The sequence below is a fragment of the Fibrobacter sp. UWB1 genome, from assembly GCF_002210325.1.
Lineage (GTDB): Bacteria > Fibrobacterota > Fibrobacteria > Fibrobacterales > Fibrobacteraceae > Fibrobacter.
Window position 1 is genome coordinate 1 of the sequence record NZ_MWQL01000016.1, and the last position, 57,671, is coordinate 57,671.

General features: G+C 51.5%; 42 protein-coding genes, 1 tRNA gene and 1 pseudogene (1 of these 44 running past the window's edge). 37 read left to right on the plus strand and 7 right to left on the minus strand.

What is annotated here, in order from left to right:
• The 14 genes from B7988_RS11600 to ftsE all read left to right on the plus strand — a co-directional run.
• A partial coding sequence (locus B7988_RS11600; protein WP_283160534.1) for an FISUMP domain-containing protein occupies positions 1–1,052 on the plus strand: 1,052 nt, incomplete at its 5' end.
• 612 nt (positions 1,053–1,664) lie between these two features.
• Positions 1,665–1,949: a hypothetical protein gene (locus tag B7988_RS11610; RefSeq protein WP_073317332.1), complete on the plus strand. Its 285-nt coding sequence runs from the start codon at positions 1,665–1,667 to the stop codon at positions 1,947–1,949.
• A complete protein-coding gene (gene rsgA, locus B7988_RS11615; protein ID WP_088658042.1) occupies positions 1,949–3,163 on the plus strand; it encodes a ribosome small subunit-dependent GTPase A in 1,215 nt (404 codons plus the stop codon). The genes B7988_RS11610 and rsgA overlap by 1 nt, the downstream gene beginning before the upstream one ends.
• A 2-nt stretch (positions 3,164–3,165) precedes the next feature.
• Positions 3,166–3,576, plus strand: a complete 411-nt coding sequence (locus B7988_RS11620) for a hypothetical protein (protein WP_170930646.1) — start codon at positions 3,166–3,168, stop codon at positions 3,574–3,576.
• 7 nt (positions 3,577–3,583) lie between these two features.
• Positions 3,584–4,192, plus strand: a complete 609-nt coding sequence (locus B7988_RS11625; protein WP_141225651.1) for a hypothetical protein — start codon at positions 3,584–3,586, stop codon at positions 4,190–4,192.
• Positions 4,193–4,215: 23 nt separating this feature from the next.
• Positions 4,216–4,851, plus strand: a complete 636-nt coding sequence (locus B7988_RS11630; RefSeq protein WP_249268981.1) for a nicotinate-nicotinamide nucleotide adenylyltransferase — start codon at positions 4,216–4,218, stop codon at positions 4,849–4,851.
• A gap of 112 nt (positions 4,852–4,963) precedes the next feature.
• The gene (locus tag B7988_RS11635) at positions 4,964–6,001 is read left to right on the plus strand and encodes a pseudouridine synthase (protein ID WP_249268982.1); all 1,038 of its coding nucleotides are present in this window, start codon (positions 4,964–4,966) and stop codon (positions 5,999–6,001) included.
• A gap of 134 nt (positions 6,002–6,135) precedes the next feature.
• A tRNA-Asn gene (locus B7988_RS11640) sits at positions 6,136–6,208 on the plus strand.
• A 141-nt stretch (positions 6,209–6,349) separates the two neighbouring features.
• A complete protein-coding gene (locus tag B7988_RS11645; RefSeq protein WP_088658046.1) occupies positions 6,350–7,396 on the plus strand; it encodes an FISUMP domain-containing protein in 1,047 nt (348 codons plus the stop codon).
• Between the two features lie 37 nt (positions 7,397–7,433).
• Positions 7,434–7,832: a hypothetical protein gene (locus tag B7988_RS11650; RefSeq protein WP_073317313.1), complete on the plus strand. Its 399-nt coding sequence runs from the start codon at positions 7,434–7,436 to the stop codon at positions 7,830–7,832.
• An 84-nt stretch (positions 7,833–7,916) separates the two neighbouring features.
• Positions 7,917–9,335 (plus strand): MBOAT family O-acyltransferase, encoded by a 1,419-nt coding sequence (locus B7988_RS11655; RefSeq protein WP_073317310.1) that lies wholly within the window; start codon positions 7,917–7,919, stop codon positions 9,333–9,335.
• Positions 9,336–9,424: 89 nt separating this feature from the next.
• Positions 9,425–10,249, plus strand: coding sequence for a hypothetical protein (locus B7988_RS11660; RefSeq protein WP_073317306.1), 825 nt, complete (start codon positions 9,425–9,427; stop codon positions 10,247–10,249).
• Positions 10,249–11,544, plus strand: a complete 1,296-nt coding sequence (locus B7988_RS11665; protein ID WP_073317302.1) for a peptidylprolyl isomerase — start codon at positions 10,249–10,251, stop codon at positions 11,542–11,544. Before B7988_RS11660 ends, B7988_RS11665 begins: the two co-directional genes overlap by 1 nt.
• A 49-nt stretch (positions 11,545–11,593) precedes the next feature.
• Complete coding sequence (ftsE, locus tag B7988_RS11670) at positions 11,594–12,283, plus strand: cell division ATP-binding protein FtsE (RefSeq protein WP_073317299.1); 690 nt, start codon at positions 11,594–11,596, stop codon at positions 12,281–12,283.
• On the opposite strand, the gene B7988_RS11675 is transcribed toward ftsE, so the two are convergent.
• The 4 genes from B7988_RS11675 to B7988_RS11690 are packed head-to-tail and all read right to left on the minus strand — an operon-like array spanning position 12,280 to position 16,349.
• Positions 12,280–13,149 (minus strand): pseudouridine synthase, encoded by an 870-nt coding sequence (locus tag B7988_RS11675; RefSeq protein ID WP_249268983.1) that lies wholly within the window; start codon positions 13,147–13,149, stop codon positions 12,280–12,282. The genes ftsE and B7988_RS11675 overlap by 4 nt on opposite strands.
• Positions 13,136–13,984, minus strand: coding sequence for an arginase family protein (locus B7988_RS11680; RefSeq protein WP_088658048.1), 849 nt, complete (start codon positions 13,982–13,984; stop codon positions 13,136–13,138). Before B7988_RS11680 ends, B7988_RS11675 begins: the two co-directional genes overlap by 14 nt.
• 18 nt (positions 13,985–14,002) lie before the next feature.
• Positions 14,003–14,941, minus strand: a complete 939-nt coding sequence (locus B7988_RS11685) for an SPASM domain-containing protein (RefSeq protein WP_088658049.1) — start codon at positions 14,939–14,941, stop codon at positions 14,003–14,005.
• A 13-nt stretch (positions 14,942–14,954) separates the two neighbouring features.
• Complete coding sequence (locus B7988_RS11690) at positions 14,955–16,349, minus strand: chloride channel protein (protein WP_088658050.1); 1,395 nt, start codon at positions 16,347–16,349, stop codon at positions 14,955–14,957.
• A gap of 68 nt (positions 16,350–16,417) precedes the next feature.
• Between B7988_RS11690 and B7988_RS11695 the strand changes: the two genes are divergently transcribed.
• The 5 genes from B7988_RS11695 to B7988_RS11715 are packed head-to-tail and all read left to right on the plus strand — an operon-like array spanning position 16,418 to position 26,192.
• Positions 16,418–18,391, plus strand: a complete 1,974-nt coding sequence (locus B7988_RS11695; RefSeq protein WP_088658051.1) for a hypothetical protein — start codon at positions 16,418–16,420, stop codon at positions 18,389–18,391.
• A 57-nt stretch (positions 18,392–18,448) separates the two neighbouring features.
• Entirely contained in the window at positions 18,449–19,213 is a 765-nt protein-coding gene (locus tag B7988_RS11700) for a transglutaminase family protein (protein ID WP_088658052.1), read from the plus strand.
• A 35-nt stretch (positions 19,214–19,248) separates the two neighbouring features.
• Positions 19,249–22,008 (plus strand): TIGR02171 family protein, encoded by a 2,760-nt coding sequence (locus tag B7988_RS11705; protein ID WP_088658053.1) that lies wholly within the window; start codon positions 19,249–19,251, stop codon positions 22,006–22,008.
• 3 nt (positions 22,009–22,011) lie between these two features.
• Positions 22,012–24,732: a TIGR02171 family protein gene (locus B7988_RS11710; protein ID WP_088658054.1), complete on the plus strand. Its 2,721-nt coding sequence runs from the start codon at positions 22,012–22,014 to the stop codon at positions 24,730–24,732.
• On the plus strand, positions 24,726–26,192 hold the full coding sequence (locus B7988_RS11715) for a hypothetical protein (RefSeq protein WP_088658055.1): 1,467 nt from the start codon (positions 24,726–24,728) through the stop codon (positions 26,190–26,192). Before B7988_RS11710 ends, B7988_RS11715 begins: the two co-directional genes overlap by 7 nt.
• Positions 26,193–26,354: 162 nt before the next feature.
• Here the strand turns inward: B7988_RS11715 and B7988_RS11720 are convergent, their stop codons facing one another.
• Entirely contained in the window at positions 26,355–27,791 is a 1,437-nt protein-coding gene (locus B7988_RS11720; protein WP_088658056.1) for a glycoside hydrolase family 5 protein, read from the minus strand.
• A gap of 207 nt (positions 27,792–27,998) precedes the next feature.
• Between B7988_RS11720 and B7988_RS11725 the strand changes: the two genes are divergently transcribed.
• On the plus strand, positions 27,999–29,381 hold the full coding sequence (locus B7988_RS11725; protein ID WP_088658057.1) for a glycosyl hydrolase family 8: 1,383 nt from the start codon (positions 27,999–28,001) through the stop codon (positions 29,379–29,381).
• Between the two features lie 77 nt (positions 29,382–29,458).
• Positions 29,459–30,673 carry a PD40 domain-containing protein gene (locus B7988_RS11730; protein WP_088658058.1) on the plus strand — a complete coding sequence of 405 codons (1,215 nt, stop codon included), beginning with the start codon at positions 29,459–29,461 and terminating at the stop codon, positions 30,671–30,673.
• 81 nt (positions 30,674–30,754) lie between these two features.
• Here B7988_RS11730 and B7988_RS11735 read toward each other — a convergent pair whose 3' ends face one another.
• Complete coding sequence (locus B7988_RS11735; RefSeq protein WP_073054733.1) at positions 30,755–31,516, minus strand: TrmH family RNA methyltransferase; 762 nt, start codon at positions 31,514–31,516, stop codon at positions 30,755–30,757.
• Between the two features lie 33 nt (positions 31,517–31,549).
• On the opposite strand from B7988_RS11735, the gene B7988_RS11740 reads away from it, so the two are divergent.
• From B7988_RS11740 to ribD, 16 genes and pseudogenes are all read left to right on the plus strand, one after another.
• Complete coding sequence (locus tag B7988_RS11740) at positions 31,550–34,258, plus strand: TIGR02171 family protein (protein WP_088658059.1); 2,709 nt, start codon at positions 31,550–31,552, stop codon at positions 34,256–34,258.
• Positions 34,255–36,936 (plus strand): TIGR02171 family protein, encoded by a 2,682-nt coding sequence (locus tag B7988_RS11745; RefSeq protein WP_088658060.1) that lies wholly within the window; start codon positions 34,255–34,257, stop codon positions 36,934–36,936. Before B7988_RS11740 ends, B7988_RS11745 begins: the two co-directional genes overlap by 4 nt.
• Before the next feature lie 114 nt (positions 36,937–37,050).
• Positions 37,051–37,854, plus strand: a complete 804-nt coding sequence (gene surE, locus B7988_RS11750) for a 5'/3'-nucleotidase SurE (protein WP_088658061.1) — start codon at positions 37,051–37,053, stop codon at positions 37,852–37,854.
• A gap of 207 nt (positions 37,855–38,061) precedes the next feature.
• On the plus strand, positions 38,062–40,764 hold the full coding sequence (gene gyrA / locus B7988_RS11755) for a DNA gyrase subunit A (RefSeq protein ID WP_073317252.1): 2,703 nt from the start codon (positions 38,062–38,064) through the stop codon (positions 40,762–40,764).
• Positions 40,765–40,915: 151 nt separating this feature from the next.
• Complete coding sequence (locus B7988_RS11760; protein ID WP_088658062.1) at positions 40,916–42,793, plus strand: glycoside hydrolase family 11 protein; 1,878 nt, start codon at positions 40,916–40,918, stop codon at positions 42,791–42,793.
• Positions 42,794–43,058: 265 nt separating this feature from the next.
• Positions 43,059–44,324: pseudogene (locus tag B7988_RS15475) on the plus strand (glycoside hydrolase family 11 protein); the annotation flags it as partial.
• 610 nt (positions 44,325–44,934) lie between these two features.
• Positions 44,935–45,849, plus strand: a complete 915-nt coding sequence (rfbD, locus tag B7988_RS11770) for a dTDP-4-dehydrorhamnose reductase (RefSeq protein WP_088658063.1) — start codon at positions 44,935–44,937, stop codon at positions 45,847–45,849.
• A gap of 1 nt (position 45,850) precedes the next feature.
• Positions 45,851–45,991 (plus strand): hypothetical protein, encoded by a 141-nt coding sequence (locus tag B7988_RS15085; protein WP_158212913.1) that lies wholly within the window; start codon positions 45,851–45,853, stop codon positions 45,989–45,991.
• 80 nt (positions 45,992–46,071) lie between these two features.
• Positions 46,072–50,064 (plus strand): DUF3418 domain-containing protein, encoded by a 3,993-nt coding sequence (locus tag B7988_RS11775; RefSeq protein ID WP_088658064.1) that lies wholly within the window; start codon positions 46,072–46,074, stop codon positions 50,062–50,064.
• Between the two features lie 53 nt (positions 50,065–50,117).
• Positions 50,118–50,882, plus strand: coding sequence for a Nif3-like dinuclear metal center hexameric protein (locus B7988_RS11780; RefSeq protein ID WP_073317237.1), 765 nt, complete (start codon positions 50,118–50,120; stop codon positions 50,880–50,882).
• 169 nt (positions 50,883–51,051) lie between these two features.
• Positions 51,052–51,972: a M23 family metallopeptidase gene (locus B7988_RS11785; protein ID WP_088658080.1), complete on the plus strand. Its 921-nt coding sequence runs from the start codon at positions 51,052–51,054 to the stop codon at positions 51,970–51,972.
• A 76-nt stretch (positions 51,973–52,048) separates the two neighbouring features.
• Positions 52,049–52,888, plus strand: coding sequence for a lamin tail domain-containing protein (locus B7988_RS11790; RefSeq protein ID WP_088658065.1), 840 nt, complete (start codon positions 52,049–52,051; stop codon positions 52,886–52,888).
• A gap of 52 nt (positions 52,889–52,940) precedes the next feature.
• Positions 52,941–53,657, plus strand: a complete 717-nt coding sequence (locus B7988_RS11795; RefSeq protein WP_141225652.1) for a hypothetical protein — start codon at positions 52,941–52,943, stop codon at positions 53,655–53,657.
• A gap of 98 nt (positions 53,658–53,755) precedes the next feature.
• Positions 53,756–54,919, plus strand: coding sequence for a hypothetical protein (locus B7988_RS11800; RefSeq protein WP_139260927.1), 1,164 nt, complete (start codon positions 53,756–53,758; stop codon positions 54,917–54,919).
• The gene (locus B7988_RS11805) at positions 54,916–55,365 is read left to right on the plus strand and encodes a rhodanese-like domain-containing protein (RefSeq protein ID WP_088658067.1); all 450 of its coding nucleotides are present in this window, start codon (positions 54,916–54,918) and stop codon (positions 55,363–55,365) included. The genes B7988_RS11800 and B7988_RS11805 overlap by 4 nt, the downstream gene beginning before the upstream one ends.
• 70 nt (positions 55,366–55,435) lie before the next feature.
• Entirely contained in the window at positions 55,436–56,710 is a 1,275-nt protein-coding gene (ribD, locus tag B7988_RS11810) for a bifunctional diaminohydroxyphosphoribosylaminopyrimidine deaminase/5-amino-6-(5-phosphoribosylamino)uracil reductase RibD (RefSeq protein ID WP_088658068.1), read from the plus strand.
• Positions 56,711–56,832: 122 nt separating this feature from the next.
• Here ribD and B7988_RS11815 read toward each other — a convergent pair whose 3' ends face one another.
• A protein-coding gene (locus B7988_RS11815; RefSeq protein WP_088658069.1) for a SufD family Fe-S cluster assembly protein crosses the window boundary here: on the minus strand, positions 56,833–57,671 show its 3' portion. It continues 157 nt past the right edge of the window; the window shows 839 of its 996 coding nt (coding positions 158–996); its start codon lies off the right edge, out of view; it ends in the stop codon at positions 56,833–56,835.

Below are 57,671 nucleotides of genomic sequence, written 5' to 3' on the forward strand. Positions count from 1 at the left end.
CCGATCCAATCGGTGAAATCTCGTCGAGTAGCAATGAGGACCTTGGTTCCAGTTCGAGTGTCGGCGAGAATGGTTCTTCTTCGTCTTTGAAGCCTGATTCGAATGGCTCGCAGAAAAATTCTAGTTCCGCAACAACGGTACGATCTAGCAGTAGCTCGAATGCAAAATCTTCGTCAAGTAAGGTATGGACTTGCTCTGAAGAAGGAAAAATTGTTGAGAAAAAAAATAAAACAACTAATACATGGGAAATATATCAATGTACAAATGGCGTTTATGAAGTGGTTGTGTATTCAAGTTCTTCAGAAAAAGTCTATACATTCAAGGAATTATTTAAAGAAGACAGTGTGTTTAATAAAAATATGGAGTACGGAACTTTTGTGGATTCTCGCGACGGTCAAGAATACAAGACGATTGAGATATACTTCAACTATAAAGAAATTGAGTATTTTACGGTATTTGCTCAAAATCTGAATTATGGCACACAAGTGAAACTTGAAACAACTGCTTTTGACGATGACAAGGTTGAAAAGTTTTGTTATGACGATGACCCTTGGTATTGCGAACACTATTTTGGTGGTTTGTATTCTTGGAGCGAGGCTATGGGACTTCCGAAGGCTTGTGATAGTGTGAAAACGGGTGCAACGCCTGATTGCCCTGATTCTGTTGCACCAGGGATTGTTTATGAGGCTGAATGGAGTGAATTGCAAATACAGGGGATATGCCCTGATGGTTGGCATGTGATGAATGAACGTGAATGGAGAGCTTTGATTCATGGAGATGAGTCCGCTTCTCGTGCGATATCAAAAGCTTCGTATGGAGGCAATGAAAGTGGATTTTCTGCTTTGTTTAATGGAGGGGGGGTTAATGATGAAGATGGCTGTAGATATGATCATATGCAAAAATTGGGCTTTTATTGGTTGCCTAAAGAGCGGACAGATATAGCGGCAGGATATGTTCTTTTAGAGAAAAATCGGTATGATTATTCTGGCTTTCGTAAGAACTATGGTCAATCCATTCGCTGTGTAAAGGATTATTTGTCGAAATCTAGGTGAGCCGGATTTCTTTCTTTAAAAATTATAAACAAAAACAGGGCATTGGGGAAAAGCGTGCTAAGTGAGCGTCGCGACAAAAGGATGCAAGGCGAGATAGCGCAAAAAACTTGTTTTTGCATTATCGAGCCGCAGCTACGGACGTCGTAGACGTCAAAACGCTTGCGTTTTGGCATGACCGAACGACGCCGCGGACGCCGTAGGCGTCAAAGCCCTATGGGAGTTATTTATGGCAAAGAAGAAATCACGTTAGTGATTTCGAATTCGTGTGACGAAAACAAATGCCGTTAGGCATTTCCAATCCGTGTGGCGTTTTTTTGTGGCTAGGAAAGGAGATGCCGGAACAGGTCCGGCATGACAATTGGGACGGGGCGTTGCGGGGTGCCCCCGCTAGAGAGGGTGGAGAGCAACGAAGTGCGAACCAGGGAGAGACTTCTCCCTTTTCATTCATCAAAGGAGGTGCCGGATCGGGTCCGGCATGACAGCGGGAGCGGCATGCCCAAAGGCGGAGGAAAGTAAGTCGGCGAGCGAACATTAGAGGCCGAAGGCCGAATCCATGTGAGCGAGGCGAGCTTACATTCTGGAGCCGTGGGGTTTTGTTACTATATTTGTGGTATGCCGTTTTTTACCAAAAGCAATCTTGTGGACTTGCGGGCGGAAGCCGAGCAGCTTTCGATTTGCGTGGAGCATTTCCTGTATGCGTCGGAGCGCGTGGTCGAGGGCGACTACAAAACGAAGGGCTTTTACGACAATTGCATTGAAAAGTGCAATGGGCGCCTGAAGGCGATTCATTTCTTGATGGAGTCCATTCGCCAGAACAGGCCCGTTTCGGAAGAAGAACTGGAAGAAACTTTGCCGGATTTTCTAAATTGCCAAAAGAACGCTAAAGACAAAAAGTGATGCTTGATAGCGATTTCGAAGATGAACGCGAACCTAGACGTGTAAGGCCGACCCGCCGCGATCACCGCAGCAGGCGTATCGACGTGATGCGCGAAATGGAGTCCGGCGTTGTCGACGAGCGCCCGGTCAAGGAGCGTTTCAGTCGCGAATTCAAGAATCCCCGCATCAAGAAAATCAAGGACCCGCTGGAAAAAATCGACGAAAAGGACTGCGTCGAGGGCCTGGTGGTCGAAGTGCACCGAAGAACATGTGAAGTTCGGTTAGATTCTTCGACTACGCCTAACGGCTTCGCTCAGAATGACACCCTTCCTACTTCCGACTGTCTACCGTCTACTGTTACTGCCATGTACCGTGCGACGACTTCGAAGGCGTTGGGGGAATTTCCGGCGGTGGGAGACCGCGTGCTTTTGGGGCAGGTAAACGAAGACGAGGACAGCGGCGAAGGTGTGGGGTCGCAGAAGTATTGCGTGGTGCGCGTGCTCCCGCGAAAGAGCGAACTCAAACGCCCCGGCCCCCGCGACAGTTTTAGGCGAAAGCTCACCCTGGCCGCAAACATTGACCAGGTGGTGATTGTGGCGAGCGTGACCCAGCCGGAATTCAACTACGGGTTCATGGACCGCTTTTTGCTGGCGGCGAACCTGAACAATCTGCCGTTTGTGCTGGTGCTGACCAAGATGGACTTGCTCCCGAATGGCGAAGCGGACCTAACCGACGATATCCGCGACTTCATGAGTATCGTTGACAAGGTGATTCCCGTGAGCGTGAAGTCGGGCGTGGGCCTTGAACGCCTGCGCGAAGAACTCCTGGGCAAATCGTCTGTGTTCAGCGGGCAAAGTGGCGTGGGTAAGTCGACGCTGGTGAACGCCCTGGTGCCGGGTGCCGAACTCGAAACCGGCGCCGTGCGCGAACGCGACGGCAAGGGAAGGCATACGACGACTTCTTCGAGCCTGTTCGATTTTCCGGGTGGCGGCTACGTAATTGATACGCCAGGGATCCGGAGCATCGGTCTTGCGAATGGCGAAGACGATATGGATGGCGAAACGTTGGCGAAGATTTTCCCGGGATTTTTCGAGGGCGACTTGTTTACCTGCAAGTACAGCAACTGCAAGCACTTGAAGGAACCGGGCTGCTCGGTGCGCGAGGCGGTAGAATCGGGTAAGCTTTCGCGGGCCCGCTATGCGAGTTATTTGAGAATTTTGAATTCTAGGAACTAGGTTTGATGGATATTGCTGTAAAAATTACCTTGGTGGCGTCGATTGTGCTGGTGGGTTACAACCTGCACCAGCTGGTGACGAGTTACGAGGCAATTTGCGAAAAGGTCAAGGAATTCAAGGCGATGGCGCTGGAAAACGATTCGGACGAGAGTGCCGTGCGCCGCTCGAACTTTTTCTTGACGGGCACGCTTTCGGTGCTGTATATTGCGCTTACGTATCTTTCGGAGTTTGCCTACTGGGTGGTGGGAGCCGTATTTGTGAAACTCGCTATTTCGATGTACTTGTCGCATTTGGAAATTTCGCAGATTTTTAAGGAAGATTCTATCCGCCCGAAGTTCTTCAAGATGACCAAGGTCGATGCCGCGGTGAACGTGTTGGTGGGGCTCGGTGTGGCGGTGATAGCCGTATCGTGAGGTGCCTATGAAAAAGATAATTGCCTTGCTCGTGTTTGCGCTGTTTGCCTGCGTTCCGGCCTGGTCGCAGATGGAAGCGGCCATTGACCCGACCACGGGGGCTGCTGCAGGAACATCTGCCGGCCCGTTGCTGAACGGAATCCGCACGCCGTTGATTGTGGGCGGAGCTCTTGGTTTTGGCTCCGGTACGGGCGTTGGCTCTGACCGAGGAATCGGACTCCGCCAGATTGAACCGATGATCGGTATTTGGTACCCGGGACTTGCGCTGTTCCGCGTGGGGTATGGCATGTACGGTTACGAAGAGGATTCCGATGACGGAAAGGACTACCAGGTGGACCATTCGGAAATGGATTTCGAATTGGGGCTCCACTTGCTGGGCGAAGTCTATTTGCTGGGTTCGTATTCTCGCGTGAAGGAACTGAGCGACTTGGGTGACGTGGCCTGGAACGAATGGGGCGCGGGCTTTGGATCGCTGTTGTTTATTTTCTCGAAGACGATGCTGTTTGCCGAAGTCGCTTACCGCTGGGTGCTGACGCATTACGACCCGTTTATGGACAAGAAGGTTCACGGCGGGTGCATCCAGATGAATTTGGGATTCTCGGTGTACGTGTTCTAGTGGTTTAATTTTAAGGATTTGTTTTGTCTGATTTTAAGAAGAATGTTGCTGTTTTAGGGGGAGCGTTCGATCCGGTTCACATGGATCACATTAGGGTGGCAAAGACTTGTCTAGAAAAGAAATTTTGTGACGAAGTTTGGTTTATGCCGAGCCCGGACCGTTGGGACAAGAAACTGAACGCAAGCCCCGAAGACCGCTTTGCCATGCTGGAACTTGCCATGGAAGGCGACCCGCGACTGATTCTTTCGGACTTGGAAATTCAACAGGGTGATTTTCGCGGTTCGTACGTGTTCTTGTGCGGGCTCAAGGAAAAATTCCCGGACATTAACTTTCGCCTGCTGACTGGAGCCGATACCTACGACGGCATTCCGCATTGGCGCGACCCGATGCATTTTTTCGGAACCAACTACAACGGACACCTGCTGCTGCGCGATTTTGAACTGATTGTGTTTGCCCGTAACGGTTACCCGAAGCCGGATATTGTAGAACACAAGGCGAAGGGTTATGCTGACCTTTTGTGGCTTGGGCCGGAGCAAGGGTTTGAGGGCGTATATTCGAGTACCGCGATCCGCAAGGCGCTGCTGTGCGGCGAAGAACCCAAGGGACTCCACCCGAAGGTGTACGAGTATATAAAGCAACACAATTTGTATAGAGAGTAGATGGATGGTGTGTAATGTGAAGTGTGAAGTGTGAAATGTGAAATGAATAATGACTAATCACACATCACACATCACACATCACACATTTGAACCCTGTAGTCTGATTTTTCTTATGCCAGTACCTTCTGATATGTATTTCGAGAGCGTGGTGCAGCCCGAACACGAGGGCTGGCTTTTGCTTGATTCGCTTTGCAAGCGTTTTACCTACCATAGCCGCGAACTGTGGGGCGAAAAAATTGCAGGCGGTTTTGTCGCGGTGAATGGCGAGACGGCGACTCTTGAAACGGTGGCGCACCGCGGCGACAAGGTGGTTTACCACGTAACGAACTACACCGAGCCCGAAGTTCCGACGGATTTTAAGGTCGTGTTCGAAGACGACGAATTCATGCTGGTGGCAAAGCCTGCGGGCGTGCCGGTGCACCACACGGGGCACATATTCTACAATACGTTTACCTCGATTGTGCGCCGTGGGACAGATTACGAGACGGCGACCCCGATGCATCGCCTGGACCGCGACACGGGCGGGCTCATGCTGTTTGCGAAGTATGCCGAGTCGGCGGCGCGGTTCCAGAAGAATCTGGACCGAATCTTGCTGAAGAAATTCTACATGGCGGTTGTGCGCGGGGACTTCGAGGTTGAAGGAACCCCTGCGGGCGAGCCTGTAGATTGCACGATGCCTTTGCGCGAAGACCCCGCGGACCGCTTGCGGCTCCGTATGCACCACTTTGAAGACGGCAAACCCTGCCACACGCGCTTCAGAAAGGTGGGCGTGGGCGAGTTATCGCAACCGGTGGGCGGCGAGACGAAATATTCGGTGGTGGAGGCCGAACTCTTGACGGGCCGCAAGCACCAGATTCGGGCTCACCTCGCAGAACTCGGGTACCCGATTCTGGGCGACCGCCTGTACAGCTTCGATGGTATCTACTACGAGAAGATGTCGCGCTCCTGGTCGCGCGATCCTTCTATCGACAATTCCGAAGAAGGCCTTTCCGCCGAAGACCTAAAGGCCCTCGGCGGCAAATCGCAGATGCTTTATGCGTACAAGGTGGAAATCCGGTTGCCTTACTGGAAAGAATCGCGCGTTTTCGACAGCCAAGACTATCCGGCAGACATGGCAGAGCTGGTGAAAAGGGTTAAAAGCGGCGTCTAAAATTGCGAAATGCACTCGAAAACGATTTTTTTCAAAAAAAACGCAAAAAAATTCGCCCTTACCCCTTGACGAAATATTCTGAATATCTATATTTGGTGCCGTCGATGAGAGCAATCTCAAAGGCAAAACCAAATTGCTTCATAGCTCAGTTGGTAGAGCCCGCGACTGTTAATCGCGTTGTCCTTGGTTCGAGTCCAAGTGAAGCAGTGAAAAAGGTTCCGATGAAAGTCGGGACCTTTTTCTGTTATGTATACTGGCCAAAATCTATGGGAGCTCCCCAAGGGTGTGTTAAACTAAATTTTTATATTGCGAAGAGAAGGGAACTCTGTTGTAAAGAAGGAGAACGGAATGCGCAAAGTTTTTTTGCGGTACACAATGTTGTTGGCGGCGCTGGCTTTGAGTGCGTGCGGCGGTGACGATAGAATTGTGGAGACGGGTTCTCCGGTTGGATCCCCCGAAGACGATTACTTCGATGAAGATTTGAATTTGGATGATGCCCCGTACGACATGGGGACATGCACGGGGAATTCTTTCCCCAAGCAGTCTTTGGTGATGAATGATGGCTCGTACTACCGGTGTATAGAGGGCTTGTGGTTCAAGATGGAACGATCCAGTTCTTCGAAAAAGGCGAAATCTTCGTCGTCTTCCAAGAAGCATGCTTCAAGTTCGTCGGCGGAGGAATCTTCGACGCCTGGCGAATCTTCGTCTTCGGAGGACGTGATTTCAAGTTCTTCGGAATCTTTGCCGGAATCTTCTTCGTCGGAAGAAACCTCGTCTTCGTCGCGCGTGGTCATTGACTTAACGCAGGAATATGATTGCCTGGAATATTCTTGCGTCTATAAAGGTTTTTTGAATAAAAAGATGCTTGGTTCCGGATTGTACGGTCAGTTCTTGGATTCCCGCGATGGCCAGGTTTATCGCACGGTAAAGATTGGCTCGCAGACTTGGATGGCTCAAAACTTGAATTACATTTCTGCGAAAAGTAGATGCTACTTGGATGAACCAACCGCTTGTTATACCTACGGCCGCCTTTATTATCAGGAAGAAGCGTTGACGGTTTGCCCCGTGGGCTGGCATTTGCCAAGCGGCAAAGAATGGGATGTCCTTGAAGATTTTGTAGCTCTTGAGCTTGGGGATAGCACCGAGGTGGGCAATAGCTTAAAATCCGTTAGTACCTGGACAGGTGAAATAGGGTCGGATCTTTATGGCTTTTCGGGCCTTTCTAGCCGATATTTTGGAAATGTCGACGTTTGTGGCGGTGCACACGGCGTGTATTGGACCTCAAATGATTACGAATATCGCTGTTTGTTGAATGATCGCAGCGATTTGTATTCCTATTGGGAGGCTTATAGCGTTGATTGGGGAATGTCTGTCCGCTGCATTTTGGACGACTAGGCGGCCGAGATTTTCTATATTAGGCCCCGGAGGCATTATGCTGAAAAAATTGATTGCCATTCTGTTTGCCGCCGCGGTCTTTGCGGTGGCTGATCCTATCGCTGTCGAAGCCCGTCTGACCGAAATTCCGGGCAAGATGCCGAGTAACGACCTGTACAGCTACGTGTACGTGTTCAAGTACAAGGTGCTCAAGGTGGAATCGGGCAAACTGGACGCCAAGGACGTGCTGGTGGGCGTTTACAACCCGCTCATTGCTCGCGGCAAGGTCAAGGACAAAATGGCCGACAAGTCCAAGGGCAATGTGGGTGAATTCAAGGCAAAGGCCAAGCATAAGCTCAAACTAGTGCCGCTCGAAGGCAACTGGGACGGCGCTGTCGAAGACGAATACTTTGACGACGAATCCCCGCGTTACTTGGCTGTTGAGGTGAATGAATAATAATTCGGAATTCGGAATTCGGAATTCAGAGCTTTTGCGTTGAAAAACAATTCCGAAATCTGAACTCGGAACTCTGAATTTCTTATGGTTTTCTCCTCCCAGCTATTCCTTTTCTATTTCTTGCCGACGTTCCTGGTCGGTTATTTCGTGTTGTACAAACTGCACGCGAAGCACTCGACGCTGAATTTTTTCATCACGATTTTCAGCTACGTTTTTTACGGTTGGCTTGAACCATGGCTTGTGTTCCTGATGTTCGGTTGCACCCTGGTGGTGTACGTGGCCGGCCGCTTTATTTCGGCTCCGGGGGCTTCTAAACTGCAACGGAATCTGGCACTGGGGGCCGCTATTGCGGTGAACCTCGGGGCGCTTGCTTACTTTAAGTATTACATGTTCGGCATGGGCATCGTGAACGATGTCATTACAAAGCTCGGTTGTGAACCGTTCTCTGTCATGACGGTGCTCTTGCCGGTGGGTATTTCGTTCTATTCGTTCCAGTCCATGAGTTACGCGATTGACGTGTGGCGCGGGACTGCTCCTCCGGTAAAGGACTTTGCGACATTTGCTTGCTACGTGGCCTTGTTCCCGCAGTTGGTGGCGGGCCCGATTGTCCGTTACAATACCGTGGCCGAGGAACTTGCGACCCGTACGCATACGCTCGAAAATTTTGTGCGCGGCATATCGTTTTTCTGTTTTGGCTTTGCCGAAAAGATATTCCTTGCAAACCAGGTGGGCATTATTGCGGACCGCGTGTTTGCGGCCGATGCTCCCGGCGTGCTGAACAGCTGGTGGGGTTCGCTTGCGTACATGTTCCAGATTTACTTTGATTTTTCGGCGTATTCGAACATGGCGATTGGCCTTGGGCTCATGCTCGGGTTCCACTTTCCGCGTAATTTTAACGGCCCGTACCGTTCCAAGAGCATTACCGAGTTCTGGAAGTTCTGGCATATTTCGCTCACGAGCTGGTTCCGCGATTACCTGTACATTCCGCTGGGCGGCAACCGCGTGGGCACAGCCCGCCTGTACTTTAACCTGTTCCTGGTGATGTTCGTGAGCGGTGTGTGGCACGGTGCCAACTGGACGTTTGTTTGCTGGGGCCTGTACCATGCCTTCTTTATGATCGTGGAACGCGCGAACAACAAGAACGCTTTCTATTACAAGGCGCCCAAGCTGGTGCAGGTCCTGATTACGCAGGTGATTGTGCTGTTTGGCTGGGTGCTGTTCCGTGCCGACAGCATTGGCGAGGCCTGGCGCATGTGGAAGAGCATGCTTGGGTTCAATGCGGTGAGTTCTGCCGATGCGATTCTGTCGGCTGAAATTTTTACGCCGACGTGTCTGTTCTTTATGGCTCTTGCGGCCTTGCTTTCGTTCTGGAAGTTCCGTAGCTTTGATTGGTGCAGCAAGGTTTCGCCGGTTCGTATGGCGGTGGCCTTGGCCATCTTTATCGTGGCCATTCTCGCTTTGTTTACACAAAGCTACAATCCGTTCCTTTATTTCCAATTCTAGGATTGCGGCTTTAGAAAAAAGCCTGATTGAAAGTAAAAGAATGTTGTTTGAGTGGGCGGCGGGCTCGGTTTTTTCTAAATTTAGCCCCGATGAATAAAATTATCCGTTCTCTGCTGACTGTTTGTGCATGCTCGTTCTTTTGCTTGACGGGCTGCGATGTTCCATTTTCCAAGGAAGACCCGGTTGTGGTTTCGGTGGGCGAAACCAAACTCCGTCAGGCCGAACTTTACCGTCTTGTCCCTGAATGGGATTACATGACGGACCGCGAAAAGCTGACGTTCCTGGAACATTGGATTGATGAAGAAACCATTTACCAGGAAGCCATGGCCAAGGGCTTCTGGAAGGACCCCGCCGTTCAGGAACAGGTAAGACGTACCGAACGCAAGATCACGGTGGACTATTACTTGCAGACGTTTGCCGACACCATGATGCTTGGCGATACCGAAAAGCTGGATTACTACCATGCCCATCCGGAATTGTTTGTGCGCGGCAGGAACTTGCTGACTGGTGCCGTGATTTACTTTAAGGATTGGCAGATGGCTGAAATGTACTATAAGGGACATAAGAAGCTGACTTATGAAACTTATCCGGCTGCAAGCTGGATGGTGAAGCGCATTGAACGCTTTGATACGGTTGCCGTTAGCCCCGATAGCTGCATTTTGCCGTCGTTTACCGATGTGGAATTCGGCAAGCTTTCGCAGGTTAAGCTTTGCGGTGGTCAGCTCAAGGCTGTCGTTGTGCTGTCGAGACTCGATTCTGCCGATGTGTTGCCCTATGCCGAAGTCGCCGAAGATGTGGCTGCCCGCGCCTGGGTCGAACACCAGAAGACCGTGTTTGCCCGCCTGAAGAAGGAATGGAAGAAGGCACGCCCGATTTTCTCGCAGATGAATGTGTTTAGCGAAAAGGAAAAGTAATGAAGTTTCCTGTTGCAGTGAAACAATTTGTTATTTCGTTGAGTGCGTTAGCCGCATTTGCCATGGCTGAACCCGTGTTGATGGAAGGGGTTGCGGCTGTGGTCGATGGCAAGCCGATTATGCGTTCGGAATTCTTGAACAACTTGTACCGTTTTCAGGAAACGCCCGAAGGTTCTGCGATGTCCGAAGCGGACCAGCGCAAGTATGTGCTTGACCAGATGATTGAAGAAAAGGTCTTGCTGAGCCGCATTGACCGCGATTCTATTGTGATTACCGATGCCGAAGTCGACCAGCGCGTGAACGCCCACTTATCGCAGCTTGCCGCAAGCCAGAATACGGACCTTGCGACGCTCGAAAAGGCGATTCGTGCCCAGCTCGGCATTAGCATGGCGCAGTACCGCGACCAACTTTCGAAGCAGATTCGCAACCACATTGAAATGGCCCGTGTGCGTCAGCGCCATGTCGGTTCTGTTACGCCGACCAAAAAAGAAGTGGATGCCTTTTTTGCAAATTACAAGGATTCTATTCCGCAGCAGTTCAATTGCGTGCTGTTGAGCCATATTCAGTTGCCGATTGAACCGGATTCCATGATTGTGGATTCGGTAAAACGTATCGCGGATGCCTTGATCGACACCTTGAACCTGGGGATGAGCTTCGAACTGTTGGCGAAGGCCCATTCGCAGGATACTTCTGCTGCCAAGGGTGGTGACTTGGGATACTTTAAGCGTGGACAGCTGGACCCTGCCTTTGAACGTGCCTTGGATTTGCTGAAGAACGGTCAGTATTCTTCTAACCCGGTGAAGACGAAGCTTGGCTGGCATATTGCCCGCGTGCTTGGTCGTAAAGAAGACGGTGTGCGTTCTGCCCAGATTTTGCTTCGCACGATTCCGACGGCGAAGGATTCTGCCGCGGTTCTTGCCCGTGCCGATTCTTTGAGAAAAGCTATCAAGACGACAGAAGGCTTTGCCGCTGCCGCCAAGAAGTTTAGCGAAGACAAGTCCAGCAACTTTGCCGGCGGCCGCCTCGGTTGGTTCCAGCGCAACGAAATGGAACCGGCCTATGTGGAACCGGTTGCGAACTTGAACGTGGGCGAAATTTCGGAACCTGTTCTGATTGATGGAGCCTACCACTTGTTCCGTCTGGATGATTCTCGCCAGATTCGTGATTTGACTCTGGAAGAAGACTACGGTAAGATTGAACAGATGGCTGCAACCCATCTTGAAAATCAGAAGCTCGAAGCGCTGGTAAAGAAGTGGCGTGACGAAGTCCATATCGAAATCCGCATGACGGAATAATAATGTCATTGCGAGCGCAGCGAAGCAATCCATTGTTTAAAAGGCTCTTATGATTCATTTTAACCACGTCACTAAATCTTACGAGGATAACTGGAAGGCTCTTTCCAATGTGACGTTGCGTATTCATAAGGGTGAATTCGTGTTCCTGACGGGGCATTCCGGTGCTGGTAAGTCGACGCTCTTGAAGCTGATTTACATGGACGAACGCCCCGACGAAGAACGTGGCGGCCAGGTGATGGTGAAGTTTACGGGCGACTGCCTGTACGACAGCAAGAACACGCCCGATAGCAAGATTCAGTCGCTTCGCCGCAAGATGGGAATTATTTTTCAGGACTTTAAGTTGTTGCCGGACCGCAATGTTTTCGAGAATGTGGCACTTGCGCTCCGCATTGTGGGTACTCCGAGCAGCAAGATTAATGCGGCTGTGTTCGATGCTTTAGCCCTTGTGGGCATTAGCCAGAAACGCTTTGCCATGCCTTATACGCTTTCGGGCGGTGAACAGCAGCGTGTGGCGATTGCGCGCGCCATGGTGCATAACCCGTACTTGCTGTTGGCGGACGAACCGACCGGTAACCTTGACCCGAAAAACGCCGAAGAAGTCTTCAAGATTTTCAAGGAAATCAATGCCCGCGGCACCACTGTGGTGATGGCGACGCATAACCCGGACTTTTACTTGAACAGCCCCTTCCGCCGCCTGGTGCTTGACCACGGCGAACTCTTGAACAGAGACTTGATTTAGACCTGAACGGCGCGGATTTCGCCTGGCTTTAAATCGCCCAGCGTATACTTGTCGAACTGGATGCGTACGAGGCGCATGACTTCGTAGCCGAGGTGGGCGAGCATGCGGCGGATTTCACGGTTCTTGCCTTCTGACAATGTGATTTCAAGCCAGCAGTTCTTTTCGCCTTCGTTGTGGAGTAGTGCGCGCTCCGCGTGCATGAATTCTTCCTTTTCGCCGAAGATGCGGGGCGGTACGTTGAAGCCGGCTTCCATTTTCGCAAGGTCGTCAGCGGTGGGGTGGCCTTTGACCTGCACGCGGTAGATTTTGATGTGTTGATTCGTGCCTGGATCCTTCTCCCCGCAAGGGGGATCATGGATCACTAAGGGCTGAAGCCCAAGTGACCAAAGAGACTCCGTTTCACTCCGCTCAGGATGACACATTGTTGAACCTCCGCTTAGCAATGCGTCTGCCCACTTGGTGTCGTTAGTAAACAGCAGCAGGCCTTCGCTCGCGGCGTCGAGGCGGCCCACCGGCGATATGTGTGGTACGGGTTTGCCGGGAAACATCTTGGCGTACTCTTCGCGGAACAAGTCCATCACGGTCTTGCGGCCTTTTTCGTCGCTTGCGGTGGTGACGATTCCGCGGGGCTTGTTCATGGCGAAGTAGACGAATTCGCTTGCGGTAACGGGCCTGCCGTCTATGAGAATTTCGTCGTTTTCGTAGGCGGGCGTTTCGGGGTCGTGCACAGGCTTGCCTCGGAGAATTACGTGGCCTTCGCGTACCAGCTTTTCGGCTTGGCTGCGGCTACAATAGCCGCGTTTGGAAATCACGCGGGCAACGCCGTGGGCGCCTTGCTTTTGTGGCTTGCGGTTATTGAATGCCATGGAGCTCCGTGAGCAAGTGGAACAGTTTCTCATTCAATGCGTTGTTGAGCGCGTCTGCCGCGGCGGTGTCTTCGAATCCCATGTCGCGGGCGCGTTCTCCGCAAATGTCAATTCCCAAAATTTTTCTGTTTTCGGCGAGAACTTTGAGTGTCTTGGCGAGTTGTTCAAAGGTGAGTGAACCTTGATCCCAGTTGGTCGCTGCTTCTGCTGTAGAAAGGGCGTCCTTGTCGATAGAAATGTAGACGGGTGTGGAGTGTGATGTGAGATGGACCCTATCGGGGCTAAACCCCTCCAGGGTGACAGCGGATAGTTCGCTTTCGCGGATGAAGGTGACGCGGTTCAGAATTTCGGCGGCGCTTGCCTGCGAAAGGTCTTCGCGGATTTCTTCGACGAGATGGTCGGCGACTCCGGTAACGATGACGTTCTGTACAAATTTATTGTGGTCGAGAACTTCTTTAATCCAGCCTCCGCAACTGAGGATTCCTTCGAAACGAGGCGGTTGCATATCGGGATGGTGGTCAAATACGACAAGGTCGAACGGTTCTTGAACGCGGTCCGTCCAGAGCATACTCATGTAGTGGTAATTGCCGTTATCGAAGAAGTGGATGCCGGGGGTGCTTGTAGCAGAAGTATTCGTAGCGGTTGCGACGGCTTCGTCCATCATCTTGTTGAGGGCATCTTGCGCTTCGTCATCGCAGTAGCAGTCTGTACCTTCAATCTTAGTGCAGTCCAGCCAATGAATGTCGCCGTTAGATGCAGCCAATTCCCGCAGCCCTTGCATGAAGGGCTGCTCGGCGTAAACGCCAGTGAAATCTTGAATGGTGACTATCGGCATCTTGACTCAAATATAAACTTATTTGCCGAAGCGCTTGCAGAAAGTGCAATTCTGACAAAACGGATGGCGTAATTCGTGCTTGTCGAAACCTTCGCGTAGGTTGCGGGCGAGGGGTGTCTCCAGAATTTCGGCAAGGCTCTGGTCGGCAATGTTGCCGAGCGTGATTTGTCCGCTATAATCTAAGCAGCAGGCTACAACGCGTCCGTCATGGAGAATTGCAACATGGGTGTCGAGTGCGCGGCATGTTCCTTGAATGTAATTTTTTTTAGAATTGTCAATTCTGAATTCCGAATTCTGAATTCTGAGTTGTTCAGGCCATTCAAAGCGGCTGTCCTGGTGCAGGTAGATGCGTCCGGTGACATTGAAACTCTTATGGCGACTGCAGAATTGACCTAGTTCAACATTGGTGCCGAAAGCCTCGTTCACCTTGGCAAGCATCGTCTCGTTCCAAGAATTGCTGGTTGCATCGCCTACATTCCAGAGCCTCAAATTGATGTACATGTCGGGACGCACTGCATTCGCCATCTTGCAAAAGTCAAGGACGTCTTGCAAGTGTGCGAGTGCCGGTTCCTGCGGCAGTTCCGCATACGCATGCGTCGAAATGTTCACCTGGCGCACGGCGGGGAATTTCAAGAGGCGCTCCGAAACTCGTGCTATGGTGGTGCCGTTGGTGGTCAAGTTCAGCTTGAGCGGAGTTTGCTCTAGTCTTTTGAGGAATAGCCCAAAACCAGGATGCAGCGTAGGTTCGCCCAGCACATGAAAGTAGACGCTTTCGGCAACGGTCGCCGCTTCTGCAATGCAGCGTTCAAATAGCTCCGTGCTCATGAATTCGCGAGGCTTTTTTGATGCGGTATTTTGGGGCGAAATCGTTGATGTCTGCGAAACTGCCTTGCCGCAAGGGCAAAAGCTGCAATTCAAGTTGCATACATCCGTAATTTCGATATAGACCGCGTTCATGATTCTACGTCAACTACTTGAGTCTCAATTTCTTCTGTGCGTAAATGCTTTGTCCGCCGTTGCAAACAAAGGCGACTACGCAAACGATAAAGAATGCGGGGAGTGTGTCAAAACCGAAAATTTCTGCGCCGATAAAGATGGGGGCCAAGAGCGTGTTTGTCGCACCACCAAAGACTGCCGCATAACCGAGGGCTGCTGCAAGCGGCAAGGGAACGCCTACCATGGCGGCTACCCAAGCGCCGAATGTTGCTCCGATGGCAAATAACGGTGTGATTTCGCCGCCCTTGAATCCGACTGCAATCGTTGCAATCGTGAGTGCGAATTTCAGAATCCAGTCGCAGGCGAAAACTGTTGCAGCGACTCCCGCGACATTTACATTTGCGGCCTTCGGGTTTGCAAAGCACATGTCAATCAGGTTCGTACCGAGGCCTGCATAGCGGCCCTGCCAGAAAAGGAGAAGCAAAAGGCTGAGGGCGATACCTACGAAGGCGATCCGCTTGACTGCATTTGGCAACTTGTTAGCGAAAAGTTTCTTGGCGATCGAAAGCATCTTGGCAAAGCCGCCGCCTACGATACCGAATAAAACACCAAGCAGGGCAAGCTTTAGTACGAATTGAATGTCAAGTCCGTTTTCATTCCACAGGAGTCCGGCGACGTTCGAATCCGGGAAAAGCGTGTGCAAGTCAACGGAGAACTTTTCGAGCCCGAGCATCTCGGAAACCTTGTAGGCGGTAAATGCAGCGGCTGTTGCCGGGAGCAAAGCGGACAGATTCAAGTAGCCCACCAGCAGAACTTCAAGTGCAAGCGCAATGGCGGCAAGCGGTGTCTGGAAAAGTCCTGCAAAACCTGCAGCCATGCCTGCAATGAGCAAAATTTTGCCAGCGTTTTCCATAGGAATTTTTTTGCTGATGTTGTGCCCGAGCGTCGCACCAATCTGCATCGCGACTCCTTCGCGGCCGGCGCTACCGCCGAACAGGTGGGTGAGCCAAGTGCTTACGGCAACCATCGGGATCATGCGCAGCGGAATTTCGTTTTCTTTGCCGTGGGCGACACCGAATACCATGTCCATGCCGCGCTCGGTGCCCTTGCCGAATTTCTGGAAACCCAATACAATCACAATCCCAATCAAGGCAAGTCCCGGAATCCAGTAAAGCGGATTGGCGTCACGTACCGCACTGACCGCCAGGAGCACCTGCCCAAAGAACGCTGTAAGGGCTCCGACAAGAGCGCCCAAGGCGATTGCTGCAATCGTCAAAATCGGGAGCGATAGCCACTTTTGAACAAATGCACTGAATCTAGCCTTCATTTGTTCCTTCGCCATACGCATCATTTGCTCCTTCATTTCGGGCGACATGCCGGCGAATTGTTCCTTGAACTGGTTGTATTTGCCAAAATCTCTGAAATTCATGGATAATCCTTGATTGCGCGGTAAATTTAGAAATTTAGCTTGAAAAGCAGATTTAGTATATTTGAATTATGAAATTAGATTCCCGCGCTAAAAAATCTTTGACAAAAATTTCTTTGGCGATGCTTTCGTCGTCGCTTTTGGTGACAGCACTTTCTTCTTGCGCTTCGAATAAACCGGATGCAAATGTGCCTCAGGCCGAGAATGTGGCTGCAGAGCGCCCGGCGGCATTGCCGCCTCAGCCTACAACGCCGGTGACCGTGTTCGAAATGAAGTTCATTAGTGCCGATAAGCAGGTGCGCGTGGTTAAAAAGCCCACTCTTGCGGCCCTCGATTTTGCGGCGTATTTCAATAACCCGATTCGTTTGGCGGGCAAAGAAGAAAAGCCTGAAAACTATACGGGCAAAATGGCTCAGGCAAAGCTTGCAGAATATCCGTTCCCGATGCTGGAATCCCTTTCGGAATACGAGCCTGCCGCCATTGCGGGCCGCCAGCCGTTGGCATGGGAACCGCTTGCCAAGATTCTTTATGCGCAAACCGGAAACGATTCGCTTTCGCAGTTGTTGAATTCCGTTGAAGCGGTCAAGTGGAATGAACCCGAAGTGTTCCGTGCTTTCCAGACGGTGACTCGCATGTGGGGCGTTCCTCTGAGCGATGGTTCCGTGGACTGGTGGGTCGAGGTGATGCCTGCCCCGTGGACGGGCCGCTCCGTATTTTACGGAAAGTTGAAGTTTAGCTCTACGGGCGAAACCGCCGAAATTTTGAATTACTATTTGACCGGCGAAATGAATATTGACGATGTCATGAACTGGGCACGTACTTTGTCGTCTTACTGGTATCCGACTTTGAATACGGACTTGGAACCGCATACGGCAGGGGCTCCGTGGGAAGGTGACGCCAACAGGCCTTTTGCCGTGATGCGCGGAAACCCGATGGGTACGCCGATGTGGATCGCTTTTGAAGTCCCGGCATTCCGCCTGAGCGACGAAGCCTTGCGCGCCAAGCGTACGGCGGATTCCTTGGCCGAAGCGGGCGAGGTGGTGCCGGTAAACCGCACGCTCGATACAAGCTCCGCTTTCAGGCTTGAAACGCTTGCGTCGCTCGAAGGATCTTGCCCCGAGAATGCCGCGACGAAAAAGTTCCGCGACGCCCTTTCTAAAAAGCTCAAGAACTTGCCGAAGGAACAGAATGCCTGGGCTGGTGGCGACATGCTCTGGTTTAGACGCAACGCCAATTACTTGCTTGCAGATAAAATAACCAAGCAGGATTCCTTGCACAATCCGCTCCCGCGCCTGCTGGAACTCAAGAAGTACTTGGATTCCCTGAATGTGCAGCTCTTGGTGGTGCCGGTTCCGGTAAAAGAAGAAATTTATGGAGAACGCCTGGTCGAAGGCACGGCTGCCGACCTTTGCGTGAACCCCGCCGGCCGCGAATTCACTCGCGAAATGCTTGCCGCAGGGCTCGACGTGCTTGACCTTTATCCGGCCTTGATGGCCGCGAAGTCGGGCGATGAACCTCCGCATTACAGCTACCAGCGCTATGATACGCACTGGTCCTTGCCCGGCATGCTTGCCGCCATGGAACTCTTGGCTAGCCGCGTGACGCAGTATTCTTGGTACGCCGAATCGGGAGCACAACCTGGTTCGCTTAACCTGCAAGAAACGAAAACGGTACGTGAAGGCGACCTTGTGGCTCATTTGCCCGATGCTGAAAAGTCAAAGTATGCTGCAGATACTTTGCCTGCAATGAAAATCTTCAAGGGCACTGAAGCCTACAAGGGCGGCAAGAATTCGCCGATTCTCTTGATGGGTGATTCCTTTACGGGTGTGTTTGAATCGGTCGACCAGAAATCGGGCGGCCCGGGCTCGCTGCTGGCTTATGCGACAGGGCTCGACGTGCAGGTGCTTACAAGTTGGGGCGGCGGCCCGGGCGTGTACCACCGCATGATGAAAATGAAGAAGGATATGCAGAGCAAGCGCCTCGTGATTTACATGATGACGGCTCGTGACTTCTGGCAATCGCCCATGGAATGGGATGGTTTATAGACGAAAGAACGGCACTTCGTGCCTACAGACGAAAGACGAGAGAGGATATATTATAAAATGAAAAGTATTTTATTTTTCTCGTCTCTCATCTCTCGTCTCTCGTCTAGGTTCTTCTGGCCGGTGCTGATTGTCGTCTTTGCGGCGTCACTTACGTTGCTGCTTTGGAGCGGGCGAGCCGAGACGATGAATTTTAGGGATGCGGCCTGTACCTTTGAAGACCGCTTGCCGGGATGCCTTGATTCTCTTGAATCGTGGAACGGTGGACTTGCTTATTTCGACAGTTCGCTTGCGATGACTGGTGATACCTTGTGGAGCCTGAAAAGTTTGCTGTGGACTTATTGGGGCCTTGAATTTGCGGGCGCAGGCGATGCGGCCGTTACGGCCGAAGCGATACTCCCATTGCATGTGTTGCAAATGAAAAAGTCCGGCTGCATGGGCCTTTCTTGGCTTGCGATGATGGTTGCCGAGGCGCGAAACTTGCCGCTTTCGGTTATCATGCTCCCGGGGCATGTGTTCTTGCGCTATGGGGCAGACTCTTCGACCGCGATTAATCTGGAGCCTAATCGCGAAGGCTATAGCTATTCAGACCAAGAATACCGTGAAAAATACAAGGCGGGGCCTTGGACGGGGTTGGAATTCAAACCTCTTACGTCCACACAGTTCGTGGGGCTTGCGGCTTTCAATATGGGAAACCTGTACTTGGATAGCGACTTGCGCCGCGCTTTGACCTGGTACCGCATGGCCGAAGAGTTTTTTGCGGAATATCCGGGCATCAAGGCGAACCAGGAAATTGCTAAAAGCCGTTTACCGGACCACCTGTAATCGTGAATTTGGCCCTAAATTGCTATTTTTAGCAAATGCGGGTTATTTTACTTTCTTTAATATCGCTCCTGTTTTTTGCTTGCGCCGATGTGAATCCTACATCCGATTATGTTTATCTTGGAGTTTCAAAAGATAAACTGGACGGCATGATTCGTGTGACGGCTTATAATGCGACAGCGATTCTTGGAACGAACGATACTGCTGCAAAGCTGGAAGAATACCCCCAAATGAAAGTCAAGGTTGACTATTCATTTTCCATGGGCAAGCACGAAGTCACTTGTGGCGAATTCAATAAGTTGATGAAACCTCAGGGACTCAAACTTTCTTGCATAAACAAGAATCTCCCTGCGACAGACATGACATATTACGATGCTGTCTTGTTTGCCAACGAAAAAAGCAAGGCGGAAAATTTCGATACGGTGTATTCGTACTCGAGTAAACAGATCGATAGCGATGGACATTGTACGTTCCTTGAAGGATTTTATTTTCATACCGATGTAGATGGCTATCGTTTGCCGACCGAAGCGGAATGGGTCGTAGTAGCTGGCCGTAACTGGAATCCGCGGGCGAGCTGGAATGCCGAAAATTCGGGAATTCAGCTGCATGAGGTTTGTACTCGAATTTCTGATTCTACGGATTTTTGCGATATGGCGGGCAACGCCATGGAATGGGTCAATGACTGGCTCGGATTCTTTAGGGATACGACCATCTACAATTACACGGGGTCGCCAGATGGCGGCAACATGGGTAAGCGAATCGTGAAGGGCGGTAGCTATCGCCAGCTAGGAAGCGCAATCAATTTGTACAGCCGTACCGACGTGTATACGATTACCTCGTCAACTCGTGCGGAATATGTCGGTTTCCGCTTGGCATTTGGTCAAATTCCTGACGCGGTGTGGATGGACTATGACGGCATTCCCAATTCCAAGCGCGTGATTTCGTTAGTGAACCAGCGCACGTTAAAGAATCATTTGGATGCATATAAGGTTGTCCTTGCATTCCGCAACAACTTGACTGGTAATCTGGCCTACGTGAACTATTCGGACGGCACCATTTATACGGCCGAAATCAAGGATACTTTGGAAGTGTACCATCCAGATGTTTCGCCAAACGGACGTTTTGTCGCCTTCTCTACAGGGCTTGAAGGCGTTTCGGGCAAATCCGAAGTGTATGTCAGAACGCTTTCGCTGGGCTATGTTAAAATATTCAAACTGAAGGTCGATAACGCATCGATTCCCCGTTGGAGAGTTCTTCCGAATGGCGATACGGTGATTGTCTATGTGACGGATGCCGGTGACAACAGGAATGACGGCTCGTTCAAGCGTTTGGAGACTTGGCAGGTGAAGTTCCAGAAAGAACGGTTCGGTAGACCGCAAAAGCTTTTTGATGGCGCATACCATGACGGAATCAGCGGTGACGAACGCTTGGCCGTGACTGGGGCCAGGCTGCTACGTGCAAAGGTGTCTCAGGGAACCTCGACGTTGGAATCCAAGGCCAGCGATACCGTGTGGTATAATGGCGAGCAGGCTTGCAATGCATCGCTTGCAACCGATGGCTCCAAGAAGACCTTGTTCCTTGATTTTAGCGGAGAAACGGGCCGAAAATTTGTGGGCGAGTCTTACGGAGTTCATGAACGCATTCTGGTCATGGACAGCACGGGTAAACTGATAAGCTCCATAAAGGCGCCTTTGGGCTATTCCTTTGATCATACGGAATGGGTGCGCGGCCGTTCGGACTATGCCGTAGCTACTCTTACGGAAGCAAGCGGAATGCACAGGAAGATTGTGCTCGTCAATATGCAAGACAGCAGCATGACCGATTTGGTCGAAGGCGATGACTTGTGGCAACCGTGCCTCTGGATTCCGGACGCTTTGGATAAATCCAAGTTTGAAGTCGATGGTGATAGCGCGGGTGTCTACATGCATGCCGGCGAAAATCTTGAAGGCATTTTGATGCGCTACAATATGGAATTGATCTGGCGTTACCGTGATACGGCAAATGTCGTGATTGTCGGTTCGTCGCGTCCCTTGCATTCCGTGTCGCCCAGGTACCTGGTTCAGCCGTTCTATGCGATCAATCTCGCCCAGACGCCTAATTCCATATACATGTCGAAGGATTTCTTGGACTTCTACATCTATCCGCATTTCAAAAAGCTGAAATACATTGTGATTTCTCTGGATATCGATTTCTGGTACAAGACGGAAAAAGGCCCCGATAGCGACAATTTCTTCAACGATAATTACAAGAACTATGCCGGGTTCGTGTACGACAAGAATCACAATTACTGGCAAGACGGGTATCCGGAAGGCTTGTTGGAATATACTTCGAATTACATGACGATTGAAGGCGACTACGCCTTCTTGGATGACCGCGGTCGTATGCTTGGAACAGGTTGTAAGCCCTGGAGCAAGAATCCCGATATAGAAATGGATTCCCTTTATTATGACGATCATCCAGAAACGCTTGAGAATTCTATGAAAGTATTCAAGAAAATTCTTGAAAAGGCTGAAGAGAGGGGCGTTAGCGTCGTAGGTGTTATTTTCCCGCAAAATCCGGCATACAGAAAAACGGGTGCATTTGGTCGTTATGGCTTGCGCAGGAGCCGTGCTAAAGAACTCATTGATGACTTGAAGGCTTTGGAAAAAACATATCCGCATTTCAGGCTGCTGGATGAAAACAAGATGGGGAAACATGATTATGACGAATATTCCGCTGCTGATGAAGACCATCTTTGCGCAAGAGCGGCACCCCAAATTACAAAACGGATTGAAGCGGTATTGAAGGAATTGAGGTAAGAAATGTGTCGGATTTTATTGTTGCTGCTGAGTGTCGCTTTTTATGCTTGCTCAAACTCGGAATACATTTATTCGCAGCAAAATGTTGATTCTGCATTTGAATCTGACTCGCTAGACAACATGGTTGCGGTCAAGCATGACAAGAAAGAAGTGATGCTTGGTACCAATGAAGGTGTTGCCAAGGCTAGCGAACGCCCACAAATGCTGGTGATTCTGGATTACGATTTTTCTATCGGCAAGTCCGAGGTGACTTGCGCTGAATTCAATTCGCTGATGAAGTCTTCGAAGATTTCGGTCCCTTGCGAAAAGGATGCTTATCCGGCGACGAATTTGACGTATTACGATGCAGTTCTCTTTGCTAATGCCCGCAGTAAAAAAGAGGGCTTTGATACGGCGTATACCTACAGTAAAGTTGAACTGAATTCTGAAAATCATTGCGTGAACCTGGAAGGCTTTGCCTTCCACCCCGAAGTCAAGGCTTACCGCTTGCCGACGGAAGCTGAATGGGCCTTTGTGGCAAACCGCTTCTGGAATACGAAGGCCGCATGGACGTCTGACAATTCGGATTATCATTTGCATGCGGTTTGCTCGAGGTCTTCGGATGCCCAGGTTTGCGACATGGTCGGAAACGCAATGGAATGGGTGAATGATTGGCTCGGTAATTTCCGCGACACGACTATTGCGAACTACGTGGGGGCTCCCGATGGCGGAAGCCTCGGCCAGCGTGTCGTGAAGGGCGGCAGCTACAGGACTCCGGCCGAATCGATTACGCTCTTTGGCCGTGGTGACGTGTATACGGTGACGTCTTCAACCCGTGCAGACTATGTGGGCTTTCGCTTAGCTTTTGGTGCAGTTCCGAATGCCTTGTGGATGAATTCCGATGGCAAGGCGGCTGGCAGCCGCGTGGTTCCGCTTGCCAGTTCCTCGACGCTTAGGAACATCTTTGGAACCTACAAGATGAAACTTGTATTCCGAAACGATCTGTCGGGGAATCTGTCTTATGTAGATTATTCTAACGGTGCGCTTTCGGTGATTGAAATCGAAGATACCTTGAATGCGTATCATCCGGATATTTCGCCGGATGGGCAAAAGGTCGCCTTTAGCACCGGGCTTGAGGGCGTTTCTGGCAAGTCGGCTGTTTATGTGCGCAACCTGAATGCCGAAGGTTCTGACATTGTCAAGCTGGATGTTGAATCGGCCGCCATTCCGCGCTGGCGAGTGCTTGAAAACGGTGATACGGTCATTGTGTATGTAACCGATGCCGGCAACAACAAGGATGATGCCTCGTTCAAGTCTACATCTACATGGCAGGTGAAATTCTCGAAGGGTAAATTTGGCGAACCGAAAAAACTTTTCGATGGCGCTTACCATGGCGGTATTGCCGAAGATGGATCCCTTGCGGTAACGGGTGCACGCTTGCTGCGAGCCCGTGTAGGTTCTGAATCTGAATTGTGGTACGATGGTGAACAGGCTTGCAATGCCTCTCTAGCTCAAGATAGCAGCAAACGCACCTTGTTTCTCGATTTTGCCGGCAAGACAGGTCGAAAATTTGTCGGCTCCAAGTACGGGACACATGAACGCATTCTTGTCGTAGATAGTACAGGCAAGTTGATTCAATCGGTGGGTGCCCCGAAGGGATATTCTTTTGACCACAGCGAATGGGTCCCGGGTAACCATAATAAGGCGGTTGCTACGCTTACGAACGCAAACGGTGCCCATACAAAAATCGTTATGGTGGACCTTTCGGATTCAAGCACTTTGGAATTGGCCGAAGGCGATGAACTTTGGCACCCTGCATTCTGGGTGAATGTTGCCTTTACGGGTTACGACGATTTGTTGGCCTTGGATAGCGCTGGCGTTTATTATGGCGAAGGCCTGGACATTGAAACCGAAAAAAACCGTATCAAGATGGAACTCTACTGGAAGAATCTCGATGTAACCGAAGTTCTTTTGGTCGGGAGTTCTAGAATGGAAATGGGGCTTGATCCGGATGCGTACCCGGAATGGAACATGCTGAATACGGCTGTTTCTGGAATTGACGGAAACCGCGATATGTATTTCGTTGAAAATTATGCGTTGAACCATGCCGACAACTTGAAAGCGATTGTGATGTCCCTAGATTTGGACAATTGGAGCGGAAGGGAAGACCACTTGAGTTTGATTCATATGGGTGTTCCCGGTTACGATTACGATGCCCATCACGACTTCTGGAAATCGGGATTGCCCAATGGTTTTGTCGAGGCGGTTGAAAATGCGTACCCGGCAAGTCAGGGCTGGATTCAGCGTTATTCCGCCCGCGGAGGACTTGATGATGAATGCCGCAGCTGGGGTGTTGACGGAACCGACGTGCTGATGGATTCTGTATTCTCGACGCAAGAGGAACGCTATCTGGATGCAAGATTGAACGAACTGGCCGAAATCGTAGATAGTGCGGCCGCCAAGAATATCTATGTTATCGGGATCATTTTCCCGATGGCCCCCCAGTACAAAAAGACGGGAAGCTTTGGTACTTACGGTCTGCAGCGCAGTAAGTATCCCGAAAAAAAGAAAAAGCTGGATGCGCTTGCCAAGGCAAACCGATATTTCATCTTGATGGATGAAAATAAGTTCGGCGATCATGATTATCCCGATCAAATGGCTTTTAACCGTGACCACCTCTGTGTTGCTGGTAAAAAGCAGTTGACAGACCGCCTGGATTCTGTTCTGAAAACATTGAAATGGTAATTGCTGTATTTGTCATTCTGTTCGCGATTTTTCCGCTGACCGATACCGACATCTGGTGGCATTTGGCTTGTGCTCGCGAATGGGTGACTACGTGGACACCTGTCCGCACGCCCGTTGTGAACGTGCATGAATATTTTCAACTGGCGGTAGGCTTTGTCTACGGTTTGGGTGGCGCTCCGCTCTTGGTGGCATTCAAGGCGATTCTTTGGGGCGTCGTGTTTGCACTTTTCTTGTTGCCTGAAAATCCTAAATGTCATTGCGAGGTCCGAAGGACCGCGGCAATCTCTAGTTGTATGTGGCGGTCTCTAGTTGCAGTTGTTCTGCTTTTTGTATTCCGCTATCATTTTGAAATGCGTCCGGTGCTGTTTTCGCTATTGTTTCTCGGGATTTATTGGAATGTCTTGCCGAGGTTGTTTGCGAACAGTCGCTTGACCCCGGTGAACACGCTTTTTGCGGTTCTTATTCTTGCCATACAGTGGACTTGGTGCAAAACGCAGGGCTTGTACATTTTGGGCCCGCTGTTTGCGGTGCTTGTGTTGACTGCCGGAATTTGGAATTCGCGTAAGTCGGGTGATAAGTTTTCTCGGAAGGCGCTTGCGTTGCGGGGAGCTTTTGTTGTTGCATTGTTTGCGATGCCGTTCTTGCATCGCGAGGGCCTCGCGTTATTCCTGTACCCGTTTGGACTCTTGGACCGTTTGCTTGGACTTTCGCCCTCGGCGGCAATCTTTGCAAGCGAAATCGCCGAGAACCGTTCTCCGTTCACGCTTTTGATGGCGGGGGAGAATACACTGGAATGTGTGCTGATGATTTTGCTCTGCCTAGCAGGAATGGGACTTGCCATTTGGCGCTTGTATAAGAATCGCAGGCCCGGTGTTTTGAATGTCTCTCTCTTGGCGACAGCAATCCTTGTCCTTATTGCCGAACGTAATTTCGTATTGTTCCTGCCGGTACTTTTAGCGACATTGCCTAATTTCCCATTTCGCACTCCACATTTCACATCCTGCCGCCTACTGTCTACTGTCTACTTCCTACTTCCTACTTTTTTTATCTTCGGTCTCTGGGTTCGTTCACTTTCTGCTTACGACATCTCCATGGTCGCTTACCAGCGTGTGCCGGTTGATGCGACAGACTGGATGCAGAAACATCCGCATAAGGGTAAGCTTTTTAACGATGATCGTGCCGGCGGTTACCTGGCTTTAATGAACCCGACTGATTCCATCTACATCGATGGCAGGTTTATCCTTAAGACGGCGGATTTCTTTGAACGGTATCTGAATTACGCCAAAGACCCCGCCCTGTTTATGCATGACGCCGATTCCTTAGGCATAGACCGCGCCCTATTCCCGCTGCAGTACTATGCCCGCTGGGATACACTTCTGCGTGCTTTGCAGCAAGATTCCCGCTGGCACCTGGCATATCGCGACGAATACTTCGCCGTATTCGATAAAATGATCAAATAGAGCCGAACGGTAATAACTGTGAGCCATAAGCTCCATGCGTTAAGCAGGAGCGATGGCGAGAGTGAGGCGACATCACATTCTTGTTTTGAGATAGAGCCGAACGGTATAAAAAAGGCCCGACCCATAAAAGGCCGGACCCCTTTCTCTCTCGTTTGATTGGATTTACTTAATCTGAATTGCCCGCACCATGTTCGTTCCGTTTCCGCGAACCTTCGCAACGTACATGCCGACAGGGAGTTTGGCGAGCGAAAGCGTGCCACTCACGTTATCGACAGCCATGAGCTTGTTGCCCTTGGTGCTGAATATTTCGACCGTCATGGGGAAACCTGCAATGTGCAAGGCGTTGCCCGAGAAGGTCACGTTGAAATTCAAATTGGTCTGCATGAAAATGGCGGTGTTGTTGTTGCCATTTTGGTTGTTGTTTTGATTGTTGTTGCCTTGGTTGTTGTTTTCGTTTTGATTCTGATTATTGTTGCCGTCGCCCTGACTTTGATTGTTGTTGCTGTTGGCTGCGCACTTGGTGTAGCTGTCGGGGTTGGTAGAAAGGTAGCCCTTCACCAGGTTACCCGAGGTGGTGTACTGGAGCGAAGTCTTGGTTGAGGATCCTTCAAATGCTGCGGTACCTTCGCTGATCTTGGATGCAGACCAGTTCGCCCAAGAAAGCTGATACTTGTTCACGTATTCCTGCCAGCTTTGGTTGCGGCCTTGATCTGGAGTTCCCTTGCCGTCGGCGTTGCCGGTTCCCCATTCCGAAATAAACACGGAGAGCCCTGCTTTGATAGCCTTTTCGCCTTTGACGCCTTCGCTTTCGCCGCCCCAGCTGTAATTGCCTTCCCAGTTATGGCTGTTGGCGTAGTAGTGCAGGGTGTAAGCGGTGTTTTTCTTGGGGTCGTTCACTTCGTTGCCGATTGCGTCAGACGGATTCTGGTCCCAGGAGGGGTTGCCCACGAGCACCAGGTTGTCGGAATACTGGCGGATCACTTCGATGACTTGGTTTGCGTAGTTCTTGACATCGCTCCAAGGAATCTGCTGCGGTTCGTTGTAGACTTCGAAAATGACGTTGTCGTATTTACCATATGCCTCGGCCATTTCCTTGAAAAAGCCCTTTGCCGCATCGGTCTGCTTGTGGGCTTCGTGGGAATGCCAGTCGATAATCACGTAAATATCGTTCTTGATTGCCGCTTCGACAACCGTCTTCATAAATTGTTTCTGGTTGTTGGGGTCGCTGGCGTAGCCCTTGAGCTGGATTCCGTTCCATTCGCCTTTCCAGTCTTCGTTGCCGGTAGCCATGGCGGCGCGCACGATTTGTATCTTCATGTCGTTCACCATGGTGGAAATGCCTTCTTCGCTCCAGAATTCCAGAGCCTGGGGCATTAAGCTCCAGTAAAGGCTCATGCCGCGCACCTGCACTTCGGCACCGTCCTTGACGCCTTCACAACTGCCGTAAATGCGGCCCTGACCTTGCGAGTTCTTGCCGGTCATCAGCTGACCATACTGGCTGACAGGCCCTACGCGGGTGGGGGTAATGTCTTGGGCGGTGGCAAGCGTTGCGCACAGTGCCAAAGACGACAAAAATGCGGATATGGTTAAAGTCTTCATAGAACATCCCTTTTTTTACGGAAAATAGGTTTTGGAATGCGAAAACGACAAAAAACGGAACCTTTTTCTGTTTACACCTGTATAATGGGCGAAAATCGCTTTTTTTACAGCTTTTTAGCGTGATTTTAAACACGAAACGCAAAAATAAAAGTTGATTTTTTGCAAAAATCCATTATCTTTGAGGGTAGAGTAAAAAGGAGTATATATATGGGATATAAAGTTTGGGCCGCGTCTTTGGCGTTGGCGTTTGGTCTTTCTCAAGCGACGGTGAATTTCCCGTTTCCGCAGATGTCTGACTATGGTGGCAATGCGACTCTTCTGAGCGACAAGGCCGCCGCTTCGGAACAGCTGAAAAAGCAGTTTCTGTACTGGAAACAGGCCATGTACAACGAATCGGGCGATATCGCAGGCATACGTTCTGACCCCGGTTCTGATGCGTATTTTTCGGAAGGTGTCGGCTACGGCATGCTTCTGATGGTCTACTTTAGCGACAACACGACGAGCTATCAGGCCGAATTCGACAAAATCTGGAATTTTTACAAAAAGTTCCAGAACGAAAACGGACTCATGATCTGGAAAATCGGTAACCTTTCGGAATCTTGGGATGCGGGCAACGGTGCCGCTCTCGATGGCGATATCGATGCCGCTGCCGCCCTTGTGATGGCGTACTACCAATTTGGCGACGAAAAGTACAAGGAAGATGCCAAGAAACTCATCCAGGCCATGAAAAAGTCCGAGTTTGAAAGCAATGGCTTGCATATGCCTGGCGACAAGTGGGGAGATGCCGCTTATAACCGCAAGAATCCTGGTTATTTCGATCCGGCTTACATGCCCTTGTTTGCCGCAGTCGATGAAGAAAATGCCGAATTCTGGAGTAAGACGGCCTACGATGCGAACATGAAGTTGTACGAATCGAGCTCTGACGAAGTCTCGACGGGCCTGGTGGATGACTGGACCGACAAAAACGGCAAGAGCGAAGACGATTATTATAGCTACGATGCCTCGCGCGCTCCGTGGCGTAACGCGAAGGCCGTGTGCTGGCATGGCGACCAGCGTGCGCTCGCCATCGACAAGAAGATGGCGGAGTTCGTGTCTAAGGTGAATGCTTCGGACATGAAGGGCCCCGTGATTCGTTCTTCGGGCAGTCTCGGCAATGACCACAACAGTACATTCGTGACCTCTCTGATGACAGCACTCATCTCTGATGCGAAGTACCAGTCCAAGCTTGACGAATACTGGAAAGAAGCAGTGGCACTCGGCGATGAAAACTACTTTAACCAGTCGCTCAAGCTCTTGAACGGACTCCTGGTTTCGGGCAACATGCCGAACCTCATGAACGCAAATTCCGGCATGACCGGCATCGCGAAGTCCAAAGTTGCAAACGCTCCGGCGGTTTCGCTGCAGGGCCGCACGCTCCAAGTCCGCACCGACGGTGCCGCCCGCGTTGACGTGTTCAATGTGGCGGGCCATGCGGTCAAGACGCAGGCGGGGAGTCAGGCAATGGACCTCCAGGGATTACCTGCTGGTGTCTATATGGTTCGCATTCAGGCTAAAAATGCGACTGTGATGCAAAAGATTCGCTTGCAATAAAGCGTCTATTGTATGTTTTAGCGAAAAACGCAGGTGCCCGCTGGGTGCTTGCGTTTATTTTTTCGTATCTTTAAGGCATGAATAAGTTTGTGAAGTTTTGTGCCTGTGCCGCTTTTGGCGTGACCTCGGTATTTGCCCAGCAGGGCGCTCCGACGGGTGCCGCCGTTGATCCTACCGCTGACGAACAGAAAGCTCTTGATGCCCTGAAGGGTAAGCTCGAGGGGGCTATTGTGTGGGCCACGAGTCGCGCGAATAGCCATCATGACATTTGGATTATGAATGCCGACGGTACGAACGCCCGTGCGCTTACGAGTGGTGACAATGTAGACTGGTTCCCGCGCATTTCTCCGGATGGCTCGACGGTGCTCTTTAACCGCAGCAAGGGCGGCTGGGTGCCTGAAAACGATGCCAACTACCCGGAAAAGTGGGACTTGTGGATGGTCGACATTTCGGGCGAAAATTCCCTTGGTGTTAATCCACGCAAGGTGGTGGACAATGCGACGTGGGGCACTTGGAGACCCGACGGCAAGTCGATTGTATTTAGCCGCGCAGGCAAAGTGTTTACGATGGACCTCGCCAGCAAAAAAGAGACTCTCGTGCTCGATGGAGAAAAGGCTTTCAACAAGTCCGGCGTGATTCTGCAGGAACCGAACATGAGCCCCGATGGCAAGCACTTGGCCATTACGCTCCGCGGCTCTATGCGCGAAACGGGCGTGTGGGATTTGACTAAGAACGCTTGGACCAAGTCCGGCGATGGTTGCCAGATTGACTGGAACTTTGACGGCAGCAAACTTTACCGCGTGAACCCGACGGGTAACGGCGGTACCGCTGCTCCGAGTGAAATCCTCTGGTTTTCAGCCAAAGACGGCAAGCAGATTGAGAAGGTGGGCTTCTTCGGTATTCCGAAGAACGTGAAGTTGATGGACCTGCCTGGCCGCCGCAGTCATGAATATTTCCCGCGTCTTTCTCCCGATGGCAAGTGGCTCGTATGGGGTGCAACCGACAAGGGCCACGACCACGACCTGTTCGACTACGAACTCTATATCTGGAAGATTGGCGAACCGGTAGAAACCGCAACGCGCATTACCTATCATAGCGGCAATGACCGCTGGCCGGACATCTGGCTTGGCAAGGTTCCCGTGAAGGAACCTGCAAAGCCTGTTGCTCAGGCTGCCGCGACTGCCGCAAGTGTGCCCGCCGCTGTTGCCGGTGGTGTGAGCGAAGCCAAGATGGATGAACTTATTCAGGCCATTGACCGCTTGACGGACGCCGTAAAGAATTTGGCAAAATAATCTAGTCCTCGCAAAGTTCTTGCCTGCTCGCTATCCGGGAGTTACCGGAACCGCTCGCTTGTCAAGAACATTTTGCTCGGATTATTGCTTGCTGTTGTTATCCGAACGAATCTTAAAGCACATAATGGCAAATGCTCCGGCGACGTTCATGCTCGCCTTGCGGCCAGCCATCGGAATAGTCACCTTCATAGTCGCCTCCGCCATGAGCTCGGGGGCGATTCCTAATTCTTCGTTGCCGAGGATGATGAGGCCTTTTTCGGGCCACTTGACATCGTTGATGCTCGGAATGTCTTCGCCGGTTTCGAGAGCGATAATTTCGTAGCCGTTTTCTTTATGCCACTTGACGCAGTCGAATGGCGATTCCCAACGCTTGATGGGAATCCATTCCTGGCAGCCGCGGGCGGCGCTCTTGACCGTCACGTGGTCGGGCCCGCAGCTGTAGCCGCTGAGGTGGACTCCTTCGAGCCCGAAACAGTCCGTGCTGCGAATGATGGAGCCCACATTGAAGGCGCTGCGCAGGTTATGTACGAGTACGGCGAACGGGAGCGGTGCTTCGTTTGCGACTTCGCGGTCGCCCGGCTCTTGTTCCAGGTAAACATCGCGTTCAAAGCCGAGCCCGGCCCGAGTGCGGAACGTCTTGTACAGGTCGATCATCTGGGCTTGATTTTTTCCGGTAAGGCGCTCGCTTTCGGGGAGCTTCATCCATTCGGCGTAAGTCTCGAATTCACGTTTGGCGCGGGGCACGTCGTCGCCCAGCTGCAAAATGATGACACGCAAAAGTTCGGCCATGCGCTTGGCCTTGGAGGTCTCTTTGGTAGCGAGGAATTTCTTTTCGGAAAACATGGCCATAATGTAGAAAAATGTATATTTACGCCTATGATTCGCTCGTTGTACTTGCTTGCTCTAGGCTTGTTGATCGCTTTGTTTGGGTGTTCGAATTCTGAATATGCTCCCGGTGCGGGCGAAAATGATTATTTAGCGTCCCTCGGGTTAAAAGATTTTGTCGTTATCCGTTCCAAGGGAAAGACCGTAACTCTCGGAACCGACGAAGAATCGGCATCCATCAAAGACCGGCCAAGCATGAAATCGTATTTTGATTACGATTTCCTCATCGGCAAGCATGAAGTTACCTGCAAAGAAATGAAACTGGATTGCGATGATTCCTTGCCTGCGACCGATGTGACTTATTTTGATGCCATTCTCTATGCAAACAAAAAAAGCAAGGCTGAAGGCTTTGATACGGCCTATTCCTATACGAACCTGATGTTTGACGCGAATCATTCATGCATCGGTATCGACGGACTTATTTTCCGCCCCCTTGTAAATGCGTACCGCTTGCCGACCGAGGCTGAATGGATTTATGTGGCGAACATGGGGTGGAAACCGGAGCAGGCTTGGCATAACGGTAATTCCGATTTTAAACTGCATGCGGTCTGCTCGGCATTTACGGACAGAAATGGTGTCTGCGATATGGCGGGGAATGCCATGGAATGGGTGTACGATTTGTGGGTGCCCTTCCATACCGTCGATGTGGTGGACTATGTGGGCGGCAAGGCTAGCGAAGGCGTAGAAGAACGTGTGCTGAAGGGTGGTAGCTACAATAACGACCCGGCGTCGCTTCATGTGTATAACCGTGGCGATGTTTACATGGTGGCCTCTTCGACAAAGGCGAACTATGTCGGATTCCGTTTGGCGTTCGGTGCAATTCCAAACCCGCTTTATCTAGATAAACAGGGCAAGGAAGTTCTGCAGAAATACACCGTGATGGTCAGGACGAATACGGTCAAGAAGTTTATTGACAAGCCGCTTTCTAAAATGGTCTTTAGGGACGATTCTCGTGATGTTTTGGTCTATGTGGATTTTAATGACGCGTCTGCTCCGGTTCTTGAACTGAATACGGGCGTGTCGGCGTATCATCCGGATATTTCGCCCGATGGTAAGTTTGTTGCCTTCTGCACCGGTGTCGAGGGAATTTCTGGCAAGTCAAAGGTCTACGTGACGCGCTTGGACGAAAGCGATTCTTCCTTGATTGAACTTCCGGCAGAATCGGCTGCGATTCCTAGATTCCGAGTCCTGGAAAATGGCGATACGGTGATTGTCTATGTGAACGATGCCGGCAGCAATAAAGAAGAGGATGCCTTTGCCAAACAAGAAACTTGGCAAGTCCGATTCTCGAAAGGCAAGTTCGGGAAACCCGAAAAACTTTTTGACGGCGGGTATCATGGCGGCGTGTCCAAGAACGATCGCTTGGCAGTTTCGGGCGCACGCCTTTTGCGTGCCAATGTGAATGGTCAACCTGAAATCTGGTACAACCAAAATCAGGCCTGTAACGTATCGCTGAGTCAGGGTGGCGAAAACAAGACGCTGTTCCTTGATTTTGGCGGCAAGACGGGGCGCAAGTTCGTGGGTGAGTCTTATGGAACGCATGAACGTGCGCTGATTGCCGATAGCACCGGAAAACTATTGACCTCAGTTGCTTCGCCCGAGGGCTTTAGTTTTGACCATACGGAATGGATTCTTGCTTCAGATTCATTCTTTGTGGCAACGATCACCGACATGAATGGAAACCATAAAAAAGTCGTGCTGGTTAATTCCTATACGGGAGAAATGCTGTCTCTTGTTGAAGGCGAAGAACTTTGGCATCCTGTATTCTGGGCCCACGATCGCGACAAGGATTCTCGCTGGGATTACGATAGCCTGGGGCTTTACTATTCCGAAAGTGGCCAGGCGACGCATTACCTGACGCAAAAGATGCCTGTGCTGTGGACATTCCGCGATTCAGCCGAGGTCGTGGCCTTAGGCAATTCGCACATGCAGGCTGCGGTGGCGCCGGATTTGTTGAGCATGCCCGCCATTAATCTTTCGACAATTCCTTGCGATATGCACTGCATTGAAAATCTCTATGAAACATATATTTCGACGCATTTTTCGCATTTGAAATATCTTGTTGTAGGCATCGATTTTGACTTGTGGGACGAATACGAACCGGGCGAAAGCATGGCGCTTAATTTTGGTGATGCTCCTGGATTCAAGTATGACCGCAATCATGATTACTGGCGTGGTGAAATCGATAGCGCGTTTGTAGAAAGGGCTGTCGAAGTGGCTGAGGCCTATAAGATGCAGTCCGACATTATCGATCCGCATGGCTGGATGCGTACGGAATGTATTTCTGACTGGGGGAGTGGCGGCAAGGAATTTGCAGACGTGGTTGTCGATAGCAGTTGGAGCGATGATAGCCGCCGCTATGAATTGAACTATGCCCAGTTGGACAAAATTCTAAAAATTGCTGAACAGCACGACGTGATGGTTGTCGGCTTGATTACTCCGATTAGTCCATATTACAAAAAGACGGGCAGCTATGGCCGCCATGGAATGCGCCGCTCTGTGGCAGAAAGCTTGATTGAACGGTTAAAAACGGTTGAGTCGAAAACAAAGAATTTCGTGTTGATGGATGAAAACAAAATGGGCAATCATGATTACTTGGGCGATGTCGCTTATGACTACGATCATTTGTGCTGGACCGGTGCAGAAAAATTGACCGCGCGCCTTGATTCCTTGTTGATTAAGCTAGAGTCTAAAAGATGAAGCTTTTTTACTGCATAATTGCATTGCTTGCTTTGATCAGCTTTGAAGGCTGTTCCAATTCGGAATACGTTTCGATTCCGCATGATGAAACCAGTGCCTTAGACTCTTTGGATTTGAAAGATTTTGCTCTCTTGCATTCGAACGGGAAAATCGTGATTCTGGGGACGGATGAATCCTCGGCATCGATTAAAGATGGCCCGGCGATGAAGGTCTCGTTTGATTACGATTTCATGATAGGTAGGCATGAAGTCACTTGCAATGAAATGGGACTTGATTGCGGTGACTTGCCTGTAACCGATGTCACGTTCTTTGATGCAGTGCTTTATGCCAATAAGCGTAGCAAGGAAGAAGGCTTTGATACGGTTTATACTTATTCAAAAGCTGTGTTTGACGATGACAGCTCTTGTATTGGGCTAGAATCGCTTAAGCCCCATTGGGATATACTCGGGTATCGCTTGCCGACAGAGGCGGAATGGGTCTTTGTGACGACTCGCGGTTGGGAACCGAAGGAGTCCTGGACGAGTGCCAATTCTGACTACCTGTTGCATGATGTTTGTACGTCGTATTACACGCTCGATAGTATTTGCGACATGGCCGGCAATGCCATGGAATGGGTGGGGGACTACCTGGTTTCGTTTACAGAAGAAGAATGGGTAGACTTTGTCGGCGGCGTAAGGGATTACGGCCCCGATGAACGTGTCGTGAAGGGCGGCAGTTTCCGCAACGCTCCTGAAACCATTAAGCCGTACACACGCGGCGATATCTATCTGGTGACGGCTTCGACGAAGGCGGAATATATCGGCTTCCGTCTTGCTTTAGGAACAATTCCTCATGCTTCGCAAATCGGAAATGTGGAGCGCGAAACGGATTCGGACGTTTCGGTGTCGGTGAACTCGAAAAAGTTCAAATCGCTTGCTGCTACGAATAAGGGAAAACTTGTGTTCCGCGAAGATAAAAGCGGCAACCTGTATTATGTAGATTTTAGTAAAAATGAATTGGTCGCCAAAGAATTGAGTGCAAACGTTCCTGCGTATCATCCGGATATATCGCCCGACGGCAAGTGGGTCGCCTTCTGTACAGGGATTGAAGGCGTTGCGGAAGGTTCTGAACTTTACGTGCGCAAAATAGATGCGTCCGACAAATCTTTAATCAAGCTGGATGTAAAATCGGCGGTGATTCCGCGCTGGCGTGTGCTTGCTAGTGGCGACACCGTGATTGTCTATGTGACAAGTGCGGCGAATAACAAGAACGACGAATCTTTTGCGCAGACATCGACGTGGCAGGTCAAGTTCTCGAAAGGAAAATTCGGAACGCCCCAGAAACTTTTTGATGGCGCTTATCATGGAGGCGTGTCCGATGACAACCGCTTGGCGGTAACGGGGGCGCGGCTCCTGCGAGCCAATCGCAATGGACATTCTGAAATTTGGTACAATGGTGAACAGGCTTGCAATGTGTCGTTGAACAGGAATAACAACAAGATGACCTTGTTCCTGGATTTTGGCGGCAAGACGGGGCGCCAGTTTGTCCGCAGTAATTACGAAACGCATAAGAGGATTTTCTTTGCCGACAGTACCGGTAATCTGGTGCGCTCGCTTGAGGCTCCAGAAGGATATACATTTGATCATCCGGAATGGGTTCCTCTAGTGGATTCCTTGATTGTGGCAACGCTCGTGAATAGCGAAGGCGCTCATCGCAAATTGATTCTTGCAAACGTGTACACGGAGCGCTGGGTCGAACTTGCGCAGGGTACTGAACTTTGGCACCCGGCGCTATGGCTCGATGTCGATGAACGAGTCTTTGTGCCGCCGCTTTTGGATATCGATAGCGCTGGCGTTTACTATACCGATCAAATGGAATCGTATGCGCTCGATTTGCGTGTCAAGATGGAGTGGTTCTGGAAATCCCACGACACCGCGACAGCTGTTGTTCTCGGTTCTTCGAGAGTGCTGTTTGGAATCAATGCTTCGTTTATCCATTCTGAAAGCGTTTTGAACATGGGATTTCCTTCGGGCGATATTCATGCGATTTCATTCTTGACTCTCAACTATGTCTTGAAGCATATGCCGAAATTGAAGTTCGCGGTGCTGGAGTTCTCGCCAGATTTCATGTGGGATAAGGAAGCTCTCTTCTGGTCGCCGGTTTACAAGAAATCGCCTGGCTTTAAATACGACAAGACACATGATTTCTGGAAGGATTCCATTCCGAAAGGTTTTGTGGAACTTGTAGAAGAATCGTACAAGCCGATTGCAGAACAGACTCAGCCCTACAGTTACGACGAATTCCTGATGCCCTCGAATGGGTGGGGGCGTGCTACGGTTGTGCATGATACGATGAAGTATGAGCTGGATGATGACGATGTGGATTATAACATGGCTTTGTACAAATTTGTCATCAATTCCCTAGTTGAAAAAGGTGCCCAGGTGATATTGGTCGTGCCCCCTCAAAATCCGGGTTATGCCAAGACGGGGGCGTTCGGCATATATGCCGGAAGACGGTCGCATGCAGAGGAATTGCTGAAGCGTGCTGCGAAACTGAATGCAGTCATGATGGACGAAAATAAGATGGGCAAACACGATTATACTTCATCGATGGCGTACAATACAGACCACTTGAGTAGGGAGGGTGCAAAACAACTCTCGGAACGTCTCGATTCGCTGTTTGTAGACCTCCAAAAGTAGGTTTTAGAACTTCGTCGGCAGTTGGCTTAACTGATTTGAATGGGCTTGTAAACGCCATAAAATCTAAGTTCTAAGCTCTAAATTCTGCGCACTATTTTCTATCTTTTATCTTACATGCAAGACTATCCGAAGACACGTGTCCTCATCGCAAACGATGATGGAATCCAGAGTGGCTATATGCTCGCTTTGGCGTGTGCGCTTGTTCCTTATGCGGACGTGTGCGTTTTTGCGCCCGAAGTGGAGCAGAGCGGGGTAGGGCACGCCTTTACAGTTCGGCGTGGGCTTTCGGTCAAAAAAGTGGAAATCGCAGAAAATTCGGCCATCGAGGCGTATTCCATGTCGGGAACTCCGGCCGATTGCGTCAAGTTTGCGTTAGGCCATTTTGCTACCCACGGGCTTACTACCGAGGGGGCCGGTCCGGGTGCTTTTGACGTGTGTTTTTCGGGTGTGAATCTCGGCGAAAATTCCGGCGTGTCGTCGCTTTATTCGGGCACGGTCGCAGGAGCTCGTGAAGCGGCTCTTTGGGGTGTGCCGGGCATTGCGCTTTCGCTCCGCGGTACAACCGCCAACATGCTCGAAACCGCAAAGGAATTTGCCGTGAACGTGGTCAAGGATCGCCTGTTCGAGCGGATTCCCGTGGGCGTATTCTGGAACGTGAATTTTCCAAAGGCTACCGCCGAAACCTTTAAAGGGTTCAAGGCGACCAAAATGGCCCTTGGAATGTTTACGGACCACTATTCCCATGAAAATGGACTGTGGCAACTGGATGGCGATAAACTGTGGGATGAACAGCCCAAGGATAGCGACGACTATCTGTTGAATCAGGGCTACGCGACGATTACGCCCCACCGCATCGACCAGACCGACGAAGAAAGTTTAGAAGTAATAAATGAAATGTTAGCGGGAGGTGAATGGTAGATTTGCGCTTTGAGCAATGAGGTCGCTCGTAAACTCGCTTTGAGGTTGTGCTTTGCACTTTGAGCATTCTAACGCCGTAGGCGTGATTAATGAAAGCTCAAAGGTCCCCAATGGGACCGTGCTCATACCTCAGAGGGAACCGTAGGTGACCGACCTCAAACCTTCCTACTGTCTACTTCCTACTGTCTACTAAATTGAGGAAAAAGAATGTCAGAAGAATTGGTACCAGGTTCGCAAATCAGGTCCTTGATTGAAAAGGACATGCAGGATTGCTACTTGCGCTATTCCATGAGCGTGATTGTGGCTCGTGCACTCCCTGATGCGCGTGACGGCTTTAAGCCGGTGCACCGCCGCGTGATGTACAGTATGCATAAGCTCGGCGTGGTGCCGAACAAGCCGACGGTGAAGTCCGCCCGTATCGTGGGTGACGTGATCGGTAAGTACCACCCGCATGGCGACTCCGCCGTGTACGAAACCTTGGTGCGTATGGCTCAGGACTTCTCGCTGCGCTACCCGCTGGTATTTGGTCAGGGAAACTTCGGTTCTATCGACGGTGACGGTGCTGCCGCAATGCGTTATACCGAAGCCAAGATGAACAACATGGGTGCGCTCATGTTGGAAGACTTGGAAAAAGATACCGTGGACATGGGCCCGAACTTCGACGAATCTTTGGAAGAACCGAAGGTTTTGCCGTCTGCACTCCCGAACATGCTCGTGAACGGTACTACCGGTATCGCTGTGGGTATGGCGACTTCCATGGCTCCGCACAACCTCCGCGAAATTGCGAACGCCATTCATGCAGTGGCTGAAAATCCGGACATTTCCGGCGAAGACCTTTTGCAGTATGTGTCCGGTCCGGACTTCCCGACGGGTGGCGTGATTTGCGGCCGTGCGGGCATCCGTGATGCTTATTTGACGGGTCATGGCCGCGTGCGTGTGCGTGCCCGTACCGAAATCGATGTCGATAGCCGCGGTAAGCCGCGCATTGTCGTGAGCGAAATTCCTTACATGGTCAACAAGGCCGAACTCTGTAAGAAGATTGCAGAATTGGTGAAGGACAAACGTGTCGACGGCATTACCGACATCCGCGATGAATCTAGCCGCGAAGGTATGCGCATCGTGATTGAAATGCGCAAGGACGTGGTCGCCGAAGTCGTTTTGAATAATTTGTTCAAAAACACGCAGCTGCAGACGACGTTCAGCATTTACAATTTGGCTCTCGTCAATAACCTGCCGAAGCTCCTGACTCTCAAGGACCTCATCCAGGTTTATGTGGATCACCGCTTGGAAGTGATTACACGTTCCACGCAGTTTGACTTGAACAAGGCCGAAGCCCGCTTGCACATTATCGAAGGCCTGCGCATTGCAACGCAGAACATTGACGAAGTGGTGCAGATTATCAAGTCGAGCCCGACGACCGAAGCCGCAAAGACTGCTTTGCAGGACCGCTTCAACCTGGACGACATTCAGTCCCAGGCTATCGTGGACATGCGTCTTGCCCAGCTCACGGGCCTGAACTTGGAAAAGTTGGAAAACGAATACAACGAGCTCGTTGCTACCGTTGCCGACTTGAAGGATATTCTGGAAAAGCGCGAACGCCGCGTGAAGATTATGCTCGACCGTCTCGACGCCATCGTGGACAAGTGTGGCGATGACCGCCGTACTTCTATCGAAGACGCTGTCGACGACTACGATTACGAAGACCTGATTGCCGAAGAAGAACAGGTGATTACGCTCAGCCGCGAAGGCTACATCAAGCGCTTGCCGATCGATACCTTCAAGGCTCAGAACCGTGGCGGCAAGGGCATTATCGGCGCAACTCTCAAGGAAGAAGACAACGTCGAACAGATCTTTACCGCAAGCACCCACAGCTACCTGCTGGTGTTTACGAACAAGGGGCGCGCTTACTGGACCAAGGTTTACCGACTCCCCGAAGGAACCCGCAACGGCAAGGGCCGCCCGATTATCAACTTTATCGGTCTTACCGAAGGCGAAAAGGTACAGGCGATTGTGCCGGTGCGCAAGTTCGGCGGTTACTTCTGTCTCGTGTTTGCAACCAAGAAGGGTGTCATCAACAAGATGGACCTCACCTTGTTCAGCCGTCCGCGCAAGGCGGGCGTGAACGCCATCAGTTTGGACGAAGACGATGAATTGGTGAAGGTTCAGCTCGTGGGCATGTCTGCCGAAGACTTCAAGGCTAGCCAGGCTGCCGAAGGCGAAGACGCTGATGCCGAAGCCGAAACACAGGCTGCAGAGGCTGCCATCGCCGAGGAATCCGAAGACGCCGAAGATATCGAAGGCCGCCCGATTCCGAAGGACTTGCTGATGCTTGCGACCAAGAACGGTCAGGCCGTGACCTTCCCGATCAGCTGCTTCCGCGCCATGGGCCGTGGCACGCACGGCGTGAAGGGCATTACCTTGGCCGAAGGCGACGAAGTGATTTCTTTGTTGTGGCTCAAGGCCGGCAACAAGATCGTGACCATTACCGAAAACGGCTACGGCAAGCGCAGCGAACCCTCGACCTACCGCATTACCCGTCGCGGAAGCAAGGGCGTGCGCAACCTGAATGTGACCGACAAGGTGGGCGCCGCCGTGTTCGTGGAAAGCGTCGCCGATGACTACGACTTGATCATTACCAGCCGCGAAGGCCAGGTGATTCGTATCAAGGCTGCCGATATCCGCCTCACGGGCCGTAACGCCCAGGGTGTCAAGGCGATTAGCCTGCGCGAAGGCGATGTGGTGCAAGATGCTACCGCACTTCCGAGCGTCGAGGATATCGAACAGGATAGCGCCGAGGCGAAGGAAACCTTCGACAAGGTGGAAGGCGTCGAAGTTGATGACGATTCTGTCGAAAAGATCGAAGACAAGCCGGAACAGCAGATTGGAGTTCCTTCTTCTGACGAAGAATAGCTCCAAATTCCGCTAAATAAAGCCGTTTTCGGCACTTTGTAAATCTTTTGCCGTTGTTTCTAGGAACAACGGCAATTCTTATATATAAAGAATGATTTGTTGAGGCTGGATATATTTTTGAAGCTAGAGGATCTTTTGATAGGAGACTGAAATGAAAACTCTATTCAAATCTGGCGTCAAAGTTGGTTTGGCTTTGACTTTGGGTGTAGCTGGGGCATATGCACAGGATTTCTGTAGCAATGCACAGCATTCTGGCCAAAAAGTAACGATTACTTCGAACCAGACCGGTAAAATCGGCGATATCGGTTACGAACTCTGGGATGAAAACGGTCATGGCGGTAGCGCTACCTTCTATAGTGACGGTTCCATGGACTGCACTATCACAGGTGCCAAGGACTATCTTTGCCGTGCGGGCCTTTCTCTCGGCAGTACTCAGACCTACAAGGAACTTGGCGGCGACATGATTGCCGAATTCAAGCTTGTGAAAAGTGGTGCAAGCAATGTGGGTTACTCCTATATCGGTATCTACGGCTGGATGGAACAAGTTGCTGGTGCTCCGAGCAACCTCGTCGAATACTACGTGATTGACAATACCCTCGCCAATGACATGCCGGGTAGCTGGATTGGTAATGAAAGAAAGGGTACCATTACGGTTGACGGCGGTACCTATACCGTTTATCGCAACACCCGTACCGGTCCGGCTATTAAGACTTCCGGCAACGTGACGTTCTATCAGTATTTTAGCGTCCGTGACAGGCCTCGTGATTGTGGTACCATCAATATTTCCGAACACATGAGACAGTGGGAAAAGATGGGCATGACCATGGGTAAGCTTTATGAAGCCAAGGTGCTTGGTGAAGCCGGTAACGTCAATGGTCAAGTTAATGGAGGCCATATGGACTTCCCGCATGCCAAGGTGTATGTGTCTAAGAGTGGCGCAACGTCTTCTGCTTCTAACCCGACCTCCAGTTCTTCGGGAACCTCTGCTAAGTCTAGCTCTTCTAAGGGTGGCAGCACTGTTTCTGGTAAGATTGACGCCTGTAAGGATAAGATGGGTCACGAAGGCAAGGAAACGAGGACCCAGGGCCAGAACAATTCGAGCGTGACGGGTAATGTCGGCAGCTCTCCGTACCACTATGAAATCTGGTACCAGGGCGGCAACAACTCCATGACGTTCTATGACAACGGTACGTACAAGGCCAGTTGGAACGGTACCAACGACTTCCTTGCCCGTGTCGGCTTCAAGTATGACGAAAAATCGACATACAGTGATGTTGGCCCCATTGATGCGTACTTTAATTGGAGTAAGCAGGGGAATGCCGGTGGCTACAACTACATCGGTATCTATGGTTGGACGGTTGATCCGCTTGTAGAATACTACATCGTGGATGACTGGTTCAGCGAACCGGGTCCGAACCTCTTGGGTTCCAAGAAGGGCGAGTTCACGGTTGATGGCGCTACCTATGAAGTTTATCAGAACATGCGCTACAACGCCCCCTCTATCAAGGGTGACCAGACCTTCCCGCAGTTCTTCAGCAAGCGTAAGGGAGCTCGTTCTTGCGGCCATATCGATATTACCGCTCACTTCAAGAAGTGGGAAGAACTCGGCATGAAGATGGGTAAGATGTACGAAGCCAAGGTGCTCGTTGAAGCCGGTGGCGGTTCGGGTTCGTTCGACGTCTCCTACTTCAAGATGACCGACAAGAAGCATCCTCTTGAAGTTGCCGTGGAAGAATCCAGCTCTTCTGAAACTCCGAAGTCCAGCTCCAGCAAGGAAGAAAAGAAGTCTAGCTCTAGCAACGGCAACAACCCCACCAGCTCTACTACGGCTCTGTACGCTCAGACTTTGGCTGTCCAGGGCATGAGTGGTACCTTCCAGGTGCTCGATATGCAGGGCCGCTACCTGGGTTCTGTGGAAATGCAGGCCGGCAGCAACATGAAGGATGTGCTGTTCGCCAAGTTCCACAAGCCGGGCGTGTACATGGTCAAGCAGGGTAACTACTTGAACACGGTTAGGGTCAACCGCTAAAAAGTTTCCACAATTTCAAGGAAAATCCTGAAAATTACTCCAAATTTTGTGGAAAAAGGCGCCTCACACATGCTGTGGGGCGTTTTTTTGTATTCGGCCGGAATTTTGGCGTTTAACCTTGAAAAAGGGCTTTTTTTGTGTAAAAATTGTGAATTCGGTGTTGTTTTTTACAACAACGCCATTTATATGGGCTCTATTCCAAATTAGACCAAATAGATATAACTTTAGGTTAAAGGTTAAACGGGATTTTCTTAAGGAGTATATTATGAAAACCAATCTTTTAGTTAAAACGGGCTTGGTGCTTGCCTTTGGTATGTCCGGAGCGTTTGCTCAGGATTTCTGCAGCAATGCATCTCATTCCGGCCAGAAAGTGACGATTACTTCGAACCAGACTGGTAAAATCGGCGATATCGGTTACGAACTCTGGGACGAAAACGGCCATGGTGGCAGTGCTACGTTCTATAGCGATGGTTCCATGGATTGTTCCATTACGGGAGCCAAGGACTATCTCTGCCGCGCCGGTCTTTCCCTTGGTAGTAACAAGACTTATAAGCAGCTTGATGGCGACATGATTGCCGAATTCAAGCTCGTGAAGTCTCCGGCACAAAATGTGGGTTACTCCTACATTGGTGTGTACGGCTGGATGGAAGGCGTTTCTGGAACGGCCAGCAGATTGGTCGAATACTACGTGATCGATAACACCCTCGCTAACGATATGCCGGGTAGCTGGATCGGTAACGAAAGAAAGGGTACCATTACAGTTGATGGCGGTACTTATACGGTTTACCGCAATACCCGTACGGGTCCGGCTATTAAGAACAGCGGCAACGTGCAGTTCTACCAGTACTTCAGTGTCCGTACTTCTCCGCGTGACTGCGGCTCCATCAATATTTCCGAACACATGAGACAGTGGGAAAAGATGGGCATGGAAATGGGCGTGCTCTATGAAGCCAAGGTGCTTGGTGAAGCGGGCAACGTCAATGGCGAAGTTCGCAATGGCCGTATGGACTTCCCCCATGCTCGCGTTTATGTAGGCGAATATGTTCCGCCTGAACCGCCGAAGCCGATTGAACGCAAGGCGTTTGGTGGTACCCCGGCTTCTATTCCGGGTATTGTCGAAGCTGAAAACTTTGACGAAGGTAACCAGGATTCTACCTATGGCAACTCCAGTGTAAGTTCGAGTGCTGAAGTCGATAAGGATTACCGTGGTTCCGATTACAGCAATATCGGTATTGTGAACAGCGGTACTGGCAAGGCTATCGGTTATACGAGTGCCGACCAGTGGATGGAATATACCGTGAATGTTGCTGAAGATGGTGAATACGATATCGTGGCTTCTGTTTCGAATGGTTCCGGTGCTGGCAAGTTGAACCTCGCTATCGATGGCAAGCAGATTGCTTCGCTCTCCTTCACGGGTACAAGCAACGACTGGGATGCCTATGAAGACGCTACCGGTAAGGCTACGCTTACCAAGGGTCAGCATGTTCTTCGCATCACGATTGCCAACGACAACACCAACGTTGACTACGTGAAGTTCAGCAAGGAAGGTGGTGAACCGCAGGCTATCGCTGCTGACCTCCGCCTGAACGCTACTGGCAAGACCTACCAGGTGTTCGACATGCAGGGTCGCGCTCTCGGCAAGGTTGAAGTTGTCGCCGGCGCATCCATCTCTGACGCTCTCTTTGCCAAGTTCCAGCAGACCGGTGTCTACATGGTCAAGCAGGGTGGCAAGCTCACCCAGGTGCGTGTGACTCGCTAATACTTAACATCCAAATGCTCCTATATTGTGGATGAGGAACGTCTCGCGAAAGCGAGACGTTCCTTTATGTAGGCAAAACAATCTTTTTTATATGCGGGAGGGCGGACAGCACTTAGCACTTTTAGTGCTTAGTGCGCATGGTCTTCGTAAGGAGAGACCCCAGCTCGGAGTTGACGCCTGCGGCGTCCGTGGCTGCATTCGGTCATATCGGCAAGTAAACTTGCCGCTGCGACACTCATTTGCGCACTCTTGCGAAGGCTTTCTTGGCCGACACTTTTCAGGACAGGCTTCGGTCAGCATCAGCATTGTTTGCCTACTGTCATGCTGACGAAAGTCAGCATCGGCTTCTCGTATATGCTATATTTAACCCTGAGGTTTTACTATGAAATTCTTTGTGACAGGTGTGGGTGGCCAGCTGGGCCATGATGTAATGAATGAACTTGCAAAGCGCGGCCATACGGGCGTTGGTTCCGATATGGCACCTGCCTACAGCGGTGTGGCTGACGGATCTGCCGTTACAACGATGCCTTATGTGCAGCTCGACATTACGGACTCTGTCGCCGTCGACAAGGCTCTTTCTGAGATCAAGCCCGATGCCGTGATCCACTGTGCCGCATGGACTGCAGTTGACATGGCCGAAGACGATGCCAACGTGGCGAAGGTCCGCGCGGTAAATGCCGGCGGTACGCAGAACATTGCCGATGCCTGCAAGCGCCTGGGCTGCAAGATGACCTATATTAGCACCGACTACGTGTTCAACGGTCAGGGCACGGAACCTTGGCAGCCCGACTGCAAGGATTACAAACCTCTGAATGTTTATGGCCAGACCAAGCTCGAAGGTGAACTTGCAGTCGCGAATACCCTCAGCAAGTACTTTATTGTGCGAATCGCTTGGGTGTTCGGCCTCAATGGCAAGAATTTTATCAAGACCATGCTGAACGTGGGCAAAACTCACGATACCGTGCGCGTGGTGAACGACCAGATCGGCACTCCGACTTACACGCTCGACCTTTCGCGCCTGCTCGTGGACATGAACGAAACCGAAAAGTACGGCTACTACCACGCCACCAACGAAGGCGGATACATCAGCTGGTATGACTTTACCTGCGAAATCTACAAGCAGGCCGGCCTCTCCACCAAGGTGGTTCCGGTAACTACCGCCGAATATGGCTTAAGCAAGGCTGCGCGCCCGTTCAACAGCCGCCTCGACAAGAGCAAACTCGTTGCAAACGGTTTCAAGCCGCTCCCGACGTGGCAAGATGCCTTGGCCCGTTACCTCAAGGAAATCGGAGAATAATATGGCTGAAAAAGAAACGTACCGCGAAGTGATGCCTGGCGAACTCCCGTGCGAAGTGCCGGAATGTGACGGCGTGATGGTCGTCGACCCCGATAATAGCTACAAGCTGACTTGCGACAAGTGCGGACATATTAAAGAATGAGTAATGATTAATGTGGAATGAGTAATTAATAATTAAACATTTCACATTTCACATTTCACATTACACATCTCACATCAAGCATGTCCTTGCAGAACTTGAAAATCGAATACCCGGAACTTCCTGTTGTTGAACATCGGGAAGAATTTTTTGAGTTGCTTGAAAAGCACCAGGTGGTGATTGTCAAAGCGGATACTGGGTCCGGTAAGTCGACGCAGTTGCCGAAATTTCTGCTGGAGTGGTATGCTAAAAAAGTAGACTGCAAGAAGTCGGAAGTAGGAAGAGAGGTTTCGGAATCTCAGACACCAGAGAGCGAAGCGCGTCCTCAGAACCCCTTTAAAATCGGTGTGACGGAGCCGAGGCGCCTGGCGGCGATTTCTATTGCGGACCGCCTGCGCGAAGAACTCAAGGACGAAACGCTCGTCAGCACCAAGATTCGCTTTTGGGAGCAGGGCCAGAGTGATGCCCCCATCAAGGTCATGACCGACGGTATCCTGTTGCAGGAATTCCGTCGCGATAGACTCTTCCGCCAGTATTCGGCGATTGTGATTGACGAAGCGCATGAACGTTCGTTGAACATCGATATCCTGCTTGGCATTTTCAAGACGGTTTTACAGGCTCGCCCCGAGTTCAAGCTGATTGTGGCCTCCGCGACATTGGATGCGAAGCTTTTCGAAGAATTCTATGACAATAGCTGCGTGATGGAAGCCGAGGGGCGCACGTTCCCGGTGGATGTGGAATATTATTTTAATTCGGAATTCGGAATTCAGAATTCGGAATTGAGAGATGCCAGCGGGAAAGGTGACTCAGGATTATTAGATGAAGCGCGGGATGCGATTCTCGACCTGGAAACTCGCCACCGCGACCATCTGCTTTGTTTTTTGCCGACCGAGCGCGACATTCAGGATTTAGCGGGGGAGCTTGCCCACGAACTGGATTCGGCGAGTTTCGATATCTTGCCGCTTTATGGCCGCATGAGCCCCGATGAACAGCGCCGCATCTTTAAGCATACGGGAAAGACCCGCGTGGTGCTCGCGACAAACATTGCCGAAACTTCCTTGACGATTCCGGGAATTGCCTACGTGGTCGATACGGGCATGGCCCGCATCTCGCGCTACAACGCGCAGTCGCGTATCCAGGGGCTTCCGGTAGAAGAAATTTCAAAAGCGTCTGCGCGACAACGTACAGGGCGCGCGGGGCGCGTAAAGCCCGGCGTGTGTATTCGACTTTATTCGCCCGAAGAATTCGAGAAGCGAGACGAGTTTACGGAGCCGGAAATCCGGCGTAGTAATCTCGCGAACGTCGTTTTGCAACTCAGAAGCCTCGGGCTTGAACTCGAAAATTTCCCGTTCCTGCAGTCGCCGCCGCATTCGGCATTCCGCGGCGCGTACAAGACGCTTTTCGAACTCGGCGCGTTGACTGCGGACAATTCCAGCGGCCATGTGACGAAGCTTGGACGCGAAATGACTCGCTTGCCTATGGACGTGGCACTCTCGGCGGTGCTTTTGCGGGCCCGAGAAGCGGGCGTCTTGCAGCCGGCGCTCATCGTTTGCTCGGCCCTTAGCATCCAGGACCCGCGCGTGGTGCCGAGCGAAGAGCCTGAGCGCACCCGAATCCGTCAGCTGCACCGCAAGTTTGCGGGCCACAAGAGCGACTTTCTCACCTACATTTGCATGTGGAATGGTTTCTGCAGTGAATGGGACGGAAAATCGTGGAACAAGTTGCGCAAGTATTGCGACAAGTTCAGCCTGCATTTTTTGCGTTGCCGCGAATGGATTGATTTGTACGAGCAATTCGGCCGCATTCTCGACGTGAAATACGAAAACCGCGTCTGCCCGCTCGACAGTTTCCACGCCGACAATTTGCACATTGCACTCCTTTCGGGATTCCTCGGAGGAATTGCCCGCCGCGATATCGAAAACGGCTGCTACCGACTGGTGAGCGGCCGCGAAACGCATGTGTTCCCCGGCAGCGATTTGTACGGCAAGAGTGTGGAATGGCTCTTTAGCGCCGAAGTCCGCGAAACAAGCCGCATTTTTTTGAACAAGGGTGCCGAAATCAAGCCTGAATGGATTATGCAGGTGGCAGAACCCTTCTGTACCCGCCGCTGGTTTATGCCGACCTGGAATCAGGAACGCGGCTTTGTCGAGGCCGTCGAAGAAGTGAGCTTCAGGGGGCTTGTCATCAGTCGCGGTCACCGGGTGGATTACGCCCGCGTGAACCCGGACGAGTGTGCCGAAATTTTCTGGCGCGAGGCCGTGGTGCTTGGGCAAATGGCCCGCCCCTTCGCCTTCATGACCCACAACGAGCGCGTCGTCGAAGACCTGCATGGGCTTGAGGCCCGCAAGCGCCAATTCGGGCTTGCTCCCAGCGAAGACGCCCTGGTGGATTACTACGTGCGCATTGCTCCGCGGGTCAATTCCATCAAGACTCTCAAGGATTACATTCGGGAGCACACCGACCAGTTCCTGAAATTTGATGCGAAATTTTGGCTGGAGCAGAATGATTTCGGAGTTCAGAATTCAGAATTCAGAATTGAATCCAATAAATTTGGTGTGAAAATTCCACTAACGAAAACTCCGAAATCCGAAATCCGAAATCCGAGTTTGCCAGGCGGTTCCATCGAGCAGTTCCGCATTGAAGGACTCGACGGTTCTAGCCGCATGGTTACGGGCGAGATGGTTTTTGACGCGACCAAGGAATACGACGGCATTACTCTCAACCTGCCTTACGACTTGATTCCGCAACTGACTCCTGCGAAACTTGCGCTTTCGATCCACCAGTGGCGCGAATGGATGATTGAATCCATCGTGCGCGAAATGCCCAAGGCCGCAAAAAAACAGCTCGAAAATCGCCGGACCTTTATCGACGACGCTTTCTGTGATCGCCTTAAAGCGACCCCGCACAAGTCGCCCATGGTCTCGCTGTACGAAGTCTTTGCCGGAATCAAGCAGCTGGATTGCGACATTCCGACCGTGACGCCCGAAAAGGAAAACCACCTGCGCCTGCATGCCAAGATTTTCAAGACCGGCTTCCCGGAAAAGTTTGCCTGCGAAATCAACCCCGAATGGGGGAGTTTCAATTTGTTTGCTGCGGTCCGCCCGATTGTGGTGACCTTCGGCATCGATTTTGCGCTCGGCGGTATGCGCTTCGGTTGGCGCCTCGGCGAATCGGCCCTGATGACTGCTGAAGAATCTGCTTTCTGGCAGGACTTCCGCAAGCGAGTGGAGAGCCAAGCGACTCCTGACACCGAGAACGCGGATTCCGCTCTCATTACCGATCGTCTGAACCTGCTCGAAACCGGCGGCCTATATGCTGACGGATTCAAGACAGCGCTCAAGGCTTGGGTGTTAAAGTCCCTTGCCGCCGACCATCTGGATGCGAACCGCTGCGTACGCTTTACCGGCCTGGAATTTTCCCGCGGCAAGAAAATCAACGATTTCAAGAATCTCGCGGCGACCTCTCGCAGCGAAGATGACGAGGTGCGCCTCGCCTTGGTGCGTGCCACGTACGAGTCGGCGCTTCTCGGTGCCGAGGTGTTCGTAAAGTATTGGGACATTCTCCGCGAATTCTCGGTCGCCATGCGCCAAGGTGGCGACCATGCCCGCGACGCCATCGCGGCCCTGAGTGCAAGTCACAAGTTCATCGTCAAAATCATCGCGCTTTATTCGCCTGATGGCCCCGAGAACACGCTTTTTGAACGAATTTCAGCGCTTGCTGGCGCGTATGCCTCGCAAATCGGTGCTCCTGATGGCCAGAACAGCCGTATTTCCGTCGTCACGCCTCAGTTTGCGGACCGCCCAGACCTTTCGGTCAAGGCCCTCCGCGAAAAGTTCCGGCCCTACCTCAAGGCCCGCTTCATGAAGGACCACGAGCTCAAAAACGCTCGTGACTTGCTTTCGAAAATGGAGCGCCTCTCGCAAGACGATCCTGAATATCCGGAACTATACTTGCAGGCAAACGCCCTGCTCGAGGGCTTCGAAGTCCTCAAGTTCAAGCGCAAGGGCGACGATTCCGAAGACGTGATTGAAGTCGATGCCCTCGCCAAACTCAAGGGCCGGTTCGGGCGGCTCTAGTGCCCGCGACTTTCTGATTCGATATTTATATTTTAGGCAAAAAGAGGTCCCCGATGCAAATTTCCGAATTCTCGACATGGCTAGACAACCTGCTTGAACCGAAGATGTTCAAGGATTACTGCGTCGACGGTCTTTGCGTCGAAGCATCCGACAAGGTTAGCCGAATCGTTACGGGGGTCTCTTTCCGCGACCGCCTGATCGATGCCGCCATCGAAAACAAGGCCGACTGCATTATCGTGCACCACCCGAATGGATTCTGGAATGGCGAAAATCGCGTGCTCGTGGGCAAGTTCGGCGAACGCATGCGTCGGCTCATGCAGAACGGAATCTCGCTTTACGGCTTTCACTTGCCGCTCGACGGCCACATGGAAGTGGGGAATAACATCTTGATAGCCAACGCTTTCGGACTCCAAAATGTGGAAGGGTTCCTGCGGGAAGGCGAGCGCACCATCGGAGTCGTGGGCGAGTTTTTCGAACCTGTTTCCCGCGAAGCATTTGAAGAACTGGCTCGTGGCGTGTTCGAACATGGCGTGCAACATTCCCTGATGTATGGCAAGCCGTCCATTAAAAAGCTCGCCGTCTGCAGCGGCTCGGCAGGGGCTCCTGCTATTGAAGAGGCAATCGCTCTCGGTTGCGATGCTTTCGTGACCGGCGAAATCAAGGAAGCCGTTCCTATCGCCTGCGAAGAAATGGGTTTCAACCTGCTCAGCTGCGGTCATCACCGTACCGAAATCTTCGGCGTTCGGGCCCTCGCTGCCAAAATCCAGACCGAGCTGGGTATCCCGGCCTCCTTTGTCGACATTGATAATGAAGTGTAAAAACGTCTGTTTTTACACCCCGTGTAAAGTTACTTTTTTATTCCGGAAAAGTCGCTTTTTTGCCGTTTTTAGCCTAAAAATGGCGTTTTTGAAGCACTTTGGCCGTTGAGTGCTTCGCATCACACTATTTTACATTGCCACACAAGACCTTTTTACTATCTTTTCGCCCGTGAATTTTTATAAGACAACCATACACTTCCAGAACTCCTCGAAGTCGATGACCGTCCACATGCCGGTGTTCCTTTTCAAGGCATGGCCCGTGCTTCGGATCTTTGTTGCGATTGGTGTATTGTTGTTTATCGTCCAGATGGTCTCGACCACGATTTACGATGGCGTCCTGAACCACCAGTTGAACGAACGCCAGAAACTTGACAAGGAAATGTCCCAGATTCAGGGGACCCTCGACTACCTGTCGAACACCACGGCTTCTTTCTTCTCCGACGAAAACCGCCTTTACGCAAGCTTTGGACTGCCGACCCAGGACAAGGGTTCCCGCGAACTCGGTACCGGAGGTTCTGTAAGCCCGAACTCCCTTTTGCTCCGCAAGACATCTCCGGTTTACGAACGCATGTCCATTTTGAATGAAACTGCCGAACGTATCCAGGGCAAGCTTGCGAACAATGACTCGTCTTTCCGTACCCTGAACAAGTTCATGGACCAGAAGCACTACATGTGGCGCTTTATTCCGTCCATTTCTCCGACTAACGGCCGCTACGCTTCGGCTTTCGGCCCCCGTATCCATCCGGTGACGGGTGAAGTCGGCAAAATGCACCAGGGTGTGGATATTGCGAACGAACGCTGGACCCCGATTTATGCCCCCGCTGATGGTGTGGTGGAAGTCGCCCAGCTGAGTTCGACCTTCGGTAACTTTGTAACGATTGACCATGGAAACGGCATCAAGACACGCTACGGTCACATGCAGCTGTCTATTGTGCATCCGGGCCAGTACTTGCACCGCTACCAGGTGATTGGTTATATGGGTAATACCGGCCGCTCCGTGGGTCCGCACCTCCATTACGAGGTCTGGGTCCGCAATAGCCCGGTGAACCCGCTTGCCTATATGTTGCCCAACGAATATACCGTTGACTGACGGTCCCGGGTAACACCCTGCTCCTAGAATATGGCGCCGCTTGTCGGCTAAGGGCAGCAACCCCCTAGGGGGTCTCATGAATCAGAATGCAGTTTTGCGTTTGTACGCGCTTCTTTGGGGCGTGGCGTTTTTCTTTTTTGGCTTGGCCCGGGCGGCCGAAACTCCGGATCTCTACTTTACCGAGGTTCACCATTGCCCTGCAGAACCCGAACCGGAATGGGTCGAAGTCTATAACGCTTCGGGGAGTCCGCTCCCGGTAGGGGATTACCGCTTTTGCAACCGGGCCAAGAACTGGAGCGCCTCTCAGGGCAAGACCCGGACCAAGCGCGACACCATTGCCCCTTACGAAACAGTCCTTTTCACCCGCGACACGCTCCTGCTTCGTGAATATCTCGGGTTCAAGGATGTTCGCTTGATTCAGTATGCCATGGGCTACTTGAACAACACGGCGGGGTCACTTGCCATTTGCAAGGGCGATACCGTCATCGATAGTATCGCCTGGGACAAGTCGACTGTCGCATGCCCTTCGGGATTTAACCCGCGGACCGGCCGGGCCGAAAATACGCCGGGCTACCAGAGCGCCCGCGACTTGGACCGGAGCATTCTTTTGAGTGGGTCCGCAGACAAAGGCGAGAAAACGCAATCCGGTAGCAAGACTCCTTTTACATTCCGGCTATCGACGCGCGTGCTTCGGGCAAACAAGACTCCACTCCGGGTCTATGTTGAAAGTGAATTCCCGGTCGCACTTCGGCTGCTGGATTCGGCCGGCCGCGAACAGTGGAAAACGACCGTGCCCGCGAATTCCAACGTCTGGGTCAATGTGCCGCTCGACCGCCTTGCGGGTATAGGCGTTGCCTATATCGCGCTTGCCTCGGGCCGCTACGAGCAATTGGTCGGAATCTTGGTGAGGCCGTAGCATGCGTGGGTTGGCATTACTAATAGTGTGTCTCGCGAGCCTTGCCTGTGCCATGGACTTCCCTGGAGAATTTGTCCAAAATCCGGGCGGCTCGCTAGCCCTTTCAGGGCTTCCCGGGTACAAATCGAGCCCGGCAAGAATCGCGGCACCCGGTTTTGGGCTTGCCTATGCGCAAGTGGGCGAGGCCTCCTTGCAGGTGGCGGGTGCCGCAGGCGAACTCGGCCTCCTTCGCGACTACCGGCTGGCATTTTTCAGTTCGTACCTAGAAATGGATTCCCTGTACAGGCAGGTTTATTCCGAATGGAATCTTTCGGTGGCGAAATCCTGGATCGTCGGGGGAGTGGGCTATGGGTTATCCGTCGATTGGATTCCGGGGGACAGGTTTTCTAGGGAAAACTGGACGATGAACCGTTACAAGGCGGGGCTTGCTTTCTTGAAAAATCCGTTGTCGTTTTCGATGATGACGGCCCTTGTCAATCACCGTTCGTTTTATGACTTGGATTATGCGGTCGCTATCCGGTTTCAGGGAGAACGATTCGGGGCGTTTATCGAGTACGACGGGACCTCAATCGATATCGGCCATTCCCTAAACTTTGCGCATGCGTTTGTCCTTTCCGCTTACCGCTTTCCGGAATTTGCGGTGTCCGTTTCGATGGGATTTACCTTTGGAACATGGCAATTTTCGGGGGCGTACGGCAATGCCCGCTCTATATGGGATTGGTTTGGCTTTACGGCTGCTAAATCGGTTCGAAAAAAGACTATATTATGAATATGCAGGTTTCTGTAGGTCTTTTAATTGCAGTATCATTTGTCTGTTTCCTGGTAATCACGGCGTTTGTGATTGTCGTCCTTTTAATTAGGGACTTATTGAACAAGCAAAAGATCTATTCCGTTTTTTCGAACTATTTGGGCGATTTTCTGGTAATCGTTTCTAAAGAAGGTCGCGTGATCGATGCTACCCCGACCTATATTTCGGATCCGCTTTACAATTCCATTTTGCGCCAGAAATCCTTCAAGAAGATTTTTTCGGCGGCCGAATACAAGCGATTCCTGGAATACGTCAAAGGCCTGGACGCTTACCCCGATATTCCGTTCGTCTTTTCGCAGGATTCCGGTGACGGCTTGAACTGGTACGAAATCCGCGCCAGCATGCAAAAGCAGGGGGTCGATGTCCATATGGTGCTTTTGCTCAAGAATGTGACGCTGGACGTGGAATCCAGAACCCAGCGAGATGAATTGAAAGAAAAAGTCGATATGCTTTTGCAGAATACAGGCGACTTTTTGTGGTCCATGGATGTCGATACCCGTACATTTACGTTCTTGACCCCGCTAGTCGATGACGAAGGGCGTGCCATTCCGAGAACCCAGGGTGTTCAGGATATTCGCGCGATGATGCCCGAAGACGATTACGCCTTCTTTGACAAGCATTTAAATGCTCGCATTGTGGAATTCCGCGCCAAGGGCCAAAATTTGAGCGAAAATCGCGGAGTGCGTTTGCGCCTGCAAGGCGAAAACGGCAAACTGGACTGGTATGCCTTTTGCGGGCGCCTCTATACCGAAGAAAATGCGAAAATCGTTTTCCGCGGTTTGGCTCGCCGCCTAGACATGCAACTTGAAAATCCGGTCGTCGAAGGGGCTGATATGAGTGAGTCCCTACAGATGTCTGCTCTTGCGTTCCCCGATATTCGCATGTTCTGGATAGATAGAGACTATAAAGTCCGCGGCTGTAACCAGGCTTTTTCGCTCGCGTTCGGAAGTCCCGATCCCGAAAAAATCGAAGGCAAACGGCTGCTCGAGGTGGTGCGTCCGCGTTATTTCTCGCTGTTTCACGGTGTGGTTTCGGAAGTTTTTGAAAAGGGCCTTTCTAAATCCTGGAAGGGCGCTTTCGGTGTAGGCAAACGCCTGCTTTGGTTTAATGCTATACCCCTCAAGCGCGAAGACGGTTTTACCCACTGTGTGCTTGGAGTGTACATGCAATTGGATGAAAACGATTTCAATGTAGCCAATAATTTAACTCTGGAGAAAAAATGAAAAAGTTAATGATGATTGCCGTGGCCTCAATGTTTATTTTCGCAGGCTGTGAAGAAAAGAAAGATGCCGCTGTTGAACAGGCCAAACCGGCTCCGGTTGCGGAACAGCCCGTTGCCAAGAAGGCTCCGGCTCCGTCCGAAGTGGCCGTGCGTGCCGGTGTGCAGTCGGTTGACTGGGACAAGGCTATTGAAATGAATGCCAATGGCGCCATTTATGTGGACGTGCGTAATGCTCCTGAATTGAACGAAGGCTTCGCTCCGCACGCATTGAACATTCCGCTGAGCGAACTCAAGCAGCGCATTGGCGAACTCCCGAAGGACAAGGACTTGCTGATTTACTGCCGTTCCGGTCGTCGTAGCGAAGCCGCTAGCAAGTATCTGATGGACCAGGGCTATACCCGCGTGTATAATGTTATCGGAGGCTTCCTCGCATACCCGAAGAAGTAGGAATAGAACTTAGATCGCTGCTCTGCAGAACTTGGTTCTGCCGACTGCGTTCTGCCTACTGCAAACTCGTATGAACTATCTGCAACTCGCGTTTGAGCAGTCTCTATTTTCGGTCGGAATCAGCCGGCCGAATCCTGCCGTAGGTGCCGTTGTCGTTAAAGACGGAATCGTTGTCGGGAAGGGGCGTACACAGCGCCCGGGGAATGCTCATGCCGAGGTGATGGCGCTGCGTGACGCGGGCGAGCTCGCCCGCGGGGCGGCCATCTATGTAACTCTTGAACCTTGCTGCCATTATGGCCGCACGCCCCCCTGCACAAAGGCAATCATCGAAGCCGGCATCAAGGAAGTCTACTTCGCGCATGCCGACCCGAATCCGGTGGTGCGCGGCAAGAGCCGAAGCATTTTAGAAGAAGCCGGAATCAAGGTCTTCGAAGGTGTGGAGGCTTGCGAACGTGCGATTGCCGATACCGGCTGGGACGAATCTTGCTCGCATGACGGCTGCAAGGTACTTTCTGGCAATCCGGCTGCTATGGCGGGGGAGCCTGAAACTCGCGCCGAGGCTATCGCCGAAGCCCGCATGCTCTTTCACGAAATCGAACGCTTCTTCGAAGCCTACGATTTCTATGTCCGCAACAAGGCGACCTTTGTCGAAATCAAGTCGGCCATTTCGCAAGAAGGCTACATGGGGGCGGTTGTAGGTGGTGCAAAGGGTTCTGCGCGTAATGCGCCGCTCAAAATCACCGCTCAAGGCGCCAATTGCTGGAACCATGAACTTCGCGCCATGAGCGATGCTATCCTTGTGGGCGCTGGCACCGTACTTGCCGACAATCCCTCGCTCGATGTGCGCCTTGCCCAAGGGAACAATCCCGTCAAAATCATCTGGGCCGGGCATCACGAATTTAGCGCTGATGAAGTAGCGACCCTTCGCGTGTTTCAGGCGCCTGTAGAAGAAGGCAAGGCACCCATTGTCTTTACATGCGTGCCGCAGCCCGCGCTGGATAAATTGAATGCGGGGGAGGCGCCGGCTGCTGAAAATTTCGCAATTGAAGTCGTTGCTTTAAGTAATGCGTCCTTCGTCGCGAACTGGCACGAAATGCATGCGAATCTCTCTGCCCGCGGCATGCACCGCCTCATGGTTGAGCCGGGTGCCCGCCTTGCGGCTGAAATCTTTAAATGCGGTCTTTGGAACCGCCTCGATTTGTGGCAATCCTCAGACCCGGCGGTCGACCGTGCGCTAGAATCTAGCGGCGCCGACGGCCTTGCTTATCCGGAATTCCCCACAGCCCTCGTCGCCCGAGAATCCTTTATGATTGGCCCCGACGTGTTGACCGTATACTCCCGCTAGCCCGATTGTCATTCCGGGCTTGACCCGGAACCTCCTTTGATGCATGCTAAAAAAGCATTTCGTTCATGAAATGCACTGTTCTCGGTTAGGAGAGGAGATCCCGGCTTTCGCCGGGAAGACAATTAAAGCGCCTGCATCAATCGCTTTTTCGCAGGTCCTTCCGGCAGTTCCAGGAACAATTCCTTCGCAAACGCCTTGGTGAGCATTTCGCGTGCCTTGTCGGAGGGAATTCCGCGGCTCGTCAAGTAGAACATCTGGTCCTTGTCGAGTTCGCCCACGGTATTGCCGTGCGTACATTCCACGTCGTCGTGGTAAATCTTGAGTACCGGCTTCACTGAAACGCTCGGACCGTCGCTTAAGAGAATCGTATTCACCAGCTGGCTCGAATTCACCTTGCTGCAGCTGTTGCCCACAATCACTTGACCGTCGTAGCTGGCGTAAGCGTTTTCGTCGAGAATGTTACGAACAAATTGCGTGCTTACTGTTTCGGGGGCGTTGTGCAAAATCGTCAGGCGCTGGTGCTTGGATGCTGTACCCTTCAGAATGTTCAGGCTGCGGTAATCGAAGTTCGCGCCTTCGCCGTTCAACTCGACGCGCGCACTGATGCGGCCGATGCCTGCATCTTGCAGAACATTTGCGAAATGCACCGTAGAATGCGCGGCCTGCTTGATATCGAAATGCCTAAAGGTCAGCGGCAAGTCGTTTGCGGGGTTTGCAAAAAAGATTTCGAGTTCGGCACCTTCGGCAACATTGATGTCGAAGCGCTCGGCGCAAATTTCATGCATCACCTTGTTGTCAAGAATCTCGATGCTTGCCTTCGCGTTCTTGCCGATGTTCAAGACGGTACGACCGAAGTCGTTGTTGCACTTGAGCATCGCCATTTCGTTTTCGCCGTCATCAATCGACTTCACGAGTTCACGGGCGTTGCAGGCAATCGGCAGAAGGGCGGCAAAGTCGTCTT

Bases quoted from the DNA above. Each gene is read 5' to 3' on its own strand.
- B7988_RS11685 (WP_088658049.1), bottom strand. From the start codon at position 14,941: ATGAACGCGGTCTATATCGAAATTACGGATGTATGCAACTTGAATTGC.
- B7988_RS11775 (WP_088658064.1), top strand. From the start codon at position 46,072: ATGTCCTTGCAGAACTTGAAAATCGAATACCCGGAACTTCCTGTTGTT.
- B7988_RS11660 (WP_073317306.1), top strand. From the start codon at position 9,425: ATGAATAAAATTATCCGTTCTCTGCTGACTGTTTGTGCATGCTCGTTC.
- B7988_RS11735 (WP_073054733.1), bottom strand. From the start codon at position 31,516: ATGTTTTCCGAAAAGAAATTCCTCGCTACCAAAGAGACCTCCAAGGCC.
- B7988_RS11625 (WP_141225651.1), top strand. From the start codon at position 3,584: ATGAAAAAGATAATTGCCTTGCTCGTGTTTGCGCTGTTTGCCTGCGTT.
- B7988_RS15085 (WP_158212913.1), top strand. From the start codon at position 45,851: ATGGCTGAAAAAGAAACGTACCGCGAAGTGATGCCTGGCGAACTCCCG.
- B7988_RS11695 (WP_088658051.1), top strand. From the start codon at position 16,418: ATGAAATTAGATTCCCGCGCTAAAAAATCTTTGACAAAAATTTCTTTG.
- ribD (WP_088658068.1), top strand. From the start codon at position 55,436: ATGAACTATCTGCAACTCGCGTTTGAGCAGTCTCTATTTTCGGTCGGA.
- B7988_RS11610 (WP_073317332.1), top strand. From the start codon at position 1,665: ATGCCGTTTTTTACCAAAAGCAATCTTGTGGACTTGCGGGCGGAAGCC.
- surE (WP_088658061.1), top strand. From the start codon at position 37,051: ATGCAAGACTATCCGAAGACACGTGTCCTCATCGCAAACGATGATGGA.
- ftsE (WP_073317299.1), top strand. From the start codon at position 11,594: ATGATTCATTTTAACCACGTCACTAAATCTTACGAGGATAACTGGAAG.
- B7988_RS11795 (WP_141225652.1), top strand. From the start codon at position 52,941: ATGGACTTCCCTGGAGAATTTGTCCAAAATCCGGGCGGCTCGCTAGCC.
- B7988_RS11650 (WP_073317313.1), top strand. From the start codon at position 7,434: ATGCTGAAAAAATTGATTGCCATTCTGTTTGCCGCCGCGGTCTTTGCG.
- B7988_RS11700 (WP_088658052.1), top strand. From the start codon at position 18,449: ATGAAAAGTATTTTATTTTTCTCGTCTCTCATCTCTCGTCTCTCGTCT.
- B7988_RS11635 (WP_249268982.1), top strand. From the start codon at position 4,964: ATGCCAGTACCTTCTGATATGTATTTCGAGAGCGTGGTGCAGCCCGAA.
- rsgA (WP_088658042.1), top strand. From the start codon at position 1,949: ATGCTTGATAGCGATTTCGAAGATGAACGCGAACCTAGACGTGTAAGG.
- B7988_RS11715 (WP_088658055.1), top strand. From the start codon at position 24,726: ATGGTAATTGCTGTATTTGTCATTCTGTTCGCGATTTTTCCGCTGACC.
- B7988_RS11740 (WP_088658059.1), top strand. From the start codon at position 31,550: ATGATTCGCTCGTTGTACTTGCTTGCTCTAGGCTTGTTGATCGCTTTG.
- gyrA (WP_073317252.1), top strand. From the start codon at position 38,062: ATGTCAGAAGAATTGGTACCAGGTTCGCAAATCAGGTCCTTGATTGAA.
- B7988_RS11690 (WP_088658050.1), bottom strand. From the start codon at position 16,349: ATGAATTTCAGAGATTTTGGCAAATACAACCAGTTCAAGGAACAATTC.
- B7988_RS11720 (WP_088658056.1), bottom strand. From the start codon at position 27,791: ATGAAGACTTTAACCATATCCGCATTTTTGTCGTCTTTGGCACTGTGC.
- B7988_RS11665 (WP_073317302.1), top strand. From the start codon at position 10,249: ATGAAGTTTCCTGTTGCAGTGAAACAATTTGTTATTTCGTTGAGTGCG.
- B7988_RS11805 (WP_088658067.1), top strand. From the start codon at position 54,916: ATGAAAAAGTTAATGATGATTGCCGTGGCCTCAATGTTTATTTTCGCA.
- B7988_RS11675 (WP_249268983.1), bottom strand. From the start codon at position 13,149: ATGGCATTCAATAACCGCAAGCCACAAAAGCAAGGCGCCCACGGCGTT.
- B7988_RS11730 (WP_088658058.1), top strand. From the start codon at position 29,459: ATGAATAAGTTTGTGAAGTTTTGTGCCTGTGCCGCTTTTGGCGTGACC.
- B7988_RS11790 (WP_088658065.1), top strand. From the start codon at position 52,049: ATGAATCAGAATGCAGTTTTGCGTTTGTACGCGCTTCTTTGGGGCGTG.
- B7988_RS11655 (WP_073317310.1), top strand. From the start codon at position 7,917: ATGGTTTTCTCCTCCCAGCTATTCCTTTTCTATTTCTTGCCGACGTTC.
- B7988_RS11745 (WP_088658060.1), top strand. From the start codon at position 34,255: ATGAAGCTTTTTTACTGCATAATTGCATTGCTTGCTTTGATCAGCTTT.
- B7988_RS11705 (WP_088658053.1), top strand. From the start codon at position 19,249: ATGCGGGTTATTTTACTTTCTTTAATATCGCTCCTGTTTTTTGCTTGC.
- B7988_RS11725 (WP_088658057.1), top strand. From the start codon at position 27,999: ATGGGATATAAAGTTTGGGCCGCGTCTTTGGCGTTGGCGTTTGGTCTT.
- rfbD (WP_088658063.1), top strand. From the start codon at position 44,935: ATGAAATTCTTTGTGACAGGTGTGGGTGGCCAGCTGGGCCATGATGTA.
- B7988_RS11645 (WP_088658046.1), top strand. From the start codon at position 6,350: ATGCGCAAAGTTTTTTTGCGGTACACAATGTTGTTGGCGGCGCTGGCT.
- B7988_RS11710 (WP_088658054.1), top strand. From the start codon at position 22,012: ATGTGTCGGATTTTATTGTTGCTGCTGAGTGTCGCTTTTTATGCTTGC.
- B7988_RS11760 (WP_088658062.1), top strand. From the start codon at position 40,916: ATGAAAACTCTATTCAAATCTGGCGTCAAAGTTGGTTTGGCTTTGACT.
- B7988_RS11780 (WP_073317237.1), top strand. From the start codon at position 50,118: ATGCAAATTTCCGAATTCTCGACATGGCTAGACAACCTGCTTGAACCG.
- B7988_RS11680 (WP_088658048.1), bottom strand. From the start codon at position 13,984: ATGCCGATAGTCACCATTCAAGATTTCACTGGCGTTTACGCCGAGCAG.